We start from the raw sequence: 56,042 nt of genomic DNA on the forward strand, positions 1-56,042 counted from the left end.
CCCGCCCCGGTGCTCGTCCCCGTGCGCGCTCTCGTGCTCGTTCCCGTCCTCGTTCCCGTCCCGATTCCCGTCCTCTGTGCTCCCGTTCTCGTGCTCGTCCCCGCTTCTGCCCTTCGCATCCTCCCGGTCCCTCCTCGCCTGGGCCTCGGCCGCCTCCGCGAAGCGGGCGGCCCCGTAGAAACCGTCGTGGTCGGTGAGCGCGAGCCCGGTGAGTCCCAGTCGCGTCGCCTCGGCGATGAGCTGCTCGGGAGCGGAGGAACCGTCGAGGAAGCTGTAGTGGGAGTGCGCGTGCAGCTCCGCGTAGGGCACCGCGGGTTCGTCTGAGCGAGGCTCCGCCCGAGACGACGGCGTTGCGACTGCGGCCGCTTCGGCGCGCTGGGACTCGGAGGGGGATGCCTCCTGCGCAGACGCCGGCGGACGCAGCGAGAGCCGGCGCTCGAATTCATCCCAGGGGATGGGGGAGTTGTTCCATCTCATCGCGGTTCCTCAGTCGTAGCGCCCCTCGGCGAGCCAGCGGCCTCCCTCGCGGAGCAGCAGCCAGGCGTCGCCGTCGGCGAGCTGCAGCTGCAGCCTGAAACGCTCGGGGGCGCCCCGCCACCAGCCCTCGCGGATGGCCCAGGGGGGCGACCAGTCGCTCACCGGCTCGGTGAACTCGGTGCTCGCCACTCGGAGACGGGCCGGATGCGCGGTGAGCAGATCCTCCTCGTCGATGCTCACGGGGAGGTCCTCGGCGTCGGTGAGCTCCGCGGGGAGCGGTTCCGGGAACACCAGGCTGGGCATCGGTCCGGGCAGCGCGCCGGGCCAGGGGCCCGCGGCCGAGGCGCGCGATCCTCGTTCCCCGGCCCGGCCCGTGCTCCAGGGGACGAAGCGCTGCCGGTCGGAGAGCAGCCGGCTCCCGGCCAGCTCCATCGTGCCCACGCCGGTGTGCCCGAGGCGGCTCTGCACGCGGCTGAGGTGGTGGTGCACGCGCTCGTCGGGTTCCGTGCTCCACAGTCCCGGCTCGTGCGCCGCGGCCCGGTCGGTGTGGGCGGGGACCAGCCGCACGTGGGCGACGCCCGCCGCCTCCCGTCCGCTGTCCCGCGCCGTGGACCCCGCCGACATCGCGGAGGCCTGCCAGCGCACCCGGTTGACCGCATCGGCGGCCGTGAAGCGGTGCGGGTGGGACCACACCCGCTCGTGACGCACGCCGATGTCGTCGGTGAGCTCGACCCGGAGGGCGGTGCAGACCAGACGCTCCTCCGCGAGTCCGGAGATGAGACGTTCGGTGAGGGCGACGCAGGCGAATGCGAGCTGCTCTGCGCTGTCGAGCGGGGGCTCGAGGGGGAGCTCGACGGCGAGCTCCCGCACCGGCGTGCGCGGGAGCACCTCGGAACCGTGCTGGGGACCCGAGGCCGAGGCCCGACGGTGCGCGGCGACCCCTTCCGCGCCGAAGCGCTGCCGCACCGCGTCTTCCGGGAGCGCCGCCAGCGCGCCCAGCGTGCGGATGCCGAGCCCGTGCAGGAGCTCGGCGAAGCGCGGCTCCGCGGCTCGCCCCACCGGCAGCGCGCCGAGGAAGGCCCGGGAGGCGCCGGGCGGCACGATGCGCACGCCCGTATGCGGTGCGGTGACGCCGGGATCGGCCGAGGAGGCTCGCGCGGCCTGCTCCGCCGCGAAACGCCCGTCGGCGATCCCGACCCTCGCCTCGGGCAGGCCGAGCTGCTCCGCGCACCGCAGGATCGCGGCGGCGGCGCGCTCCTCATCGCCGTAGTAGCGTGCCGGCCCGCGGGCGCGGAGCGCGCAGAGGCCCGGGCGGAGCGGTTCGACCCCCGGCACGAGGCGCTCGAGCGAGGCGATCACCGGGGCGAAGCGCCGTTCGTCGACGCCGGGATCGTGGGGGTGCACCTCCAGCTGCGGGCAGCGGGCCTGCGCCTCGTTCTCGCGCAACCCGACGCGCACGCCCTCCGCCCTGGCCGCGGCCGAGCAGGCCGTCACGCGCCGGTTCGCGATCAGGGCGACGGCGGTGGCGTCCGATCCCGCCGCCGGGGCGTGCTCCGACTCGCGCAGGTGGGCGTGCACCGGCCAGTCGGGCACCCAGAAGACGATGATCCGCTCGGCGGAGGGCTGTTCGGGGGCGTTCATCGGGGCACCAGCCTCTGCACCGGAGGAGTCTCCGGATCCGCGAGCGCACCGCCCGAGAAGCGCACGACATGCCGTTTCGCCCCGCGGCGATCCAGCGTCTGCACGGCGAGCTCCCGCTCCTCGAGCAGACCGTGCCCCTGGCCGAGCCCCCGCCACCGGGAGGCCGAGACGCGCAGCGTGCACTCCGCGCGCGGCCAGTCGCCCACCGCGACGAGTGCGGAGCCGTGCTCGCGGAGCCGCGCCGAGATCCGCTCGACATCACCCGGACGGGGCCGGGCCGGCGGGCGCAGCAGCACCACGGTGAGCACCTCGCTCAGCGCCCCCGCGAGGCCCAGCGCCTCATCGCCCGGGTGGGGGACGAGCACGCAGCGGTCGAGTGCGACGCCGAGCGCGGCAGCGGCCTCTGCGCCGAATGCGGGGCAGCCGATCACCCCGCACCAGGATCCCGAGGAGGAGGCTTCGGCCAGCAGCGCCAGCGCCAGTTGGTGCGAGCCCAGCACCGAGTAGCTCGCGCCGCGGCGCAGTGCGCCTCCGGGGAGGAGCGGTCGCAAGCCGGGGGAGGTGGGCAGCGCGCGATCGTCGAGCCGCAGCGGCTGCATCTCGGTGATGCGCTGCTGCAGCGAGCGGACGGTCGCGACGGAATTCATGCAGCCATATTCGAACATATGTTCGAATAAGTCAACCTCGACGCGGGTGGGCGCGCCGGGCTCCGGAACGCCCGCGAAGACGGCGTAGGATGGGGGAGATGAACGAGGACGAGCTAGACGATTACGAGCGCGAGGCCGAGCTGTCGCTGTTTCGCGAATACCGCGACATCGCCAGCCAGTTCCGGTACGTCGTCGAGACCGAGCGCCGCTTCTACCTGGCCAACGAGGTGGATCTCAAGCGGCAGGACGCCGGGAGCGACTTCTACTTCGAGCTCTCGATGACCGATGTCTGGGTGTGGGACGTGTATCGCGCCGACCGCTTCGTGAAGTCGGTGCGGGTGCTCACCTTCAAGGACGTGAACGTCGAGGAGCTCTCGGCTCGGGAATTCTCCCTGCCGCAGGAGCTGGCGCTCGACGAGTAGCCGCGAACTCTCCGTGCGCCGCTCACAATCACCGTGCGCGGCGGGCGACGAAGAGTTCTCCACGGATCCGCCCGGCGCACTCCGCCGCTGAGGCCGGCTCTGCGAGAGTCGAGGCATGACCTCGCCCCGCATACTGCTGATCGCTCCCTTGCTGGTGGTGATCCCGCTGCTCGCCCACGGTGCGGGAGTACCGTCTCCGGGCCTCGTCGCGAGCCCCGATGCGCAGCAGGCGTCCGCGCCTCGGGGATCAGCCGGGACGCCCGACGCGGCGGTGCTGTGGGTGCCTCCGGTCGGCGGGTTGTTCGAGGTGTCGGGGCCGTATCGCGCGCCGCCGCACCGATACGGCTCGGGGCATCGCGGCATCGACCTCGCGGCGAGCCCCGGTCAGGCGGTCGTCGCTCCCGCGGCGGGGACGGTCTCGTACTCGGGGCGGGTCGTCGATCGCGGCGTTCTATCGATCCGGGTGGACGAGCGCACCGTGTACACGCTGGAGCCGGTGAGCAGCGGGCTCTCGGCCGGTGCTGCCGTGACGAGCGGAGCCGTGCTCGGTGAGGTCGCGAGCGGCGGGCACTGCCTGGCCGAGTGCGTGCATCTCGGTGTGCGCGTGGACGGCGAATACGTCAATCCGCTGCGCTATCTCCTGCGTCGCCCCGTACTGCTGCCCCTCGGGCGAGTCGTGCTCGACTGAGTCCGGGCCCGGGCCCGGGTCGGGTGGCGGGCGGAGTCCCGGAGGCGACGGCGCGTTCTGCGTGCTGCGGTTCTGCGATGCGGCACCGGACGGCGTCAGGCGCGGGGATGCGCCTGACGGTAGCTCTGGGTCAGTCGTTCGGTGGAGACGTGCGTGTAGACCTGCGTGCTCGAGAGGCTCGAGTGCCCGAGCATCTCCTGCACCACGCGCAGGTCGGCGCCGCCGTTCAACAGGTGCGTCGCCGCCGTGTGCCGGAAGGTGTGCGGTCCGCGGGGGCCACCCCCGGGCTCCTGCTCGAGCTCGTGGGACACCAGGCGGTACACCGCGTTCGGCCTGAGCGGTCCGCCGCGATTGCCGAGGAAGAGCGAACCCTCGTCGGGGCGTTCGGCCCGCGCTGCGAGTGCGGGCCGGGCCGCGTCGAGGTAGTCCTCGATCGCTCGTGCAGCGGGCGCCCCCAGGGGGACGACGCGTTCCTTGCCGCCCTTGCCGAGCACTCGCACCGTGCGCTCCCTGCGGTCGAGGCCGGTCACCGGGAGGGAGCAGAGCTCCGACACGCGCAGCGCGGTCGCGTACAGCAGCTCGAGTACCGCGTGGTCGCGCATCTGCACGGGGTCCCCGCTCTCCGCTCTCCGCGCGGCGCGGTCGAGGATGCGCGCCATCTGCTCGTCCGCGAGTACGCGCGGCAGCTCGCGCGGCGCCTTCGGGGAGCGCAGCCGGGAGGCGGGATTGCCCGGGACCAGCCGGCGCAGTTCGAGCCAGCCCCCGAACGACTTCAGCGTGGCGACGTTGCGGGCGAGTGTACTCGGGGCGAGGCCGCGCTGCTGGCGGTCCCAGAGCCAGCCGCGCATGAGCTCGAGGTCGCAGTCGTCGACCGTCGCGGCTTCCGCGGTGCCGTGCCCGGCGAAGAGCGCGAAATCATGCAGGTCGCGCCGGTACGCGCGCACCGTGTGCTCGGAGTAGCCGTATTCGAAGCGGACGGCGTCGAGGAAGGAGTCGATCGCTGCCGTCAGTCGCATGCTCTCATTCTCCCCGCAGCAGGGCCCAGCGGTCCTCGGCCGCGCCCGGCGTTTCGCGACGGGCGGCAGTCCCGGCGCAGATCCGTCGGTCCAGACGGCCTCAGGGGGGCCTGCGCCCGTCTGCGGCTCACCGGTGTCGCCGCGCTGCACGTGGGCGCTGCTTTCCGGTGCGAGGGGATCATCGGTGTTCCACCCGCGTAGGATGCCGGCCACGATGATCGGGCCATCGGCAAGCAGGGGGTGAGGATTCTCCTCGGAGCCGCTTCTCAACTGCGTAGGGAAAGCGTAGCAATATGTAGAATGTAATCCAGTTCTGATAATTCTGATGCAGGATTCTCAACAGGACCTCGGACGCCTGGCCGGGCGGTCATTCCCCACCCGATGGAACGACGTCTGCTCTCCGGCGTTCACAGCCCTATCCCGCCGGTCGCCGCAACCCGGACGGAAGAGGAAGAGAGAGTAGTGACCTTTTGCAGAACGGGGGAGCGTGATGAGAGCTGAGACTCAGTTGCTGCGGGAGCACAGCGCCATGGAAGCCGCCAAGCCCGTCGACGAGGTGCTCCCGTCGTATCGAGGACGCCTGCGAGCGGCGCTCGAATGGCCGGGCCTGAACCCGGTGCCGTTCCCGGTGAGCCGCGGCCTCGACCTCGCCGTGCAGTGGTTCGCACCCGCACGAGTGGCGGTCGAGCAGACCACCCTCCTGCATCACAGTGAGAGCGAGCTGCTCGAGTACGCGGTGCGGCATCGCGGCGATTCCGAGTTGCACCTCCGTTCGATGGACGACCTGTGGCTGTCGTCCTGCCCGGTACCGAGCGGGCATGACCCGCTGCTGGTCGTGACGAGGAACGGGCACCATCGGCACCTGGTCTTCGAGACCATCGGATACCCGCGAGTCCGAGGGCTCGTTCGGGGGTGCCTTCCGGATACCTGGCAGGTACGGCGGGAAGACGCTCGATGGGTGCGGCTCTTCCTGCGGCTCGGTATCGCCGAGCTGCGCCGTTCGCATGACCCGGGTGCGTTCACACTCATCGATCCAACCGGATGCGTCGGGTGGGTGCTGCCACCGGGGGAAACGCCGACCGCTCATCTGGTGGGCGAGGTCGTGGAGCGCATGGCGCGGCTCGAGTCCGTCATCGGGGCAGTGCAGGACAGCAGGGTCGCGGTCCTCCGAGATCCCGATGCGCTGCGCCGGCAGCTCGCCGCCCTCGGACTGTGCACGAGGATCACGCTCATGTTCTCGCGTCGTACGCGCGCCTGAGCACAGCTGCGCTCGCCGGTGGGCGCCGCGCTCACCGGTGGGCGCTGCGCTCGCCGGTGGGCGCCGCCTTTCGTGCACCTGCCGCCGGAGCGAACCCTTTCCTGAGCGCGGCGGAGGCATCCGATGCCGATCTGCACCTCGGCTACGAACTCGGCGGGTGCACCGATCCGGGGCAGGATCCGATCGCCGATTCCGGTTGCACGCGCTCATTCTCGCCGCAGCAGGGCCCAGCGGTCTTCGGCGGCGCCCGGCGTTCCATGACGGGCGACGGCCCCGAGCAGTTCGAGCTCTGCCAGTGCGGATCGCGCCTCCGCGATCTCGAGCCCGGCCCGGCGCGCCACCTCCACGACGTCGCGGCTCCCGCGCAGCGGCAGCGCGTCGATCACCCGCCGGTGCCGGGCGGGCTGCCGGGCGGACCCGGACCCGTCGACGGCTTGCGCGTCGAACAGCATCGGTTCATCGGAGAGACCGAGGAACTCGCGCGCCTCGGCGCCGTTCGTCACGAGCGTCGCGCCGTATTCCCGGAGCAGCCGGTGGCACCCCGCGGAGGCCGCGCTGGTGACCGGGCCGGGAACCGCCCCGAGCGGCCGCCCCAGTTCCGCCGCGTGCCCGGCGGTGTTGAGGGATCCGGAGCGAACACCTGCCTCGGTGACGAGCGTGGCCCGCGCGAGCGCCGCGATCGACCTGTTGCGCTGGAGGAACCGCCAGCGCGTGGGTGCCGATCCCGGCACCATCTCGGAGCAGACCGCCCCGGACTCGGAGATGCGCTCCAGCAGCCCGCCGTGAGAACTCGGATAGGGCATGTCAGCCCCGCCGGCCAGCACGGCGACGGTGGGCGCGCCGAGCGCGAGCGCGGTGCGGTGGGCGACCGCGTCGATGCCGTAGGCCGCGCCGGAGACGATCGTCGTGCCCGCTTCGCAGACGCTCTCGGTGAGCTCCGCGGTGATGTGGGAGCCGTAGCCGGTGCAGGCGCGCGCCCCGACGACCGCGAGGGAGAGTCCTGTGAGGATGGCGGGGTCGCCGCGGACCCAGAGCAGGAGCGGGGCGTGGTCGCCGAGGTCGTCGAGTGCGGACGGCCAGTGCTTCGATTCCGGCGTGACGATCCGCATTCGGGAGTCGAGGGCGCGATCGAGGTCGGCGATGGTCGCCGCGCGATCGAGTCGCAGTCTCCAGCGCTTGAACGCCCGGGTGAGCTCGGACGGATCGGGATCGGCTCCCGCGGCTGCGTGCACGAGTTCGCGGACGCGGACGATCGGAGCATTCGATGCCAGCAGGTCGAGCGCCGGTACGGCCCCGAGCGCTCCGATGAGCCCGCCCGCGATCGCGTCTCCGGGCTCGACGAGCCGGGCCCACACGATCCGGGCCAGCAGCGTGTCGGCCGGTGCAGGCGGATCCGAGGCGGTCATGCCTGATCCGTACGAATCCGAGCCCGCCGCGCCTGAGCCGTCCGCATCCGGAGAGGCGCCCAGCTCGGCCTCGGCCACCAAGCGCGCGAGCCGGGGGAGGAACTCGGAGCCGGCACAGATCAACGACCCGGCACGGCCCGATCGGCGGATGCCGGCCCGCGTCCCGGTGCCCCGTATCCCGGTGCCCTCCTGAATCCCGACGCCCTCCTGCCGTTCGGCCGCATCGCGCTGCTCGGTGAGCGAGTCCTGCCTCATGAGCGAGCCCGGCCCGGCGACCTCGCGCCGCTCGCCGCCCGCGCCCCGCCCGGACCCGCTCGTGAGTCCCGTGCGGCTCATCCGGCATCGCCTCCTCGCAGCACGAGCGCTCGCGCGAGCTCGTTCCTGCCCGGACGTTCGGTGCCGTCGAGATCGGCGAGGGTCCAGGCGACGCGGAGCACCCGATCGTAGCCGCGCAGGGTCAGCGAACCCCGCGCCAGCGCGCGGTCGAGCACCGCCGTGTCGGCGCGCGGCAGTCGCGCCTCGGAACCGCGCAGCCAGTTGCCCGGCACCTCGGAGTTCACCGCCCACGGCGTGCCCCGAAGGCGCTGCGACGCGCGAGCGCGAGCGGCTGCGATGCGCCGGCGCAGCTCGCGACTCGAGGGGGCGGGAACGCCGGATTCCTGCTGCAGCACGCTCGACACGCGCCGCACGGTGAGGCGCAGGTCGATGCGGTCGCTGAGCGGGCCGGAGATGCGCTGCAGATACTTCACGCGGACGCCGGGGGAGCAGCGGCACTCCTGCGCGGTGTCGGGCGAACCCGCGTTGCCGCAGGGGCAGGGGTTGGCGGCGAGCACGAGCTGGACGCGCGCGGGGAGCACGGTGCGCAGGCGGGCGCGGTGGATCTCGATGCGGCCCGACTCGAGCGGCTGCCGCAGCGCATCGAGCACGCTGCGCGGGAACTCCGGCGCCTCGTCGAGGAAGAGCACCCCGTGGCAGGCGCGGGTGATGGCGCCGGGACGCACTCCGCCGCTGTCTCCGCCGCCGATGATGGAGACCGCCGACGCGGTGTGATGCGGCGCCTCGAACGGCGGGCGGCGCACCAGGCGGGTGAGCGGTACGCCGCCGAGGGCGGCGATGCTGCTCGCCGTGAGCGATTCGTCCGGGGTGAGGTCGGGGAGGATCGTGGGCAGCCGCGAGGCGAGCAGCGTCTTGCCCGCGCCGGGCGGGCCGAGCAGCGAGAGGTGGTGCCGTCCGGCCGCCGCGATGACGAGGGCCTCCACCGCCTCGGGCTGCCCCACGACATCGGACATGTCGAACGTCGCTTCTCCGGCCGGCGGAGCCGCTTCATCGTGCCTCGGGAGGGCGGCGCCGTCGAACTCTCCCCGGTACCAGGCGACCGCACTGGCGAGGTCGGGCACCGCGATGACCTCGATGCCAGGAACGAGGGCGGCCTCGGCCCCGTACGAGGCGGGCACCATGACGCGGTGGAAGCCGAGCGAGCGGGCGGCGACCACCGCTGGGAGCAGACCGGCGGGGCGCCGCAGTTCGCCGTCGAGGCCGAGCTCGCCGAGGTGGGCGACACCGGAGAGGCGGTGGGACGGGAGATGGTTCGAGGCGGCCAGCGCCGACAACGCGATGGCCAGGTCGAAGCCGGAGCCGTGCTTCGGCAGCGAGGCGGGGCTGAGGTTGATCGTGAGAAACCGGTCGGAAAGAGGCAGCCCGACCTGCGCGGTGGCCGTGCGCACCCGGAGCTTGGCCTCCGCCAGTGCGGTATCGGGCAGGCCGATGATGGCCATTCCGGGGAGCTGTTGCGAGACCGCGGTCTCGACCATCACCGGCGTGCCCTCGAGCCCGGTGAGCGCGACCGATGCCGCGCGGCAGACCGCCGTGCTCATGAGATGCCCCGCAGGTGTTCGATGTGCGGCTCGGCGCCCGGCCGGAGCGTGACGCCGATGGCATCGACGCGCAGCCCGCGCGAGCGGGAGTCGTGGAGGCGGGCCCACTCGAGCAGCAGCCGCCTCAGCCGATCCGCCTTCTTCGCGGTGATGGCCTCGAACGGATGGCCGTATCCTGCTCCGCTCCGGGTCTTCACCTCGATCGCCACGAGCGTGCCCGAGTCGTGCGCGATCAGGTCGAGCTCACCGTGTCGCGTGCGCCAGTTGCGCTGGAAGACACGATAGCCCCGCTCCTCGAGGTAGGCCGCCGCGATCGACTCGCCGCGGGATCCGAGCGCCTGGTTGTGTGCTGCGGTTGGGTTCATGAGGCACCTCCTGGCCGCCCATCATCGGCGGTCGGGCGCATCGTGCGAAAGCCGATTCGGGCGCATGTGGATAGGTTCGCGAGCCTGCGCGCAGATGAGCCGGCTGTGAGCGGACTACTCGTGCTGCCGCGCCCACCGCACCTCGGCTGCGGGCGACCGCAGCGGACGATGCTTCTCCACAGGAGATCGAATATTTCTCGAAGGTTCTTCTTCAGGAACCTGCTCCCGGATGGAGCCGGCGCGGAACGAGGGGACAGGAGCAGGCGGCGAGCGGGGCGGTTGTCCAGCCCGGATCGACCCGGATGCCGGGCGGTTGTTCTTCGCGCAGTTGCGGGGTCCAGGGGATTGGATCCTGCGACTGCGTTCGCTGCGCTCTCTCCGCGCAGGATGACAAGACCGGTCCGGGATCTCTCCGCGCGGGAGGACGAGGCCGGCGAGGGAGCGCTCTCTCCGCGCGGGAGGACGAGGCCGAGCCGGGCTCCTTCCGTGCAGGATGCTGGTCGAGCTATCGGCGGGCCCTCTCAAGCGGTGCAGGCGAGCGGCGCAGACGGTGCTAAGCTAGATGCCGCACCTCGCAAGGGGTGACTTCGCGTGCCCGCTCATCGGCGCACCGCCACCGGTCTCCGTTCCGCACGGGTCCTCGATCGCCACAGATCGAGGATCGGCGCAGAAGGGAGCGGCGGAATCCGAGGGCACCAGGATCTGGTCGCGACCGCGACCGATGAACAACCGCAAAGGCGTGCCTGCAAAGGTGCGCAGAACAGGAGAACGGCAATGGCCGTCGTCACCATGCGCCAGCTGCTCGACAGCGGCGTCCACTTCGGACACCAGACCCGCCGCTGGAACCCGAAGATGAAGCGCTTCATCTTCACCGAGCGCTCGGGCATCTACATCATCGACCTGCAGCAGTCGCTCGGGTACATCGATGACGCCTACGAGTTCGTGAAGCAGACCGTCGCCCGCGGCGGTAACATCCTCTTCGTCGGCACGAAGAAGCAGGCCCAGGAGGCCATCGCCGAGCAGGCGACCCGCGTCAACCAGCCCTACGTCAACCAGCGCTGGCTCGGCGGCCTGCTCACCAACTTCCAGACCGTCACCGGTCGCCTCGAGCGCATGAAGGAGCTCGAGCAGCTCGACTTCGAGGGCACCACGAGCGGCTTCACCAAGAAGGAGCTGCTGCTCAAGAAGCGCGAGCTCGAGAAGCTGCAGAAGTCGCTCGGCGGCATCCGCCACATGACCAAGACCCCGTCGGCCCTCTGGGTGGTCGACACCAAGAAGGAGCACCTCGCGATCGACGAGGCGAAGAAGCTCGGGATCCCCGTGATCGCGATCCTCGACACCAACTGCGATCCCGACGAGGTCACCTACCCGATCCCGGGCAACGACGACGCGATCCGCTCGGTCGCGCTGCTCACCCGCGTGATCGCCGACGCCGCCGCCGAGGGCCTCATGGAGCGCCACCAGAAGCCCGCCGAGGGCGCTGAGACCGCCGCCGAGCCGCTCGCCGAGTGGGAGGTCGAGCTGCTGAACGCGGACAAGGCCGAGGCTCCGGCCGCCGAGGAGGCCCCCGCTGCGGAGACCGCCGAGGCCCCTGCCGCGGAGGACGCCGAGGCCCCCGCCGCCGAGGAAGCCGCTGCCGCGGAGTAACCTGCGGTTCACCCGCAGACGGTAGCTTCGGCACCGTCACCCGCAAGACACAGACCGAAATCATGGATCCCGTGCGGGCCGCGCAATCCGCGGCCCGCACGGGATGACACAGAAGGAGTCACACATGGCTGCAGTCAGCATGGCCGCCGTGAAGGAACTGCGCGAGCGCCTCGGCGCCGGCATGGTCGACAGCAAGAATGCGCTCGTCGAGGCCGATGGCGACATCGAGAAGGCGATCGAGATCCTGCGTCTCAAGGGCCTGAAGGGCGTCGCCAAGCGCGGCGACCGCGAGGCGAGCGAGGGTCTCGTCGCGGTCAAGCAGAGCGAGGGCGCCGCCACGATGATCGAGCTCGTCTGCGAGACCGACTTCGTCGCGAAGAACGAGAAGTTCATCGCCCTGGCGGAGCGCGTGCTCGAGGCGATCGTCGCCGCGAACGCGAAGACGATCGAGGAGGCCCTCGCGGCCCCCGCCGAGGGCAAGACCGTCGCCGACGTCATCACCGATGAGGCCGCCATCATCGGCGAGCGCATCGAGCTGCGCAAGGTCTCGCGCGTCGATGCTCCCGGCACCGCCGTCTACCTGCACCAGACCTCGAAGGACCTGCCCCCGCAGATCGGCGTGGTCGTGGGCTACGAGGGCGACGACGCCGAGGCTGCGCTGAGCATCGCCCGTCACATCTCGTTCGCCGATCCGCTCTACCTCAGCCGCGAGGACGTCCCCGAGGCCGACGTGGAGAAGGAGCGCGAGATCGTCACCGAGATCTCGAAGAACGAGGGCAAGCCCGAGGCCGCCCTGCCGAAGATCGTCGAGGGTCGCCTCACCGCGTTCTTCAAGCAGGTCGCGCTCAACGAGCAGGTGCACGCCCTCGACGCCGACAAGCGCGAGGTGAAGAAGGTCGCCGAGGCGGCCGGCATCACCGTCACCGGCTTCGCACGCAGCAAGGTCGGCGCCTAAGCGCCGCATCGGGCCCGGATCGTGAATCGATCCGGGCCCTTCTGCTGCCCACTATCATTGCCTCAACCGAGACCAGAGACCGCACACCTCACGAAGGAGACCCCATGACCGAGACCGCCGATCGCAAGCGCCGAGTTCTGCTGAAGCTCTCGGGTGAGGCCTTCGGAGGCGGGACGCTCGGAGTGAACCCCGACGTGGTGAGCCAGATCGCGCGAGAGATCGCGGCGGCGATGGAGCACGCCGAGGTGGCGGTCGTGGTGGGCGGCGGCAACTTCTTCCGCGGCGCCGAGCTCTCCCAGCGCGGCATGGACCGCGCCCGGGCCGACTACATGGGCATGCTCGGCACCGTGATGAACGCGCTCGCGCTGCAGGACTTCCTCGAGCAGGCCGGCGTCGGCAGCCGTGTGCAGTCGGCGATCACGATGACGCAGGTCGCCGAGACCTACATCCCGCTGCGCGCCATCCGGCACCTGGAGAAGGGGCGAGTGGTGATCTTCGGCGCCGGCGCGGGCCTCCCGTACTTCTCCACGGACACCGTCGCGGCGCAGCGCGCGCTCGAGATCCACGCCGACGAGGTGCTCGTGGCGAAGAACGGCGTCGACGGCGTGTACACCGCCGACCCGCACAAGGATCCCGAGGCCACGCTCATCGACCAGATCACCTACGGCGACGCCCTCGTGCGCGGCCTCAAGGTGGTCGACTCGACCGCCTTCAGCCTGTGCATGGACAACGGCATGCCCATGCGCGTGTTCGGCATGGAGCCCGCCGGCAACGTGACGGCCGCGATCCGCGGCGACGGCCTCGGCACGCTGGTGCACAGCTGAGCGTCGCGGCACCCGCGACCGCTAAGCTTGAGATACGAGCGATACCAGTAGGTTTCAGAAGGAGTACACCGTGATCGAAGAGGTCTTCGTCGACGTCAAGGACCGTATGACCAAGGCGGTCGAGGCCGCGAAGGAGGGCTTCGCCACGGTGCGCACGGGACGCGCCAACCCGTCCCTGCTGCAGAACCTCCAGGTCGACTACTACGGCACGCCGACGCCCCTGGCCCAGCTCGCCTCGGTGCAGAACCAGGACGCGCGCAGCCTCATCGTCACCCCCTACGACAAGGGGGCGATGAAGGACATCGAGCAGGCCATCCGCGACATGCCCAACCTCGGAGCCAACCCCAGCAACGACGGCAACGTGATCCGCGTCTCGCTGCCCGAGCTGACGGAGGAGCGCCGCAAGGAGTTCGTCAAGATCGTCAAGGGCCGCGCGGAGGACGCGCGGGTGGCGATCCGCAACGTGCGCCGCAGCGGCAAGGACGATCTCGACGCGCTCAAGAGCGAGATCGGCGAGGACGAGGTGGCGCGCGCCGAGAAGGAGCTCGAGGCCGTCACCAAGCAGTTCATCGACCAGGTCGACGATGCGCTGAAGCGCAAAGAGGCCGAACTGCTGGAGGTCTAACCTCATGTCGGGCCCGGAGAGACGCGACGAGATCCGGAGCGCCATCGAATCGAAGCGCGCGCAGCTCGAAGCCACGAACGCGAAGATCGAGGCTCGGGCCGGCCGCAATCTGTTCTTCGCGGTGCTCTCCGGCCTCGTGTTCGCGGGGGTGTTCCTCGCGAGCCTGCTGCTCGTCAAGCAGGTCTTCGTGCTGCTCGTCGCGATCCTCGTCGCCGTCGCGCTGATCGAACTGGCCGCCGCGTTCCGCGTGGCCGGCCGCAGAGTGCCGCGCGTCGGTGTGGTGCTGGGCGGGCTCGTCGTGGTCGGCGGCGCCTTCTTCTGGGGCGCGGAGGGGATGCTGCTGGGGCTCTTCGCCGGATCGGCGCTGCTCACGGTGTGGCGCCTCGTCGAGGGCCTCGTGCCGGCCTGGGAGACCCCGCGGCGCACCCTCGTGCGCGACGTGTTCTCCGGCCTCTTCACCCTCGTCTACGTGGCGTTCCTCGCCTCCTTCTCCGTGCTGCTCGTCGAGGGGACGCGGGGCGAGTGGTGGGTGTTCGCGCTCGTGCTGATCGTCGTCTCGGTCGACGTGGGCGCCTACGCGGCGGGCATCACCCTCGGCAAGCACAAGATGACGCCGAGGATCAGCCCCAACAAGACCTGGGAGGGCTTCGCGGGCGCCGCGGTCGCCGCGATGAGCGCGGGCGTCGCGGTCGCGCTGCTCGCGCTGCAGCAGCCGTGGTGGGTCGGGATCGTGCTCGGCGTCGTCGTGCTGCTCACCGCCACCGGCGGAGATCTCACCGAATCGCTCATCAAGCGCAACCTGGGAGTGAAGGATATGAGTTCCTGGATTCCCGGTCACGGAGGATTCCTCGACCGGATGGATTCCCTGCTGCCGTCGGCCGTCGGCGTCTACGGCGTCGCGCTCGTGCTGGGGGTGGTGTGATGGCCTCCCAGCCTCGATCGCCGCAGAGGCGGCAGAATGGTGCGGTGCACAATTCCTTTCCGCTCGTGAACGGCTCTCAGCGGGGCTACCAGCCCGAGCAGGTCGACGACTTCCTGGCGCGCGCCCGCGCCGCCTACGAGGGATCCGGAGCCGAACCCGTCGCGATGACGGCCGAGGACGTGCGGCACACGGCCTTCCCGGTGAAGCGGGGCGGCTATGCGCCGCGCTACGTCGACGCCGCCATGGACCGGCTCGAGGAGGTCTTCTTCGAGCGCGAGCGTCGCGCGCGGCTGCGCGCCGAGGGGGAGGAGGCGTGGTGGGCAGAGACCCGGCAGCTGCTCTCCGAGGTGCGCGGCCGCATCCAGCGCACCCGCGGCAAGCGCTTCCGGCGGCGCGGGATCTTCGCCACGGGGTACCGCCGCTCGCAGGTCGACGCGTTCCTGGACCGCATCGCCGAGATGTTCGAGCGACGGGAGCTGGCGCTCCAACCGGCCGAGGTGCGCGACGTCGTCTTCCACTCGGAGTGGCGGGGCTACGACGAGGACCAGGTGGACGCCCTGCTGGACGCGGTGGTCGAGCTGATCCTGGCCACTCGTCAGTGACCCGGATCCCGGGGTTCCGAATTGCCGTTGAGCGGTAAGCCGCTCTGATATAGAATCGTTACATTGTGTCTGCAGTGAATACCAACTCCGTCTCGCGCTGGTCCCGCTTCAGGGCCCCCGTCGCCGCACTCACCGTCGCCGGGTTCCTCGGCGTCGCGGTGGTCGCCCCGTTCGCCATGCCCACCGCGGAGGCCGACGCCGAAACGCTGGCCTTCCAGCAGCGCATCCACCAGGTCTTCACGCCGAACGAGACCGACGAGGCCGACCTGGTCTTCGCGGAGGTGCCCGTCGACATCTCCGCGGAGGAGCGCCAGCGCATCGCCGACGAGGAAGCGGCGGAGAAGGCGGCCAAGGAGGCCGAGGAGGCGGCGCGCGCGCAGCAGGCGTCGACCCCTCTGGCGCCGCCCAAATACTCGGGCGGAGGCTCGCCGGCCGAGTGGATGGCCGCCGCGGGCATCGCCGAGAGCGACTGGGGCTACGTCGACTTCATCGCCTCCAAGGAGAGCGGCTGGAACCCGAACGCCACCAACGCCAGCTCGGGCGCCTGCGGGCTGATCCAGGCCTACCCGTGCAGCAAGGTGCCGGGCAACGGCTACGACCCCGTCGACAACCTCCGCTGGGCCAACGGCTACGCGGTGGGGCGCTACGGCAGCTGGGCGGAAGCCTACGCCTTCTGGAACGCGAACCACTGGTGGTAAGCGGCCCATGGCGCGCCACCGGAGAGTGAACAAGTACCGGCGCGCTGCGGAGAACCCTCCGAGCGACGTCACGCGCCTCGCCTACGGCGGTGCCCGCAAGGAGACCCGGCGCGGCGGCGAGTGGTTCGTGCGCGACATCCCCGCGCATCGCGCCGAGAAGAGCTATCGCTGCCCGGCCTGCGGAACCGACGTGCCGCCCGGTCAGGCGCACGTCGTGGCCTGGAGCGCCGACCACCTCTTCGGCGACGAGGCGGCGGTGCGGGATCGGCGGCACTACCACGCCCACTGCTGGAGGGGCGTCTGAGGCCAGCCTCGAGCGCGTGAGCCGCCTCGCCCCTCAGAAGAGGGTCGGAGGAGCGACGGGCCGATCGAGCGAGACCTCGGGGGAGGGCACGGGCGCCACATCGGCGAGGCCCGGGCCGTGATCGGGCCGCCGGCCCGCCTGGAACGCGGTCGCAACGGCCCGCGCACGCAGATCGGCCGCCTCGTTGAGCACGTGACCGGCGTGGCCCTTGACCCACTCGAAACGCACGTCTCGCCCGACGAGCGCCGCATCGAGCTGCTCGAGCAGCTCGCGGTTGAGCACGGGCTTGCCGTCGGCCTTGCGCCAGCCGCGCCGTTTCCAGCCCGGCATCCACTGGGTCACCGAGTTGATGACGTACTGGCTGTCGCAGAGGATCCGCAGCGGCTCGTCCGCCCTCGGGGCCGTGGCGTGGAGCAGATCGAGCACCGCCATCAGCTCGCCCTGGTTATTGGTCGCGCGCGGCCAGCCGCCGGCGCGCCACTGATGCTCGTCGACCACCCAGGCCCAGCCCGCCGGTCCCGGATTGCCGAGCGCCGACCCGTCGGCAGCAGCGGTGAGGGTCATCGCTGCTGCTCCTCGGCCTCGCGCGACTCCGCGTCCACGGCCTCCGCGACCGGCTGATCCACCAGTCGCCCGGCGACCGTGCTCATCTTCTGCGCGTTGGTGATGACCTCGCCCAGGCTCTCGAAGTAGCGCGCCACGGCGCCCCGCTCGACCTTCAGCTGGGTCATGCGGTCCTCGGCCGCGGCGAGCACCTTCGTCGCGCGCTCCTCGGCCGCGGCGAAGGTGACCTGCGCCCGGCGCTCGGCCTCGAGCACGGTCTCGGCGGCCTGGCGTTCGGCCTCGGCACGCGTGTTGCGCGCGTCCTGCGCGGCCTCGGAGGTGATGCGCTCGTACTCCGCACGTGCGATCTCGAGCTGCGAGCGCAGCTCCTCGAGCTCGGCGCGGGTGGCCTCGATCTCGCGGCGTCCGGCCTCCGCGGCCTCGCGCTGCCGCTCGGCGAGCTCCTGCTCCAGCTGCTCGCGCTGCTGTGCCGAGGAGGTGTTGAACGCGATCGTGTCGGCCTCGATCCTCTGGTACAGCTCGCGCGCGGCGTCCTCGGCGTCGGCGCGCAGCTGCCCGAGATCGGCCTCCTCCGTGGCGCGGTACTCGGCGAGCTCGGCGACGGTATCGGCGCGCAGGAGGTCGGTCTCCTCGGTGACGGCCGTGCGCTTGGCCGCGATCTCGCGCGCGATCGCGGCCTCGTGGGCCTCGCGCTCGCGACGCAGATCCTCCTCGTGCTGGGCGACCGCGGCGGCGATGGAGCGCTCGTGCTCCTCGCGCTCCCGTGCGATGTCGGCCTCCAGCTTGGCCCGCTCGCGCTCGATCTGCAGCTCCAGCGCCTCGCGCTCGAGTCCCAGGGACTCCGCGGCCTCCTCGCGCTGGATGCGCAGGCGCTCCTCCTCGGCGGCGCGCTCGTCCTCGAGCCGCTGCTGATGCTCCCGCAGCTGTGCGGCGATGCGCGCCTCGTGCACCGTCGACTCGTCCGCGATCCGGGCCTCGTGATCGGCGAGGCCACGGGTGATCCGCTGCTCCTGCTCGAGCCGCTCCGCCGCCAGCTCCTCGTCGTGCGCGGTGCGCTCGGCGTCGAGGCGGACGCGGTGGTCCTCCCACTCCGCGATGAGGCGGTCCTGGTGGGACGCGAGCTCTCCGCCGATGCGCGCCTCGTGCCCCTCCCGCTCGCGGTCGATGCGGGTCCGGTGCTCCTCGAGCTCGGCTGCTATGGCCGCCTCGTGCGTCGCGCGCTCCTCGGCGATGCTCCCGGCGTGCGTCTCCCGCTCGGCGGCGATGCGGGCCTCGTGCGCTTCGCGCTCCTGCGCGATGCGGGCCTCGTGCTGCGCGAGTTCCGCGGAGATCCGGGTCTCGTGCTCGGCGAGCTCCCCGGAGATCCGGGCCTCGTGGGCTTCTCGCTCCGTTGCGAGCGCCGTGTCGTGGGCCTCGCGCTCCGTTGCGAGCGTCGCCTCGTGGGCCTCGCGCTCCGCTGCGAGCGCCGTGTCGTGGGCCTCGCGCTCCCCGGCGAGCACCGATTCGTGCTCCTCGCGCTCGGCTCGGAGAGCCGTCTCGTGGGTCTCGCGCTCCTCGGCGATGCGGGTCTCGTGGGCTTCGCGCTCCTCGCCGATGCCGCGCTCGTGGGTCTCCCGCTCCCGCGCCAGCCGGGAGACGTGGGCCTCGAGCTCCGCCGAGAGACGGTTCTCCTGCGCCTCCTGCTCGTCCCTGAGTCGCGCCTGGTGCGAGACGATCTCGGCGCGGAGCGCCTCGTCGTGGGCCCGGCGCTCCTCGGAGATGTCGTACTCGTGGCTCTCGCGCTCCTCGGCGATGCGGGCGTCGTGCGCCTCCCGCTCCTCGCGCAGCTGCTGCTCCTGGCGCTCGCGCGAGGCGGTCAGCTCGGTCGTCACGCGTTCGCGCAGCTCGTCGAGCTCCTGCGCCGCCTGGGCGTTCGCGCGCTCCCGCTCGCGCGCCCCCTGCTCGGCGAGCGTGCTCAGCTCGGCCTGCTGCGCGGTGAGGGCACGCGCGATCGCGGCCTCGTGCTCCTCGCGCTCCTGCGCGATGCGTTCGGCGTGGGTGCGCTGCTCGACCGCGAGCCGGCGGTCGTGCTGCTCCCGCTCGCTCGCGAGGGCCGCGTCGTGCTCCTCGCGCTCCTGCGCGATCCGGCCCCGCAGCGTCTCCATCTCGGTGGTGAGCTCGCGCCGCCGCGCCTCGATGCCGGCCTCCAGTTCGCGGTTGCGCTCGGTGTAGCGCTCCTCGAGCTCGGCCTCCTCGCGCTGGCGCTTCGCCTCGAACTCGGTGCGCGCCCGCTCTCCCTCGCGCACCAGCCGCACGCGCTCGAGCTCCGCCTCGCGCTCGCTCTCGGCCTGCTGCCTCGCGAAGGCCTCCGCATGCAGCTCGGTCTCGGCCCGCAGCTCGTTGGCGAGCGAGCGCGCCTCGGCGAGCACCCGCTCGGCCTCGGATCGGGCCTCGGCGAGCTCGGCCTCGGCATCGCGGTGCGCCGTCTCGCGCTCCGCGGTCGCCTCGCGCTCGGCGGAGCTGCGCTCCAGGGCCGCCGAGCGCCGCGCCTCGTCGATCAGCCGCTCGCGCTCGGCGTTCGCCGCGGCGGTCTGCTCGGCGAGATCGTTGCGGGCGCCGGAGACGATGACCTCGGCCTGCTCGGTCGCTGCGCAGAGCAGCTCGTCGGCCCGGGCCTGGGCCTGGGTGAGCACTCGCTTCGCCTCCTCCTCGGAGGAACGGCGCAGCTTCTCGGCGTCGAGATCGGCCTGGGCCATGAGGCGCTGGGCGTGATCCTCGGCGATCTGGAGGCTCTTCTCGACGCGCAGCCCGAGCCCGGAGTAGCCGCTCGCCCCCAGCTCGGCCACCTGCTCCTGCAGCTCCCCGATCAGCTGGCGCTGCTCCTGGCTCACCTGCGTGGCCTGCTGATGCGCCGACTGGAGGGATTGCAGATGCGACTGGAGGGTGGAGATGTGTCCCGTGAGAGCGGCGACGCGCTCGTCGACCTCGTCGCGGTTGTATCCGCGGAAGGCAGGAGAGAACGGCTGAGCGGATTCGGACACTGTGCCTCCGGAATCTGGACGAGGTCACCACGGCCGCGCAGTGCTCGTCACGCGCGGTCGAAGAAAGGTGAGCACCACGATACCGCACTTCGTCCGGCCCGGAGGGGGAGGTGTCATCGATGACGACCCCGTGCGGATGGCTCGCGGACGGCGCGAATCGCGCCGCTCTCCATGTCGCATCAGGAAAGCTCCGGTACCGTTGAAGCTGCTCTCATACTTTTCCCGACATCGAAGGAGCCCCCGTGCGATACGTGCTCGCGATTGCGGCGCTGGTGCTCTCCGGAGTGCTGCTGCTGCTCGGCATCGGCCAACGCACCTTCCTCGCCGGCCCATCGGAGATCAGCTTCCCGGTCGACACGAAGTCGGAGGCCGGATACGCCGTGGTCGACGGCGCCGAGTTCGGCAAGGTGCCCGGGCAGGCGAACGTGGTGGTGAAGGGCGAGCGCGCCTTCGTCGCGACCGGTGCGACGCGCGACGTGCGCGGCTGGGTCGAGCCGTTCCTGCACGCCGACCTCTCGGTCGACACCAAGAACCACCGCCTGCTGAGCGCGCTCGTCGCCCCGGCGGTGGTCGATGCGCCCGCGAACGGGGACGAAGCCGAGGAGCCGGAGCCGCTGGATCCGCGCGGCAGCGACCTGTGGCTGGAGGAGCGCGCGATCGACGACGCCGGCAGCGGGGCCGACACGGGCACGCTGCGCGTACCGGTCTCGCTGGCCGCCGATCAGTCGGTGATCATCGCCTCTGACGGAGGGAACCCGGTGCCCAAGGACGTCTCATTGATCTGGGTGCAGAACCCCAACACCCCGTGGGCCGGCCCGTTGCTCGCCGCGGGCGGTGTACTCGCCCTCGTCGGCGGCGTCCTGTACCTGCTCGCGATCGATCACGACCGGCGGGGCCTCGGGCCGCGTCGCGGTCGTCGCGGCCCCCTCCTGGGCATTCGCAACATGTTCGGCCGCGGCGGAGCGCGCCGGCGCGGGGACGACGCCGCGAGCACCTCGTCCGGCGGCACCGCGTCGATGCACGCGACCCGTCCCGCGTCGCGCCGCGCCCGAGCGGCGGCGCTGCCGGCGCTCGGCCTCGCCGTCGCGCTGGGACTCAGCGGCTGCTCGGCGAGCTACTGGCCGCAGTTCGGCGCCGAGCCCGTCGAGGAGAACGGCCAGGAGCAGTCGAGCTCGATCGCGCCGGTGCCGGTGAAGGACGAGCAGCTGCACCGGATCGTGGAGCGCATCGCCGCGGTCGCCACGGAGGCCGACGACGAGCTCGACGCCGAGATGCTCGCCGAGCGCTTCTCCGGAGACGCACTCGCGCAGCGCACGGCCAACTACACCATTCGGGCCGCCATGCCCGACTACGGGGTGGTGCCTCCCCGCCTCACCGACGAGGAGCTCGACTACGAGCTCGTGCAGAGCACGGAATCCTGGCCGCGCACGCTGTTCGTGACGGTCGCGTCGACACCGGGTCAGGTGGACACGGCGGGGGATCCGGAACCCACCGAGGGCGAGGACACGGGAGAGGAAGAGGCCACCACCGCCTCGCCGTCGCTCGCGCTCATCCTGACCCAGGAGACGCCCCAGGAGAACTACCTGGTGTCGCGGGTCATCGCGCTGCGCGGCGGCATCTCGATGCCCCCGGCGGCTCCCGCCGAAGAGGGAACGGCGCTGCTCTCGAACGACCTCGAGTCGCTCGTGCTGCCGCCGGGCGAGGTCGGTGCGGGCTTCGCGGCGGCGCTGCAGGACGGCCCCGACGCGCCGGAGGCCGAGCCGTTCGAGCTCTCGGGCGAGTCGCTGCTGGAGAACTACGGCAAGGCCCGCGCCGAGAAGTCGCAGCAGCAGTCCGACGACGACGGCCAGGATCTCAAGTTCTCGGTCGCCGCGCGCCAGGGCGACGAGCGCCCGGTGGCGCTCTCGACCGGCGTCGGCGGCGCCCTCGTCGCGACGACCGTGATCGAGGAGCAGATCGTGGAGGGCGGCCGCTACAAGCCGCAGGCGCAGGACGCGGTGACGGCGCTCTCCGGACTCGAGGGAGAGCAGGACCGACTGGTGCAGGAGGTCGCGCACCAGCTGCTGTTCTTCGTGCCCAGCAAGACCGACGGATCGAAGATCCAGCTGCTCGGCGTGACGAGCGAGCTGGTGGGAGTGAGGAATTGAGCATGAGTCAGCAGATCCCCGAGCGGATCCCGGGCGGGGGCGTCGACCTGAGCCACCTCGCCGCGCGCGGGCCGGCATCCCAGGCCGCCCCGGCGGGCGCTCCGGGCGGCATCGACGATCGCCCCGCCGCCGGACAGACCGTCGACGTGCCCGATCTCGTCCTCGACGCGACCGACGCGACCTTCGAGCAGATCGCGCAGCTCTCGGCCGTCGTCCCCGTGGTCTTCGACCTGTGGGCGGAGTGGTGCCAGCCCTGCAAGACGCTGAGCCCCGCGATCGAGAAGGTGACGCGCGAGTTCGCCGGACGGGTGCTGCTGGCCAAGGTCGACGTCGACGCGAATCCGGGGTTGGCGCAGGCGTTCCAGGCGCAGTCGATCCCCACGGTCGTCGCTCTCGTGGGCGGCCGGCCCGTGCCGCTGTTCCAGGGTGCGGTGCCCGAGGCCCAGGTGCGCGAGGTCTTCACCCAGCTCGTGCAGCTCGCCGAGCAGCAGGGCGTCGTCGGCCGCGTCAACGCGCCCGACGCCGGCGAGGATCCCGAGGAGCCCGCCGAGCCGCAGATCCCGCCCGCGCATCTCGCGGCGATCGAGGCCGCGGAGCGCGGCGACTACGCCGAGGCGGTCTCCGAGTGGGAGGCCGTGCTCGCGAAGGCGCCCGCCGATGCGGAGGCCCGGGCTGCGCTCGTGCAGGTGCGCCTGCTGCAGCGCCTCGAGGGGCTCGCCGCCGACGAGATCCGCGGCGCGGCCGCCGCCGATCCGGGCGATGTCGAGGCCCAGCTGCGCGTCGCCGACCTCGACGTGGCCGGCGGGCACGTCGAGGACGCGTTCCTGCGGCTGCTCGACCTCTTCGCGGCGAGCGAGGCCGAGGTCCGCACCGCGGTGCGCGAGCGGCTGCTCGAGCTGTTCGAGGTGGTCGGGGTCGCGGATCCGCGTGTGATCGCGGCTCGCGGCCGCCTCGCGAACCTGCTCTACTGAGGGATCCGATGGAGTCGAGCGGCGGCGCGCGCGCCTACCTCGATCACGCGGCCACATCGCCGATGCCCGAGGCGGTGCTCGACGCCTACACCGGTGCGCTCCGCGTCGTGGGGAACCCGGCGTCGACGCACGGCCACGGCCAGCGGGCGAGCGAGCTGCTGGAGGCGGCGCGCGACCGCATCGCCCGCGCCCTCGGCTGCGATCACGCGGAGCTGATCCTCACCGGAGGCGGCACGGAGTCCATCAATCTCGCCCTCAAGGGCATCTACTGGGCCCGGCGGGGGGAGACGACCGGCGGCGACGATCCATCCGCAGCGCGGAACGTGATCCTCGTCGCCGAGGGGGAGCACCACGCCACGATCGAGGCCGCCGAGTGGCTGCGCGATGCGCAGGGCGCGCGCCTGCGCCGGCTGCGCATCGACGGCGAGGGGCGGCTGCGCCCCGAGGTCCTCGCCGCGGCGATCGCCGAGGAGGGGGCGGAGCGCATCGCGCTGATCTCCTTCCTCTGGGCCAACAACGAGGTGGGCACCGTGCAGCCGGTGGCCGAGCTCTGCCGTATCGCGCACGCCGCGGGCGTTCCCGTGCACATCGACGCGGTCTCCGCGCTGGGGCAGGTGCCCGTGAGTCTCGCGGGCTCCGGCGCCGCCGCGATCTCGGTGTCGGCGCACAAGATCGGCGGGCCCGTCGGCGTCGGGGCGCTGGCGCTCGGCCGGCGCACGCCCGCCGACCCGCTGCTGCACGGCGGGACGCAGCAGCGCGCGCGATCCGGCACCCAGGACGTTGCGGGTGCGGTGGCGTTCGCGGCCGCGCTGGATCTGGTGCTGGACGCCGACGGGCGGCCGCGCCCGGAGCCGGTGGCGCGCCTCGAGGCGCTGCGGGACCGGCTGGTCGCGGGGGTGCGCGCCGCCGACCCGACCGCGGTGCTGCGCGGCGCGGATCCCGCGACCCCCGGCGCCCGGCTGCCGGGCAACGCGCACTTCACCTTCCCCGGCTGCCAGGGCGACTCGCTCGTGTTCATGCTCGACGCCGCGGGCGTCTCGGCCTCGGTCGGCTCGGCGTGCCAGGCCGGCGTCGCCGAGATCTCGCACGTGCTGCTGGCGATGGGCCTGCCGGAGCAGTCGGCCGCCGGGGCGCTGCGCTTCACCCTCGGACCGGACACCCGCGAGGCGGAGATCGACGCCCTGCTCGCGGCGCTGCCGCTCGCGCTGGAGCGCGCCCGTGCTGCGGGGCTCGCGTAAAATGTCCCGGGTGAAGGTTCTGGCGGCGATGAGCGGGGGAGTCGACTCCGCCGTGGCGGCCGCGCGCGCCGTCGAGGCGGGACACGAGGTCGTCGGCGTGCACCTCGCGCTGAGCCGCATGCCGGGCACCCTGCGCACCGGATCCCGCGGCTGCTGCACGATCGAGGACGCGATGGACGCCCGTCGCGCCGCGAACCTGCTCGGCATCCCGTTCTACGTGTGGGACCTCAGCGAGCGCTTCAAGGAGGACGTGGTCGACGACTTCATCGCCGAGTACGCCGCGGGCCGCACCCCGAACCCGTGCATGCGCTGCAACGAGAAGATCAAGTTCGCGGCGCTGCTCGACAAGGCGATCGCGCTCGGCTTCGACGCGGTGGCGACGGGGCACTACGCCGCGCTCGTCGACGGGCCGCGGGGGCGCGAGCTGCACCGGGCGAGCGCGTGGGCGAAGGACCAGTCCTACGTGCTGGGCGTGCTCACCGAGCGCCAGCTCGCCCACTGCTACTTCCCGCTCGGCGACACGCCGTCGAAGGAGATGATCCGCGCCGAGGCCGCGGAGCGCGGCCTGCAGGTCGCGCAGAAGCCCGACAGCCACGACATCTGCTTCATCCCCGACGGCGACACGCGGGGCTGGCTCTCGGAGCACGTGCGCCGCGAGCCGGGGGAGATCCTCGACGAGAGCGGCGAGGTGGTGGGCCGCCACGACGGGGCCCACGGCTACACGGTGGGCCAGCGCCGCGGCCTGCAGCTCGGCCGGCCGGCGCCCGACGGCAAGCCGCGCTACGTGCTCTCGATCCGGCCCGTCTCGAACCAGGTGGTGGTGGGCCCGCGCGAAAGCCTCGCGATCTCGCGGATCGCCGGCGGTCGCTTCAGCTGGGCCGGGGAACCGGGATTCGATGTGAGCGAGGCGTTCGACTGCGAGGTGCAGATCCGCGCCCACGCCGATCCGGTGGCCGCGCAGGCGCGTCTCGCGCCGATCCTCGACGAGGAGCGCGGTGAGCAGCACCGTGCGGGAGCCACCCACGAGATCGTGGTGGACATCGACGCCGACCGTGCGGAGCCCCTCACGGGCGTGGCGCCGGGCCAGACGGCCGTGCTCTACGTCGGCAGCCGGGTGCTCGGCCAGTTCACGATCGACCGCGCGCTGGCCGCGCAGCCCGTCTCCTGACCTCCGGAACCTAGACTGGAGGGGTGAACACGAATCCGGAGATCCCGACCGATTTCGAGGCCGCGCGCGCGGAGGCGGAGCAGCTGACCGCCGAGATCGAGCGCCTGCGCACCGCCTACTACTCCGAGGCGGTGAGCCTCGTCTCCGACGCCGAGTACGACGAGATGTTCCACCGGCTCGAGGCGATCGAGCGCGCGTTCCCGGAGCTGGCGGGACAGGACAGCCCCACCCGCGAGGTGGGCGCCGCCGTGGTGTCGGCCGGATTCCCCGAGCACGAGCACGCCGAGCGCATGCTGAGCCTCGACAACGTGTTCTCGCTCGAGGAGTTCCGCGAGTGGGCCGAGAAGACCCGCGCGGCCGCCGGGCGCGAGGTGCGCTGGCTCACGGAGCTCAAGATCGACGGGCTCGCGATCAGCCTCGCATACCGGGACGGCGTGCTCGAGACCGCGACGACCCGCGGCGACGGCCGGGTGGGTGAGGACATCACCGAGAACGTCGACCTGATCCCCGTGATCCCGCGCGAGCTGCGGGGCGAGGGTATTCCCGCGTTCTTCGAGGCGCGCGGCGAGGTGTTCCTGAGCCGTGAGGACTTCGAGGCGCTCAATGTGCGCCAGCATCAGCTGCAGGACGAATTCGTGGCGGAGCAGCTCGCGAAGGGGAGGACCGAGGACCAGATCCCGGTGCGCTACCCGGAGTTCGCGAACGCCCGCAACACCGCGGCGGGAAGCCTGCGGCAGCGGGCCGAGAAGAAGACCCCCGCCGAGCTCGAGCTCATGCGCGACCGGCTCTCGCGGCTCTCGCTCTACGTGCACGGCATCGGCGCATGGTCGCACCCGGCCTTCGAGGACCAGAGCGACGTCTACCGCCTGCTCGGCGAGTGGGGCCTGCCGGTATCCCCGCACTCGCGAGTCTTCGGCAGCATCGACGAGGTGGTCGACTTCATCGAGGATCGCGGCGAGCACCGGCACGACGTCGAGCACGAGATCGACGGGATCGTGGTGAAGGTCGACGAGCTCGCCCTGCACGCCGAGCTGGGGGAGACGAGCCGGGCCCCCCGGTGGGCCATCGCCTACAAGTACCCGCCGGAGGAGGTGCACACGAAGCTGCTCGACATCCGCATCGGGGTGGGCCGCACCGGCCGGGCGACGCCGTACGCGGTGATGGAGCCGGTGAAGGTCGCGGGATCCACCGTGCGGCAGGCCACGCTGCACAACCAGCAGGTGGTCAAGGCCAAGGGCGTGCTCATCGGCGACACGGTCGTGCTGCGGAAGGCCGGGGACGTGATCCCCGAGGTGCTGGGCGCGGTGGTCGAGGTGCGCGACGGCAGCGAGGTCGAGTGGCAGATGCCCGAGCACTGCCCCGAGTGCGGTGCGACGCTGCGCCCGATGAAGGAGGGCGACATCGACCTGCGCTGCCCCAACGCGCGGGCGTGCCCCGCGCAGGTGCGGGGCCGGGTCGAGCACATCGGGTCGCGCGGTGCGCTCGACATCGAGGTGCTCGGCGAGATCACGGCGGCAGCGCTGACGCAGCCCGAGGTGCCGGAGACGCCGCCGCTCGAGACCGAGGCCGGGCTGTTCGATCTGACGCTGGAGCAGCTGGTGCCGATCACGGTCGTGGTGCGCGACAGCGAGACCGGCGAGCCGCTGATCGACGAGGACACGGGAGAGCCGCGACGCCGCTCGCCGTTCCAGCGGGTGACGCTCGACTATCCGCCCGAGGCGGACGGGCTGGACGCCGCCGAGCGGCGCAAGGCCGGCTACCGCAAGAATCATCGGGTGGTCCAGCCTTCCAAGGACGCCGACACCTTCCTCGCGGAGCTCGAGAAGGCCAAGACGAAGCCGCTCTGGCGCCTGCTGGTCTCCCTCAACATCCGCCACGTCGGGCCGGTGGCCGCGCGTGCGCTCGCCGACTGGTTCGGCTCGCTCGACGCGATCCGCGTCGCCTCCGTCGAGGAGCTGTCGGAGGTGGAGGGCGTCGGCGGGATCATCGCCGAGTCGCTCAAGGAGTGGTTCGAGGTGGACTGGCACCTCGAGATCGTGGACCGCTGGGCCGCGGCCGGCGTGCAGTGGGCCACGCCGGGTCATCCCGGCCCCGGGGCGGCGCAGGCAGAGGGGGGCGTGCTCGCAGGCCTCACCGTGGTCGCCACCGGTTCCCTCGAGGGCTTCACCCGGGACGGGGCGAAGGAGGCGATCATCCGGGCCGGCGGCAAGGCGGCGTCCAGCGTCTCGAAGAAGACCGACTACGTGGCGGCGGGACCGGGCGCCGGATCGAAACTCGCCAAGGCCGAGGAGCTCGGGATCCCCGTGCTCGACGCGGATCAGTTCGCCGTGCTCGTCACGGAGGGCCCCGCGGCGCTCGGCCTCGGGGAGGCCGCCGCCGAGTAGGCGTCGATGATCTCGTGCAGGCGGGTGCGGCCGAACGTCGCTCCGTGCCCCGGGAGCACGCGCTCGACCGGGATCCCGCGGAGCCGCCGCAGGCTTCGCTCGTAGGCGGGCGGGTCCGACTCGGGGAGCGAGTCGAGGAGCACGTCGTCGTAGACGACGTCGCCCGAGTAGAGCTCTCCGCGATCCCGGTCGTAGAGCGCCAGGCTCCCCGGGGTGTGCCCGGGGAGGTGGAGCACCTCGAGCACGGTGCCACCGAGGTCGATGCGCTCCCCGTCCCGGAGGCGGCGCGTGAGCGGCGCGGCGCGCTGCCGGTACGCACGGGGATCGTAGCCGGGGCGGGGAATGCCCGAGAGCAGCCAATCGCCCGCGCCGTCGATGCCGTCCTTCGGGAGCCCCAGGTCGCCGCGGTGCTCGGCGGTCAGCAGGCTGAGACGGCGCTCCGTGCGAGGGTCGTCCGCGCCGTGGCCCCAGCGCTCGGCGAACTCGTGGGCCGCGCCGGCGTGATCGAGGTGTCCGTGGCTGAGGACGACCGGGCAGTCTCCGCCCGCGAGCCGTCGCACGAGCGGCAGCAGCGGGACGATCCCGAGGCCGCAATCCACGAGGATCGCCCGCTCCTCGCCCCGGACGAGCCACAGATTGGCCTGGAGGAACTCGTCGACGAAGCGCTCGGTGATGCGGATCAGGCCCGGTCGCTCCTCCTCGGTGCGATACCAGGAGGCGATGCCGGTGACGGGCGGGAGCGGGGGAGTCGCCGATGCCTCGGTCATGAGACGTCCTTTCCGGGGGCGGCGGTGCGGTGCGCGCCGATGGCTAGAGTGGGTGCATGGAATCCCGATCGCCGCGCCGCCGCCTGAGCGTCGATGAACGACGGGCCGAGATCCTGCAGTGCGCCGTGGACCTCGCGCGGGAGACCGGGCTCGCCGGGCTCACGATCCGCGACATCCGGGCGCGTGCGGGGGTGTCCGCCGGGCTGGCCGGCCACTACTTCTCCTCGCTGGACGGGGTCCGCATCGCGGTGTTCGAAGAGCTCTTCGGATCCGTCGTGCCGGACGCTTCGGCGTCCCCCCGAGCCCGGCTCGCCGCCGTCATCGGCGACTTCGCGGCGACCGACGCGGACGCCGTCGCGAACGCGCGCGCGTGGGTGGACGCCCTGCTGCTCGGGAGGGGCAGCGAGCCGATGCGCCGGGCCGTCGCCGCGCGCATGCAGACCGATCGCGAGGAGGTCGCCGGGGTGATCCGCGACGGCTGCGCGGCGGGGGAGTTCCGCAGCGACGATCCCGAGCGGAGCGCGCAGCGCATCCTCGTCGCCCTCGACGGGTATCTCATGCAGTTCCTCATCCAGCAGGACGCCGGGACCCGCGGCGCGCTGCGCCGGGTGGTGTGGGACATCGCCGAGCGCGAGCTGGGCCTGGGCGAGGGCGAGCTGCGCGGATTCGTCGAACCGGTCGGAGCCGACGGCGCGCACGGCTAGAGTCCCAGCGCGCTCGCGAAGGCGGCAGAGAACTCGCGATCCTCCGTGCTGGTGAGCGGCCGGAACTCGTGGAGGCGCGCGGCCATCTCGTCGCTCGGGAAGATCAGCGGGTCTTCGACGAGGTCGGGATCGATGCGCTCCATCGCCTCCCGCGCTCCGGCGACCGGCGTGACGTAGCGCAGCTGCGCGGCGACCCGGGCGGCGATCTCGGGCCGGTAGTAGAAGTCGATCAGCGCCTCGACGTCGGCGCGCCGTTCGCTGCCGGTGGGGACGACGAAGCTGTCGGTGAAGTACGAGGCGCCGGCCTCGGGGACCACGAATCTCCAGACCTCTTCGCCCGCCTCCGCGTTCAGCATCGCGATATCGCCGGACCAGCACATCCCGGCGAGGAGATCCCCGGTCTGCAGATCCTGCGTGTAGGAGTTGCCCTTGACCTGCGCGATCTGGCCGGAGGCGAGGTGCTTCTCGAGGAAGCCGATCGCGTCCTCGAAGGCGTCCCGGCCCCAGTCGGAGCCGATGTCCACGCCCTGATCGAGCATGATCAGCCCCGTGGTGTTCGACATCACCGAGAGCACGCCCACGCGGCCCGCCAGATCCGCACGGGTCAGATCCGCGACGGAGGCGATGCCGCGGGGGTAGAGCCGGGTGTTGTAGCAGAGGCCGGTCATGCCGGTCTGCCAGGGGATCGAGTGCTCGAGTCCCGGATCGTACGACGACTCGCGCAGATGCGGCAGCAGCTGCGCGAGATTCGGGATCCGGTCGTGGTCGAAGGCCTGCAGCACCCCCGCGTCGAGGAGGCGGAGCAGGAGGGTGTCGCCGATGCAGAAGGTGTCGTAGCCGGTGTCGTGCCCCAGCTGCAGCTGGTCCTTGATCTTCCCGTAGAACGTGTCGGTGCTGTCGATGTCCTCGAGGTACTGGACATCGGTCCCCGTCGCGTCGGTGAACTCCTCGAGACTCGGGTAGCGGCCGGTCTCCTCGTCGTAGTCGAGATAGTAGGTCCAGTTGCCCCAGTTGAGGGTCGAACGGCTCCCCGCCCCGCACCCGGCGGTGCCGAGCAGCGTCGCCGCGGCGGCGAGGCCGAGGCCGCCGCGGATGAGCGTGCGGCGCGAGAGGCCGCCGAGTGGATTCGAGCTGCGCATGGGGTCCTCCGGTTCTGGGGTGACGGCACTGTCGGACGGGTGATCCGGCGCGGTGCGGTTGGCCCGTTCCTGCATATTGAATCAGATTCAATAAAAGCGCGCAAGGGAGGGCGCGACGTCGACGGCCGCGGAGATCCGTCCGCCCGGGAACGAGTTATCCACAGTTTCGCCGTTCTGGTCCGAGCGCCGTCGCACGGGTCACTAGCCTGAGATGCAGACCCGGCGCGAGGATCCGGGGGAGCCGCCGCACCCGGAAGGAGCGAAGATGTCTCAGCACACCGTCGATTCGGGGCGCACCGTCGATCCGGAGAGCACCGTCGATCCGGGGAGCGCCCCGGATCCGGAGCGCACCGCTCCCAGGGTGCGCCTCGACGGGCCGAGGCGCGCGGCGTGGGCGGCGACCGATCCGCTGCTCACCGAGTACTACGACACCGAGTGGGGGATGCCGGTCTTCGGCGAGACCGAGCTGTTCGAGCGGCTGAGTCTCGAAGCGTTCCAGTCCGGTCTCTCGTGGCTCACGGTGCTGCGCAAGCGCGAGGCGTTCCGCTCGGCGTTCGACCGCTTCGACCCCGAGCGGGTCGCGGAGTACGGCGAGACCGACGTCGCGCGACTCCTCGCCGACCCGGGGATCATCCGCAACCGGCTGAAGATCGCCGCGACCGTGCGCAACGCGCGGGCCGTGCTGCGCCTGCGCGAGGAGTCCGGCCCCGGTCTGGCGGAGCTGCTCTGGTCGTACATGCCCGAGCGTTCGCCGGCTCCTGAGCGCGATGAGCAGGTCCCGGCCGCCTCGCCCGAGTCGCACGCCCTCGCGAAGGAGCTGAAGCGGCGCGGCTTCTCGTTCGTGGGGCCGACCACCGTCTACGCACTGATGACCGCCACCGGGATCGTGGACGCGCACCTGGTCTCGAGCCACCGTCGTGGATGCTCGGGGCTCTGGAACACCGACGGATCCCGCACCGCGGAGGTTCCGCCGCTCCCGCCTCGATAGGATGGTGGGGTTCGCCGGGACCGCTCGCAGCGGAGTTCCCCGGCACCGAACCTCCCACTCCCGACGTCATGATGGAGCAGCATGTCTGAAACCCCCGCGGCAGAACGCGCCGCGGCGACCGGAGAGATCACGGCCGAGACCGTGCAGCATCTCGCCGGCCTCGCCCGGATCGCACTCACCGACGCGGAGATCGAGTCGCTCACCACGGAGCTCGACTCGATCCTCGCCAATATCGCCAAGGTCAGCGAAGTGGCGCGCGACGACGTGCCCGCGACCAGCCACCCGATCCCGCTGAACAACGTGATGCGGCCCGACGAGGTCGCCGACGTGCTGACGGGAGAGCAGGCGCTCGCGAACGCGCCCGAGGCGGCCGACGGCATGTTCAAGGTGTCGTCGATCCTCGGCGAAGAGCAGTAGGGAACGCAGATGACCCAGTTGATCCATCTCACCGCGGCGGAGCTCGCCGCCAAGCTCGCCTCCGGCGAGGTCTCCTCCGAGGAGGCGACGCGCGCCCACCTCGACCGCATCGCGGCCGTGGACGGGGAGCTGAACGCGTTCCTCGCCACCGACGCGGAGGGCTCGCTCGCGGCGGCGCGCGAGATCGACGCGCGCCGCGCCTCCGGCGAGGCGCTGGGCGAGCTCGCGGGTGTGCCGCTCGCGGTGAAGGACGTGCTCGTCACGACCGACATGCCCTCCACCTCCGGCTCGAAGATCCTCGAGGGCTACCGCTCGCCTTACGATGCCACCGCGGTGGCGAAGGCCCGGGCGGCGGGTCTCGTGAACATCGGCAAGACCAACATGGACGAGTTCGCCATGGGCTCCTCCACGGAGAACTCCGCCTACGGCCCCACCCGCAACCAGTGGGCGACCGACCGCGTGCCCGGCGGCTCCGGCGGCGGTTCCGCGGTGGCGGTCGGCGCCTTCGAAGCCCCGCTCGCGCTCGGCTCGGACACGGGCGGCTCGATCCGCCAGCCCGCGTCGCTCACCGGCACCGTGGGCGCGAAGCCCACCTACGGCGGCGTCAGCCGCTACGGCGCCATCGCCCTCGCCTCTTCGCTCGACCAGATCGGCCCCTGCGCGCGCACCGTGCTCGACACGGCGCTGCTGCACGACGTGGTCGCCGGGCACGACCGCCACGACTCGACCTCGCTCGACTTCGCCTGGCCCTCGATGGCCGAGGCCGCGCGCGGTGGCGCCGATCCCGCGTCCCTCAAGGGCCTGCGCGTGGGCGTCGTCAAGCAGCTGATGATCGACGGGGTGCAGCCCGGTGTGAAGGCACGCTTCGAGGAGGCGCTGGGCCTGCTCGCGGCCCAGGGCGCGGAGATCGTCGAGATCGACGCCCCGCACTTCGAGTACGCGGTCGCCGCCTACTACCTGATCCTGCCGGCCGAGGCCTCCAGCAACCTCGCGAAGTACGACTCGGTGCGCTTCGGCCTCCGGGTCGCGCCCGAGGGCGGCGGCACCGTCGAGAGCGTGATGAGCGAGACCCGCGCCGCGGGCTTCGGCGCCGAGGTGAAGCGCCGCATCATCCTCGGCACCTACGCGCTCTCGGCCGGTTACTACGACGCCTACTACGGCAGCGCGCAGAAGGTGCGCACCCTCATCCAGCGCGACTTCGCGCAGGCGTTCGCGCAGGTCGACGTCATCGCGTCGCCGACCGCGCCCACCACCGCGTGGCAGCTGGGCGCGCACGGCGGCGATCCGATGCAGGACTACCTGAACGACGCCACCACCATCCCCGCGAACCTCGCCGGGATCCCGGGCCTCAGCCTGCCCATCGGCACCGCGAGCGAGGACGGCCTGCCGGTCGGCCTGCAGCTCATGGCGCCGGCATTCGAGGACGCGCGCCTCTATCGCGCGGGCGCGGCGATCGAGAACCTCATCACCGCTCGCGACGGACGAGCGTTCTGGGAACAGACTCCGGCGCTCGAAGGGGGAGCACGCTGATGGCCAAGACCAAGCTGATGGACTTCGATCAGGCTCTGGAGCTCTTCGAGCCGGTGATCGGCCTCGAGGTGCACGTCGAGCTGAACACGAAGACGAAGATGTTCTCCTCGGCGCCGAACGCCTTCGGTTCCGACCCCAACACGAACCTCACCCCCGTCTGCCTCGGCCTGCCGGGCTCGCTGCCCGTGGTCAACGAGCAGGCGGTGCGGTACTCGCTCAGCCTCGGGCTGGCCCTCGGCTGCGAGATCGCCGAGGTGTCGGGCTTCGCGCGCAAGAACTACTTCTACCCCGACATGGCGAAGAACTACCAGATCTCGCAGTACGACGATCCGATCGCCTACGACGGCTCCGTCGAGATCGAGATCGCATCGGGCCGCGTGCTGCACGTGCCGATCGAGCGCGCGCACATGGAGGAGGACGCCGGCAAGCTCAACCACGTGGGCGGCTCGACCGGGCGCATCCAGGGCGCCGAGTACTCGCTCGTCGACTACAACCGCGCGGGCGTGCCGCTCGTCGAGATCGTGACCCGCCCGATCTTCGGCGGCGAGGCCGACACCCCCGAGATCGCCGCCGCCTACGTCGCGACGATCCGCGAGATCGTGATCGCACTCGGTATCTCGGACGCGCGCATGGAGCGCGGCAACCTGCGCTGCGACGCGAACGTGTCGCTGCGCCCGCGCGGCAACGAGAATGCCGGCATGTCGGTGCTCGGCACCCGCACCGAGACGAAGAACGTGAACTCGCTGCGCTCCGTGGAGCGCGCGGTGCGCTTCGAGATCCAGCGCCAGGCCGCGATCCTCGCGGCCGGGGGCGCGATCACGCAGGAGACCCGCCACTGGCACGAGGACACGGGGGAGACCTCGCCCGGCCGCCCGAAGAGCGACGCCGACGACTACCGCTACTTCCCGGAGCCCGACCTCGCGCCGCTCACGCCGTCGCGCGAGCTGGTCGAGGAGCTGCGCGCCGAGCTGCCGGAGCATCCGACGCTGCGCCGCCGCCGCCTGCGCGCGGAGTGGGGCTTCTCGGCGCTCGAGTTCCAGGACGTCGTGAACGCCGGCCTCACCCAGGTGATCGAGGCGACGGTCGCCGAGGGCGTGCCGCCGCAGACCGCGCGCAAGTGGTGGACCGGCGAGATCGCCCGCATCGCGAACGAGCGCTCGGAGACGGCCTCGGACCTCATCACCCCGGTGCAGGTCGCCTCGGTGGTCGAGCTCGTCGACGCCGGCACGCTCAACGACAAGCTGGCGCGCCAGGTCATCGCCGGCATCATCGCCGGCGAGGGCACCGCGGCCGAGATCGTGGAGGCCCGCGGTCTCGCGATCGTGTCGGACGACGGCGCGCTCGTCGAGGCCGTGGATGCGGCGCTCGCCGAGCAGCCCGACGTGCTCGCGAAGATCCGCGACGGCAAGGTGCAGGCCGCCGGCGCCATCATCGGCGCCGTGATGAAGGCGATGCGTGGCCAGGCCGACGCGGCCAAGGTGCGCGAGATCGTGCTGGAGCGCGCGGGGCAGTAGGCGCGCAGGGCCCCGCCGGTCGAGCGGGCCGGACGGTGGCCCCGCCCGACCCGCTCGACCGGCGAGGGCTCCGCTACTCCCGCACGTCGTCGTCGATCCAGTCCATCGACTTCGTGACGGCTTTGCGCCACAACCGCAGGCGCCGTTCCCGCTCCCCGGCGTCGAGACGGGGCTCCCAGCGCCGATCCTCGCGCCAGTTGGCCGAGAGATCTTCGAGCCCGCTCCAGAAGCCCACGGCGAGCCCCGCCGCGTAGGCGGCCCCGAGGGCGGTGGTCTCGGCCACCACGGGGCGCACCACCGGCACGCCCAGCACGTCCGCCTGGAACTGCATCAGGGCGTCGTTCACCACCATGCCGCCGTCGACCCGCAGCTCGGAGAGCGGCACCCCGCCCGCCGCGGTGACGTCGGCGTTGACCGCGTCGAGCACGTCGCGCGTCTGGAACGCGACCGCCTCGAGCGCGGCGCGCGCGATGTGCGCCCGATTCGCGTAGCGGGTCAGCCCCACGATCGCGCCGCGGGCGTCCGGCCGCCAGTACGGGGCGAAGAGCCCCGAGAAGGCCGGCACCACGTAGACGCCGCCGTTGTCCGGCACGCTCGCCGCGAGCCGCTCGACCTCCGCGGCGGATCCGATGATCCCGAGCTGGTCCCGCAGCCACTGGATCAGCGACCCGGTCACCGCGATCGATCCCTCGAGCGCGTAGTGCGCGGGACCGTCGCCGAGCCGGTATCCGACCGTGGTCAGCAGGCCGTTCCGCGAGTGGACGATCTCCTGGCCCGTGTTGAAGATCAGGAAGCAGCCCGTGCCGTAGGTGTTCTTGCTCTCACCCGCGCCGAAGGCCGCCTGGCCGAACGTCGCCGCCTGCTGATCGCCCAGGATGCCGGCGATCGGCGTCTCGCGCAGCAGGGATGAGCTCTCCGCGGTGCCGTACACCTCGGAGGACGACCGGATCTCGGGCATCATCGAGCGCGGCACCCCGAAGACCTCGAGGATGTCGTCGCGCCACTCGAGCGTCCGCAGATCCATGAACAGCGTGCGGGAGGCGTTGGTGACGTCGGTGACGTGCACGCCGCCGTCGACGCCGCCGGTCAGGTTCCACAGCACCCAGCAGTCGGTGGTGCCGAAGAGCAGGTGGCCGGCCTCGGCCGCCTCGCGGGCGCCCTCGATGTTCTCGAGGATCCAGGCGATCTTGGTGCCCGAGAAGTACGTCGCGAGGGGGAGGCCCACGATCTCCGCGAAGCGATCGATGCCGCCGTCGGCGGCCAGGCGATCCACGATGCCCTGGGTGCGGGTGTCCTGCCAGACGATCGCGGGGCAGACCGGCTGCCCGGTTCTGCGGTCCCACACGACGGTGGTCTCGCGCTGATTGGTGATGCCGACCGCTGCGATGTCGTGGCGGGTGAGATCGGCGCGGCCGAGGGCGATGCCGATCACCTCCTGCACGTTGCGCCAGATCTCGAGGGGGTCGTGCTCGACCCATCCCGCCTGGGGCATGATCTGCTCGTGCTCCCGCTGACCGGTGGCGACGGGCGCGCCCGCGCGGTCGAAGACGATGGCGCGCGTCGACGTCGTACCCTGATCGATCGCGATGACGTGGTCGGCCATGCGGTTCCTCCTTCGTCGGAAGTGGGGTCGCGCCTGCGCGCGATGGTTTCGGATCCCGGATCAGCCGAAGGGTGCGAGGCCCGGTTCGCCGAGCACCACCCGGTGCTCGCGCAGCAGCAGCTCCTCGGTGCGCCGGACCTCCTCCTCGCGGCGCTCGGCGTTCCAGCCGAGCGCCGGGGCGACCGCCTCGGCCGCGGCCTCGAGCCCCGCGCGCGTCAGTCCGCCGACGAAGGCGAGCGAGGTGCGCCGCAGCAGCAGGTCGTCGAGATGCACGACGCTCTCGTGCGCGGCGAGATGGGCGAGCTCCTCGACGAGATAGCCGGGCAGCTCCGCGGCCTCGGCGGGCGCGGCGGGCAGCGCGTCCAGCACCTCGGCCGCCTTGGTGCCGTAGCGGTCGAGCATGCGCTCGACCAGCTCGGGGTCCCGTCCCCGACCGTGCCTCGCCGTCCAGATGCGCCGGGAGGCGCGATCCGTGGGGAAGCCCGCCCCGCCCCCGATGGGCGTGGTGCGGGTGCTCGCGATGCGTTCGGCGCCGAGCAGCCCGAGCGCCTCGTCCGCCAGGTGCTCGCCGAGTGCCCGGAAAGTCGTCCACTTGCCGCCGACGAGGCTGAGGGTGCGCACGCGGCCGATCCAGCCGTGCTCGATGCGGTAGTCGCGGGAGACGAAGCCCGGAACCGTGTCGTCGTGCCGGGGGAGCGGCCGGATGCCCGAGAAGGTGTAGACGATCTGCGAGCGGTCGACCCGGACGGTGGGGAAGACATGGCCGATGAGGTCGAAGAAGTAGTCGACCTCCTCGTCCGTGCAGAGTGTCGGCTCGCGGGGGTCGGCGTCGATGTCGGTCGTGCCGACGAGCACGCGGTCCTTGAGCGGGTAGATGAGCACGATGCGCCCGTCCGAGTGCTCGAAGAAGATCTCACGGCCTCCCGTGGCCTCGAGCAGCTCGGGGTGGTCGAGCACGATGTGCGAGCCCTTCGTGCCGCCCATGAAGCTCGTCGGCTTGCCGAGCACCTCGTTCGTCAGGTCCGTCCACGGACCGCTGGCGTTGACGACCACCCGCGCGCCGAAGTCGAACTCGTGGCCGGTCGCCTCGTCGCGCAGCCGCACCCCGCTCCCGGACGAGGCGACCGCGGAGACGTAGTTCGCCGCGCGGGCGCGTTCGCCGCCCGCCGCGGCCCCGTCGGAGAGCACGTCGAGGGCGAGCCGTTCCGGGCTGTGCATGGAGGCGTCGAAGTAGGTCGCGGTGTACTTGAGCGACGGCGTGAGGCGGGGCAGCTCCCGCAGCGAGCGCTCGCGACCGTGGAAGCGGTGGCGCGGCACGCGGCCTCCTCCCCGGGAGAAGACGTCGTACAGCACCAGGCCGATCTTGATGAGCAGTGCGCCGCGCTCGCGTGGCTTGCCCCGACCGTGGGTGACGAGCAGCCGGAACGGGGCCGTGAGCACACCCGAGAAGGTCGAGAAGATCGGGATCGTGGTGCGCAGCGGTTTCACGTAGTGGGGCGCGTTGCGGGTCAGGCGGTTGCGCTCCTGCACGGCTTCCCGCACGAGGCGCAGCTCGCCGTTCTCGAGGTAGCGGATGCCGCCGTGGACCATGTGACTCGACGCCGAGGACGCCCCCGAGACGAAGTCGCCGCGCTCGACGAGCGCGACGTCGACGCCCTGCAGCGCGAGTTCCCGGAAGGTCGCGATGCCGTTGATGCCGCCGCCGATGATGAGCACGTCGGCCGCCGGGCGATCCCGCAGCGACGCGATCCGAGCCCCGGGAGTGCCTGATGCCGTCATGATGCCCTCCGTTCTCGTCCCGTGGTCTCTACGCTAGCGGCTCCGGCCCGTGCGTGCCGGAGGTCTGTGGTGCAATGGAGGCATGGAAGGCGCGCCGAGGGACATCGCTTCGATCCTGCACGTCGACATGGACTCGTTCTTCGTGTCGGTGGAGCTGCTCGACCGGCCCGAGCTGCGCGGGCTTCCCGTCGCCGCCGCACACGACACCGCGCGCTCGGTCGTGTCGAGTGCGAGCTACGAGGCCCGGCGCTTCGGCGTGCGCTCGGCGATGCCGGTGGTGCGGGCCAAACAGCTCTGCCCGCAGCTCGTCCTGCTGCCGCCGACCTTCGAGAAGTACCGCCGCGCCTCGAAGGCGGTGATGGCGATATTCGAGGAGTTCACCCCCCTCGTGGAGCCGCTCAGCATCGACGAGGCCTTCCTCGACGTCGAGGGGTCCGTGCGCCTGTTCGGTCCGCCGGCCGAGATCGCCCGGCAGTTGCGCGAGCGGGTGCGGGAGCGCACGGGGCTCCCCGCCTCGGTGGGGCTCGCGGGCACCAAGTTCGTCGCGAAGCTGGCCTCGCAGCGCGCCAAGCCCGATGGCGTGCTCGAGGTGCCGCCGCAGCGCACGCTCGAGTTCCTGCATCCGCTCCCGGTCGAGGCGATGTGGGGCGTGGGGCAGGCGACCGCGAGGGCGCTCCGGTCGCGTGCGATCCACACGGTCGCGGATCTCGCCCGGGAGCCGCTGCCGTCGCTCGAGCGCGTCGTGGGCGTCGCGAGCGCCCGCCGGCTGCACGACCTCGCCAACGGGCGCGACGCACGGCGGGTGGAGACCTCCCGGATCGAGAAGAGCATCGGGCATGAGGAGACCTTCGCGCACGACGTGGTGGATCCCGCGGTGCTGCAGCGCGAGCTGCTGCGCCTCTCCACCCGCACGGGGGAGCGGCTCCGGGCGGCCGGGATCGAGGCCCGCACGATCTCGATCAAGGTGCGCTGGGAGAGCTTCGAGACCGTCACCCGCTCGCGGACGCTGACCGAGGCGACCCAGTCGACGCAGCGCATCTACCGCACGGCCACGGAGCTCTTCGAGAGCCTCGGAGCGGCCGGTCGGCCGGTGCGGCTGATCGGGGTGCGCGCCGAGCACCTGCTGGAAGAGGGGGCGGACGCCGCGGCGCTCTGGAGCGAGGACGACGGCTGGCGCGCGGTCGATCAGGCCGTGGACGACGTGCGCGGGCGCTTCGGGGCCGCGGGTGTGACCTCGGCGAGCCTGCTCACCGGTCGCGGCGAGGTCGTCGATCCGCGGTCCCTGCAGGAGCCGTAGCGCGGCGATCGGCTCGTGCGGGTCACTCCTCGTCGGGAGCCTGCTGCGTCGCCATGATCGTGAGCACCGATTCGAGGATCGCGGCGAGCCAGTCGAAGACGAGCACCGTGCCCCGGGTCTCGTCGTCGGCGACCAGCCGCGCGTGATCGTCGGTGGAGTCGAGCCCGATGCGCGCGGCGATGGCGAGTCGCAGCGCGGTGACCGTGCGCACCCACGCCGGCAGCGTCTCGGTCGAGATGTCGACCTCGATGTACTCGGCCTCGCCGGGCACGCCTGCGCCGAGGCCGAGCGCGGCCGTGACCTGCATCGCGTCCTGCAGCTTCCGGTTCAGCAGTCCCTGCTCGGTGACGCGCCGGAACTGCGCCGCCTCGTCGTCGCCCTCGTAGGCGTCGGGGAAGAGGCGCGCCAGCGCCGGATCCTCCGGGGGCTGCTCCGAACCGCCGACCTCCAGACTCGCGAACAGCGGGTCGGGATCCAGCGCCGTACTGCTGTGGCTCTGCAGCAGCTGCGTGAGCTGCGAGATCAGCTGGTCGAGCATCGCGGCCTCGTCGGGGTCGAGCAGCAGCCTGAGATCGCCGTCGGGCAGAGGCAGCAGCTTCATGCCTCACCCGCCGGTCGCACCGTGGCCCAGAGCCCGTAGCCGTGCATCGCCTCGACGTGCATCTCCATCGCCTCTCGCGCTCCCTCGGCCACGACGGCACTGCCCCGATGATGCACGCGCAGCATCAGCTCCTCCGCGTGCGCGCGCTCGAAACCGAAGTGGATCTGGAAGACGTACGCAACATAGGACATCAGATTCACCGGATCGTCCCACACCACCGTCTGCCAGACGCGCTCGGGGGTGGTGCGGGCCTGCTCGCCGAGCGCGGCCTCGGTGCTCGTCGCACTCGTGATGACCACCGGCTCAACCCCACCCGAGCTCATGGATCCGCTCCTCCGTGATGCCGTAGAAGTGCGCGATCTCGTGCACGAGCGTGATGCGGATCTCCTTGACCAGCTCCTCGTGATCGGCGCAGTGCTCCAGCAGGTTCTCGCGGAAGAGGATGATGCGGTCGGGCTCCTCGCCGTAGCCGTAGACGTTGCGCTCCGCGAGCGAGAACCCTTCGTAGATGCCGAGCACGTCGCTGCCGTCGGCCGGGCGGTCCTCGACGAGGAAGATCACGTTGTCGAGCTGCTCGAGCATGTCGTCGTGCAACGAGTCGAGGCCGTCTGCGACCATCGACTCGAACTCCTCGTGCGACATCTCGAGCATGGTTTCACCCTACACAGAAAGCGGCTGGGAGCGGTGGGAAGATCCGAGGATCGGCGGTCGTACACGCCCGGCGCGCATCGGTTGGCGGAGCGGGCTCGGAATGGGCTATGATCGTGGGGTTGCCTCGTTCGCCCCGGTGAGCGCGGACAGCATGGTGGCTATAGCTCAGTTGGTAGAGCACCGGCTTGTGGTGCCGGTGGTCGCGGGTTCAAGTCCCGTTAGCCACCCGGAACTCAGCGCCCCCGGCTTTCGAGCCGGGGGCGCTGTTCTGCGCCGGGCCGTTGCGAGAGCGCACCGGGCTCCGCCGGGGTCGGGAGAACGCGCGGTCAGCCTCCGAAGACGGGCAGCCACTGCGCCGCCGCGCGGATCTTGTCCGCCACCGCAAGCCCCTGCGCGCCGCCCTGCAGCGCCCCGGCGGCGGCCACCCGCATGTAGTCGAACGCCGACGGCTTGTTCGAGGACTCCTGGAACACCTGCAGGCTGATGGCGAGCACCTTCTCCATGGCGGCCGCGACCCGCGCGTCGCGGTCGGTCTCGAGGGAGGAGAACAGGACGCCGATCATCCACTTCCGGTTCATGACATCGGGATCGAGGAACTCGAGGAGGGCGCCGTCGCCGTACCGCTCCTGTCTCGCATGGTCCATGCAGGCGAACCAGGCCGGATGCAGCCGGCGCAGCACCGGCTCGATCTGCGGCTGCGCGAGGTTCTCGAGGATGGGGTCGAACTGATGGTCCCAGCAGGTCACGGCGGCGCCGATGGCGTCGTCGACCGTCAGGATGTAGACGGGGACCCATGCGTCGCCGAGCGACACCTTGGCCTCGACGTACGATGCGGTGTCGCGCCACGCGATGCCGTCGACGATCTCCGTGGCGGGCGGCGCCCCGTAGAGGAAGTGCTCCATCCGACCGTGTCCTTCCGCGCCTGTCCGATCGCTGGAGCAGATCCTCCCGCGGCACGGACCCTACGCTCATGATTCACCGTGGCAGGGAGGATGTCAACGGAGCCCGACGGCACGGATGGGCCCGGTGGAGCAGCGCAGCACGGCGGGCCCGGCGCAGCACGGCGGGCAGCTCGGGCTTCGGGACTAGCCCCTGAGGGAGGCCCGCAGTGCGCTGAGCATGAAGCGGACCTTGCTGGGGCGCCCCCGCCAGGAGCGGCCGGACCGCACGTCGACGCCGTGCACCCGTGGGGCGATGACCGCGGGGGAGCCCCCCAGGAGCAACTGCACGATGTCGGTCGCGAGCATCGCGGCCGATATCTCGACGGCCGGGGCGATGGCCGGGGCCTCGATCTCCCCGCGTTCGACGGCGCGGAGGGTGTCCACCCGGAGGTACGGCGGGATCCGCTGCACCCACCTCCAGAGCGGGACCGAGACCTCGCCGTCGTCGAGCGACTCGTACGCGACGCCGACGGGCAGACCCATGAGACGCTCGAAGTGCGTCGACTCGGTGAGCACGGTGTGCCACGCGCCGAAAGCGACCTCGACGCCGAGCGCGACGGGGATCCCGCGGCCAGTCGCCGTGCGGGCGAGGCGCAGCCCCAGGGACGGCACCGTGTAGTCGGTGCCGTCGACCACGGCATCGGCTCCGTCGATGAACCCGTCGAGATTCTCCGGAGTGATCCCCGCCTCCCAGGTGCGCACCTCGATTCCGGGGGAGACCCCGCGGCAGAGCTCGGCGACGACCTCGGTCTTGGGACGTCCGACAGAGGCGATGGTCGAGGCGGCCTGGCGATTCAGATTGGAGACCGAGAAGGTGTCCGGGTCGGCGAGGCGGAGGGCCCCCACGCCGGATCGAGCCAGCACCTCGGCGACGCGACCGCCGACGCCGCCGACACCCGCGATGGAGACGGTCGAACGCGCCAGCGTCGCGAGCTCCGCTGCGGTGAAGATCCCTCTGCACCGGTCGAGGTGCTCCGGGATCCCCTGGGTCTCGCTAGCGGTCATGGTAGATGAGATGCTTGCGGCCGATGGTCCCGTCCCAGGGGTGCGAGTAGTAGGTGCCGCGAAGCGTGCGCTTCTTCTCGGCGATGTCGATCCGAGCGCCCTCCCAGAAGTCCTCGAGCAGCATGTAGATGACGAAGTTCTCGGCGTTGAACACGAAGCGCGACTCGCTGATCCGGGTGACCGGATAGCCGAACCGGGTGAGCGCCTTGTAGAACCAGGGCTCGACCTCGGCGTAGCAGTGGTCGATCTGCAGGTCGCGGAGCCGCTCGAAGACCGCGCGCATCAGGCCGACCTGCGCCAGGCCGGTCCGGTGCTCGCGCACCACGGCGAATCCGGAGATCTCGGCGCTGTTCGCGAGCGGCGACACGCCGAAGGTCTCCTCGACCTGCAGCGGACGCCCGTCCTGGGAGCCGAAGATGATCCGTGCGGTCGCCACCGGAGTGCCGTTGCTGTCCCACGCGAGGAAATGCTCGGAGTAGTCGTCGTAGGCGTCGGCGTGGATGGAGCCGTTGAGATCCTCGGACGTGAAGAGCCCCTCTTCGAGGTAGACGTCCTGCCGGACGAGCCGCCAGGTCTGCAGATCGTCCTCCGATTGGACGCGCGTGATGCGGTAGGAGATCGAAGAGGAACTGGAAACCCCTGCTCTGCGCTGAGAATCTCCTCCGACGGAAACAACATCCAGACTCATCTCGAGGAGCCCCTCCTGCTTTGATACGCAACCGCACTACAGCAATTGCCGGAAATATCGATGATAGTACGAAACGCTTTGTGGATGGCGGCGCTCAGAAATGCGAACCGCGAATTCACGCCGATCGGCTACCGGGAAATCCCGTCGCATCAGATAGCATGAGTCAGCAACGGAGTGGTGATTGGGGTAACGGTGCCGGGAGAGAACTGGACGCTCGGGGGCAGCTCGCGAACTCAGCCGGGTTCTGACGAACTGCGCACCAGAGTGCTTCGCAGCGCGACTCAGCATGTGGAGACCGTCGGCCTCTCGCTCGGAATCGATGCCGCCGTCATCGAGAAGCTCTCCGCGGAAGCGGGCATCTCCACGCGCCAGTTCGCCAAGACCTGGCCCTCGACGGACGCATTCCTCACCGACCTGTTCTGCGAACTCGCGAACCAGGCCCAGATCGATCGTGCCGACACGCAGACCCTGTTGACCACCTGGCAGTATCTCGGCACGCGGGGCGACGATCTCCGCTCGGTCGAGGGTCGGCGCGGGGTGCTGATCGATCTGATCCGCACCGTGATGGAGTACAACTTCGACGTGGTGACGGCCTCGAGCAAGTGGCGCACCTACGCCGCGATCTCCACGACGATCCTGTCCTGGCCGGAGGGGGAGGCCCGTACGCGGGTGCTCGACGCGCTCCGGGCGAGCGAGCTCGCCTTCGTGGACACCATGGAGAGCTTCTACCGCAACCTGCTCCCGACGATCGGCTACCGCCTGAAGCCGATCTTCCGCAACGACTACCAGACCTTCGTCGTGGCCGCGGCCTCCGTCATCGAGGGGCTCGGGGTCGTGCGCGCCACGGTGCCCGCACTCGTGGAGGCGCACTTCGACATCCCCGCCGGGGAGGGCACCGAGACCTGGTCGGTCGCCGCGCTCGCGTTCATGGGCGTGCTCGACGCCTTCTTCGAGCTCGACCCCGACTTCGTGCCCGACGAGGCGATCGCCCGGCTCAGCGGCGGCGTCGACGTGACTCCGCCCTCTCGCACCGAATCCGATTACTGACCCGGGGTTCAGGTGATGAGCGCCCGCGCGCTCCAGTGCTGCAGACGATCCATCGTCTGCGCGAATGAGAAGGGCCTGCCGAAGTAGTAGCCCTGCGCGCTGCGGACGCCGAGCTCGATGAGCACATCGGCCATGGCGCGATTCTCGATGCCCTCGACGACCACGGTGTGGTTGAGGCTGTCGCCGAAGCCCTGCAGCGCCCGGATCACCTCGCGCTGACGCACGTCGTCGAGGTTGTTGATCAGGCTCTTGTCGATCTTGAGGATGTTCATGGGGAAGTGCACGAGGGCTCCCACGGGGGAGTCGTCGGACCCGTAGTCGTCGAGCGCGATGACCACCCCGGCCTCCTGCATGAGTTCGGCGTCGCGCCGCAGCTCGTCGGTCACCGAGCGCAGCGAGCGCTCGTTCAGCTCGATGCAGAGCGAGAGATCCGGGTGGGCTCGAGCGGTGTCGCGGATGAAGGGGCCGAGCTCGTCCTCGCTGATCTGGCCGAGCTCGAGATTCACCGTCATGCAGTCGATACCGGGCTCGAGGCGGTGGAACGCCTCCGCCGCATCCAGGGCCTTCGTGATGACCTGCTGCGTGAGCTCGTTCATGAGGCCGAGGCTCTTGGCCCGCGCCACGAGCGAGGGCGGGGAGATGGGGCCGAGTTCGGGATCGACGTAGCGCACGAGCGCCTCGAACGCCCAGATCCTGCCCTGCTCGATGTTCACGATCGGCTGGAAGGCGAGGCTGAGCCGGTTGTCGCGGATCGCTCGCGCGACGATGTCGTTCGTGCGGGTCGAGCGATGCGAGGAGACGCTGACGTTGCCGGCGACCGGCCCGCCCTGGCGCCGAGAGCGCTTGGCCCGCAGCATCGTGCGGTCCGCGTCCTCCACGAGCGTCTGCGCGTCGAGCTCCCGATGGCTCGAGAAGGCGAGCCCCGCGCTGACCACGGGGCGCAGGTACTGCCCCTCGAGCGAGAGCGGCTGATTGACCTTCTCGATGATCCGGTCGGCGGATTCCTTCGCCTGCTCGAGGGAGACGAGCCCCGAGAGGATCACGACGAACTCATCGCCGCCGACGCGCGACACGAAGTCTCCGCCGCCCGCGGCGCTCTGCAGCCGGTCGGCGATGGCGCGCAGCAGTTCGTCGCCCGCACGATGGCCGAAGTTGTCGTTGAGCTTCTTGAAGTTGTCGAGGTCGAGGAAGAGCAGAGCGATGCCCTCGTGGTACGGGCGGTTCTCGTTCGCCTCGATGAGCGCCTTCTGGAAGGCGCCGTAGTTCGGCAGTCCGGTGAGCGTGTCGCTGTTCGCGCGGCGCTCGAGCACGTCGACCTCGCCCTGCACGCGCGCCGCTTCGCTCGCGACGTGGGCGAGCGTGCCGAGAGCGTGCTCATCCTCTCGCGTGAACGGCCCTCCGCCGATCTTGCGCGCGGCGATCAGATGCTGCTCGGTGCCCGAGCCGAGGCTCACCGCCGCGCCGATCTCGTGGGGCTGGGGCCCCGGCTCGCGCAGTTCCACGACGTTCGCCTGGACGATGTCCCGCGCTCGGCTCTGCAGCGCGGCGGCGATGCCGCCCCCGTTCTCCCGGGGCAGTTCGACGGCGGCGTCCACGAGGGCGTTGAGCCGGTGCTCGATGGCGGCGTAGCGCTGGCGCTGGGCGAGCACGTAGAACACGGACGCCGTGAGCAGCACGACGAACGACCTGCGGCTCGCGACCGGATTGTGCTCGAACCAGGGCACCAGCGAGGAGTTGACGTAGTTCATGAGCGTGGCGGTGCCGGTGACCACGAGCACGACGAGACCGACCTTGGGGAGACTGATCGCCGAGAGGCCGAAACCGCGGTCGGGGGCCGAGCGCCCCCACTGCCGGACGAACTCGCCGAGCAGGAACAGCACGTAGTAGACGGTGGACGCGGCGAGGAAGCTCGGGAGCAGCCACACGTCGAGCCCCGACAGGGCGGTGTGGACCGCGACGAAGGCGGCCGCGGCGAGGGCGCTCGTTCCCGTCACGCACAGCGCGTGCAGGAAACTGCGGCGGCGCACCATCTGCGAGATGACGACGCCCACCGCCCAGACGCACACGCCGAGGAGCGGGGACTCCTTTACCGGAGGGATCGCGAGCATCACGATGCTCACGCCCACGAGGGGGAACCCCGGGTTGCGGCCGATGTGCATCTGGAACGCGCTGCAGATGATCACCCCCGCGATCACGGCGAGCACCAGCGTCCACGATTCCGGCTCCGACTGGATCAGGCGGTAGCCCCCGTACCCGATGCTGCCCAGCGCGAGGGTGGCGAAGAGCGCCGAGAGGACGTCGCCCCGATTCGTCGCACCCATGCGTCTGAACACGGCCCCTCTTCCCATGTTTCGGCGTGCCCACGCGACGGTGACGACGCGACGTGCAGCAAGATCAGCAGAGTCAATCATGGCATGAGTGACGCGCGATCCCGGCGCGCGACGCGGAAACTGCTCGAGCGCGGAGGTCTCCACTCGACGAGATATCCGGAGCGCAGCGGTCGAATCCGGCCTGCCGGCGGTCCGCGATCGCTTCCGGTCGCTCTTCCCCGACCCGTGCGGGTGAGGCACAATGGCAGCGTGGCGAACGAGATCAAGACCCGGCCCGGCGACGCCGACGTGCGGGCGTTCCTCGAGCGCGCCACTCCGGCGAAGCGCCGTGAGGACGGGCTGGCGCTCGCCGAGATCTTCGGCGAGGCGACGGGAGAGCCGCCGGTGCTGTGGGGTTCCTCGATCGTCGGGTACGGCAGCTACCGCTATATCTCACCGGCCAACCCGCGTACCCGCGGCGACTGGCCGAAGACCGGATTCTCGCCGCGCAAGGCGCAGCTCTCGCTCTACGGTCTGAAGGATCTGCCGGAAGGAGCGGGCCTCCTGCCGCAGCTCGGCACCTACACGGAGGGCGCCGGCTGCGTCTACGTGAAGCGGCTCGAGGACATCGACCTCGACGTGCTGCGCCGGCTCATCGCCATCGCGTGGTCGCGGGGCGACGACCCCGAGCCCTGAGTCGCGGATTCAGACGGTGGGCGCGGATTCCGGGCCGTCGATGAGCGGGGCGTAGCGCTCGCTCGCCGCCTGTGCGATCCCGGCCGCAGCGGTCTTGTCGGGCCCGGGGCCCTCGATCATCACGGCGCCTCGGAAGTACGCGAGCTCCTGGATCGACTCGGCGATGTCGGCGAGCGCGCGGTGCCCGCCCCGCTTCTCCGGTGCGCCGAAGTAGGCCGCCGGGTACCAGCGCCGGCTCAGCTCCTTGATCGTGGAGACGTCGATGCTGCGGTAGTGCAGGCGGCCCTCGAGCCGCGGCAGGTACTTCGCGATGAAGCGGCGGTCCATGCCGATCGTGTTGCCCGCGACGAGCGGCCGGCGGCCGGCGGTCACGAAGCGGCTCAGGTAGGCGAGCACCTGCGCCTCCGCCTCCTCGAGAGCCGCACCGCCCTCGATGCGGGAGAGGAGCCCCGAGCTCTCGTGCATGCCCCGCACGAAGTCGCTCATGTTCTCGAGCGCCTCCGGGCCGGGGTTGATGACGATCTCGAAGCCCGGGTCGAGCGGCTCCAGATCGAAGTCCGTCACGATCACGGCGATCTCGCAGAGCCCGTCGCGATCCACGTCGAGACCGGTCATCTCGCAGTCGATCCACACGATCTGATCCGCTGGCGCGTTCGACACGTTGCACTCCTTCAGCCACTTGAACCAATTCAGTCTAGACGCTGCCCGATAGGCTGGACTCCATGGCAGTCCTTCCCATCGTGATCTCCGGCGAGCCCGTGCTCCACCGCCCCGCAGCCCCCGTCACCGAGTTCGACGCAGAGCTGCGCACGCTCGTGGACGACATGTACGAGACCACCGTCGCGGCTCCGGGCGTGGGGCTCGCGGCGCCTCAGGTCGGGGTGGGCAAGCGCGTGTTCGTGTGGATGTACGAGGATCAGGACGAGGCGCCCGCGCAGGGGGCGGCCATCAACCCCGAGCTCTGGATCGCTCCGCCCGAGCCCGGTCTCCCCGGCGAGGACGAGGTCGAGGGCTGCCTCTCGTTCCCCGGGGAGCGCTTCGCGCTGCGGCGTTCGCCGCGCGCGCTGCTGCGGGCGCAGGACATCGACGGCAATCCCTTCGAAGTGCAGGCGAGCGGCTGGTTCGCGCGCATCCTGCAGCACGAGTTCGATCACCTGAGCGGGCTGCTCTACGTCGATCGCCTGGTGCATCCGGAGAACCGGGGGGCGCAGAAGGCGCAGCGCAAGAACGGCTGGGGCAAGCCGGGACTCAGCTGGCTGCCGGGGGTCGACGACCTGGAGGGCTGATGCACTCGGGCGCTGCCGGGAGCCCGATCAGCCGGATGCGAGCCGACGCGAGTCGGGGACGGCGAGCCACGCGAGCAGCGCGGCCACGAGCAGCGCGGCGGTGACGCCGAACGCCCAGCCGAATCCCGCGAGGTCGACGATCGCTCCCGCGACGAGGGGGCCGAGCACCCCGCCGAGATCGCTGGTCATCGAGTACGCCGCGACGACGCCCCCGCCGCGCCTCTGCGCGAGGACGTCGGCCAGCACGGCCTGCTGGCCCGGATTGACGAGCGCCGACCCCGCCCCGGCCGCGAACATCACCGCGAATACGACCCCGATGCTCGGGGACGCCGGGAGCGCCGCGTACGCGAGCGCGAGCACCGCGGTGCCGAGCACGAGCATGGGCTTGCGGCCCACGGTGTCGTTCCAGCGGCCCGAGGGCAGGATGAGCAGCGCGTTCCCGGCGGCGTAGGCGGCGAGCACCCAGGCCGCGAGCGCCGCGTCGCCCTGGAAGGCGACTGCGACGAGGATCGGGATGACCGAGACGCGAACCCCGAAGGAGGACCAGCCGAAGGCGAAGACGGAGAGCAGCAGCGAGCGGAAGTGGGGGAGGCGGACCGCCTCGCGGAGCGTCATCGCCTCGTCGCCCGGAGCGTCATCGCCGTTCGGTCGCGCCGCGGCCTGCGAGCCGCGAAGGGAGACGGCCACCACGGCGGCGGCGGCGAGCAGCGTGACGAAGTAGAACACGAAGGGCGCGCGCAGGCCGAACGATGCCACGATCCCGCCGAACACGGGCCCGAGCAGGCCGCCGAGCAGGAATCCGGCGGCGTTCAGGCTGGCGACGCGGGCACGGGCCCGCGGCGGGCTCACCTTGATGAGGAGTGCCGTGGCGGCGACCGTGAACATGGTCGATCCGATCCCGCCCGCGCCGCGGAGCACGACGAACTGGGTGTAGTCGGCCGCGAGGGCGGCGGCGCCCGTGGAGACGGCGACGATGAGGATGCCGAGCGTGTAGGTGCGACGCTCGCCGAGACGCCCCACGACCCAGCCCGCGAGGGGTGCGGAGAGCAGGCGCATGAGCGCGAATGCGCTGACGATCGCCGACGCCGCGAAGTTGGAGACGCCGAACTCGAGCGCGAACTGCGGGATCGCCGGGGCGACGACGCCGTAGCCGAGAGCCACGGTGAAGCCCCCGGCCACGAGCGCCCAGACCTCGAAGGGAAGCCGGGGCCGGGAGGAATCACGCACCACACGATCCTAGCGGCGGGCCGAGAACGGGGGATCGGCGCGGTCGTCCCCCGGTATCGGGAGGTGAACGACCGGTGAGCATTCGGGAAAGTCTTGGGGTGCGAGAGCGGAACGAGAGCGCGGCGCGGCGCGCCGGGTGGCATAGTCGTGGCAGACCGTGCGGCGGATGTTCGCCGGCCGTGCCACTCGCGGAGAAGAGGAAACCGGGAAGTGAACTCGACAGACACCCCGCCGAGCGGTCATCGGGATCCTCAGGTCGAGCTGACGCTGGGGTCGCGGGCCGCTCCTCCGCGCACGCTGATCGACATCCTGCGCGCCACGGCGGCCGCCCACCCGGAATCCAGTGCGCTCGACGACGGCTCCGGCGCCCTGAGCTACGCGGAGCTGCTCGCCGCGGTCGAGGCGCGGGCGCTCGAGCTGCGGTCGAACGGCGTGCGCCGCGGCGACCGCGTCGGCGTGCGCGTCGACAGCGGATCCCGCGAGCTCTACATCGCGATCCTCGCGGCCATGGTCGCCGGTGCGGCGTACGTGCCGGTCGACGCCGACGACACCGACGAGCGCGCCAGGCTGGTCTTCGGGGAGGCCGGCGTCGTCGGGATCGTGGGCAACGGCGGATACGCGCCGACCGGCCTCGCCCCGGCCGAGCCCGACCAGACCGGGGCGGCCGGCCCGGAGTCGACCGACCCCGGGGCGGATCGTCTCGGAGCCCCCGCGCTCGACGACGACGCCTGGATCATCTTCACCTCGGGATCCACGGGAGTGCCGAAGGGGGTCGCGGTGTCGCACCGCTCGGCCGCCGCCTTCGTCGACGCCGAGGCCCGCATGTTCCTGCGGGAGGCGCCCCTCGGACCGGGGGACCGTGTGCTCGCGGGCCTGTCCGTCGCCTTCGACGCCTCCTGCGAGGAGATGTGGCTGGCCTGGCGGTCGGGAGCCTGCCTCGTCCCCGCGCCCCGCGCGCTCGTGCGGGCGGGCGAGGACCTGGCGCAGTGGCTCGTGCGCCAGAGCATCTCCGTCGTCTCGACGGTGCCGACGCTCGCCGCGATGTGGCCGCACGAGGCCATCGAGAGCGTGCGGCTGCTCATCTTCGGGGGCGAGGCCTGCCCGCCCGAGCTCGCCGCTCGTCTCGTGGAGGAGGGCCGCGAGGTGTGGAACACCTACGGTCCCACCGAGGCGACGGTGGTGTCGTGCGGATGCCGGCTCGACGGTATCTCCCCGATCAGCATCGGACTGCCGCTCGACGGCTGGGATCTGGCTGTGGTCGACGCTGCCGGGCACCGGGTGCGGGCCGGGGAGAGCGGCGAACTGATCATCGGCGGCGTCGGTCTGGCCCGCTATCTCGATCCGGAGAAGGACGCCGAGAAGTACGCGCCCATGCCCGCGCTCGGATGGGACCGCGCCTATCGATCCGGCGACCTCGTGCGGTACGAGCCGGAGGGGCTGATCTTCCTGGGCCGCGCCGACGATCAGGTGAAGGTGGGCGGGCGGCGCATCGAACTCGGCGAGGTGGAGAACGCGCTGCAGGAGCTGCCCGGTGTGACGGCCGCCGCCGCCGCGGTGCAGGCGAGCGAGGCGGGCGTACCGCTGCTGGTGGGCTATCTCGTCGTGGAGGGGGACGAGCCCCTCGACCGGGCGCTGGCGCGCACGCACCTGGCCGAGCGGCTTGCGGCGGGGGTGATGCCGCTGCTCGCCGTGGTCGGAGAGCTGCCGGTGCGCACCTCGGGCAAGGTGGATCGCGCGGCGCTGCCGTGGCCGCTGCCCGGAGTCGATGAGCCCGCGGCGCAGGGACTCACCGGCACCGAGCGCTGGCTGGCCGAGCAGTGGCAGGCCGTGCTCGGTGTTCCGGTGCCCGACGCGGGAGCCGATTTCTTCGACCTGGGCGGAGGCTCGCTCGCCGCGGCGCAGCTCGTGTCGCGTGTGCGCGAGCGCGTCGCCGAGTTCACGGTCGCCGACATCTACGACGTGCCGCGCCTGCGCGCGATGGCGAAGGCGATCGCCGCGGTGGAGGACGCGAGCGGGCCGGACGACTTCCACCATCCGCGCCCGACGCCCCGCCGCACGCAGTGGGCGCAGACGCTCGTGGGGGCGCCGCTCTTCATCGCGAGCGGAGTGCGCTGGCTCGTCTACCTGCTCACCGCGGGCACGATCCTGAACCTCTCCGCCGGTTTCGAGGTGCTGCCGAGTGCGCCGCCGTGGGCGCTCATCGTCGCGATCCTCGTCATCTCCACCCCTGTGGGCCGCATGTCGATCGCGGCCCTGGCCGCCCGGGTGCTGCTCGCAGGAGTCAGGCCCGGGGACTACCCGAGGGGCGGACAGGTGCACATGCGGCTGTGGCTTGCCGAGCAGTTCGCCGAGCAGATCGACGCGGTCGGCCTCGCGGGCGCCCCGTGGGTCACCCTCTACGCACGCGCGCTCGGGGCGAGGATCGGCAGGGACGTGAGCCTGCACGCACTGCCCCCGATCACCGGCATGCTCGAGGTCGGCGCGCGATCCGCGATCGAACCGGAGGTGGATCTCACCGGCTACTGGATCGACGGCGATCTGCTGCGGATCGGCGAGGTGCGGATCGGCCGCGAGGTGACGGTGGGCGCGCGCAGCACACTCGCGCCGGGCACGCGGATCGACGACGGCGCCGAGATCGCCCCGGGATCGGCCGTGTTCGGCCGGGTCAAGGCCGAGCAGACCTGGGCAGGATCCCCCGCGGTGCGCGTCGGAGGACGTTCGGCGGCGTGGCCCGACGCCCCGCCGCGGCGTTCGCGGACGTGGCAGGCGGTGTACGGGCTCTCGTCCTTCGGCCTGGCGCTGCTGCCCTTCGCCGCCTTCGCCGGCGGCGGGATCGTGATCGCCGCAGCGATGCGCGGCAGCGAGACGCTGGGCGCGGCGGCGCTCGCGGCGCTCGGTGCGCTCGTGCCGGCGGTGCTCCTGACCGGACTGCTCTACGGAGGTGCGGTCGTGGTGATCGTGCGGCTGCTGTCCATCGGGCTGCGGGAGGGGACGTTCCCCGTGCTGAGCCGGATCGGCTGGCAGGCGTGGGCCACCGAGCGCGTGCTCGACGCCGCGCGCAGCTTCCTCTTCCCGCTCTACTCCAGCCTCTTCACCCCGGTCTGGTTGCGCCTGCTGGGCGCCCGGGTCGGCAGGAACGTCGAGGCCTCGACCGTGCTGCTGCTGCCCGCGATGACGCGCATCGACGACGGGGCGTTCCTCGCGGACGACACGATGGTCGCCTCGTACGAACTGCAGCGGGGCTGGCTGCGCATCGGTCGAGTGCGCATCGGCAAGCGCGCGTTCCTCGGCAACTCCGGGATGGCGGGCCCGGGACATCGCGTACCCAGGGACTCGCTGGTCGCGGTGCTGTCGGTGGCACCGGACAAGGCCAAGGCGGGGTCCTCGTGGCTCGGTTCTCCGCCGGTGCGGCTGCGCCGGGCGGCGCAGAACGGCGACGACTCGCGCACCTATCACCCCGGTGCCGCGCTGCGTGCGGCCCGAGCGCTGTGGGAGCTCTGCCGTATCGTGCCGGTGATCGTCACCTGCGGGCTCGGACTCGTGGTGCTGCTCGTCTTCGCGCTGCTCTGGGAGTCGGTGGGACCGGTGTGGACGCTGCTGCTCTCGGGTGTGGTGATGCTCGCCGCGGGTGCGGTCGCCGCCGGCGTGTCGACGGCCGCGAAGTGGGCGATCGTCGGTCCGATCCACCCGGGGGAGGCGCCGCTCTGGTCGAGCTTCGTGTGGCGCACCGAGGTGAGCGACACCTTCACCGAGATGCTCGCGGCGCCGTGGTTCGCCCGCGCGGCGGCGGGCACGCCGGCGCTCGCGGTCTGGCTGCGGTCGCTCGGCGCGCGCATCGGGACCGGTGTGTGGTGCGAGTCGTACTGGCTGCCGGAGCCCGATCTCGTGACGCTCGGCGACGGATCCACCGTCAATCGGGGCTGCGTGGTGCAGACCCACCTGTTCCATGATCGAATTATGAGCATGGACACCGTCGAACTCGAGGCCGGAGCCACGCTCGGCCCGCACAGCGTCATCCTGCCCGCGGCCAGCATCGGCGCGCACGCGACGGTGGGGCCGGCCTCGCTCGTCATGCGCGGCGAGCGCGTGCCGGTGGGGTCGCGGTGGAGCGGCAACCCCATCGGCCCCTGGCGCGCGGTGAAGGTGCGCGCATATCAGTCCACGAAGTGACCGGGTGACCGATCCAATGCCGAAGTCCTACACGCCGCACAGCGGCGACCCGCGCTACGCCGTCGAGCGCTACGTGCTCGACCTCGCCTACACCCCCCGCACCAACCGCCTCGTCGGCCGTGCCGAGCTCCGCATCGAGGTGCTCGAGGAGACGGACGCGCTGCGCGTCGACCTCGTGGGCCTGCAGGCGAGCAGAGTGCGGGTGGACGGAGGCGCTCACCGGCGGGTGAAGCAGGGCGAGCACGCGCTGCAGATCCGCTTCGACGAGCCGCTGCCCGCTGGACGAGAACTGGTGCTCGAGATCGAGTACGCCGGCCGTCCGGCCCCCCGCCGCTCGCGCTGGGGGCGCATCGGGTGGGAGGAGCTCGAGAACGGTGCGCTCGTGGCGGCGCAGCCGACGGGGGCTCCGAGCTGGTTCCCGTGCAACGACCGCATCGACGATCGCGCGCGCTACTCGATCGCGCTCACCGTCGAGGACGGGTTCTTCGTCGCGGCGACCGGCGTGCCGGGGCTCGTCGTGCGACGCGGAGGGACGCGACGCTGGAGTTTTGAGAGCGACGTGCCCACCGCCACCTATCTCGTCGCGGTGCACGTGGGCGAGTACGCCGAGTACCCGCTCGCGCTCGGGCTGCGGGGCGGCAGTCTCGGCGGCCGCCTGCTCACCGCGCCGGCGCAGGCCGCGGCCACGCTGCGGGCGTTCGCGCCGGTCCCGGACATGCTGCGCGTCTTCGAGGAGTGGTTCGGTCCGTATCCGCAGCACGACCTGACGATCGTGGTGACCGAGGAGGAGCTGGAGATCCCGCTGGAGTCGCAGGGCATGGTCACCTTCGGCGTCAACCACAACGCCGCCGGCGAGCAGCGGCTCATCGCGCACGAGCTCGCCCACCAGTGGTTCGGCAACAGCGTCGGCATCGCCCGGTGGCGGGACATCTGGCTCAACGAGGGCTTCGCGTGCTTCGCCGAGTGGTTGTGGTCGGAGGCGGCGGGCGGCCCCTCGGCCGCGCGACTCGCGGAGGAGCATCACGCCCTGATCGCCGGGCTGCCGCAGGATCTGCTGCTCGCGGATCCCGGGCCCGCCGACATGTTCGACGACCGCGTGTACAAGCGCGGTGCCCTGCTGCTCGAGGCGCTGCGGCGCACGATGGGCGAGACCGGCTTCCGCGCGCTGCTGCGCGCCTGGGCCACGGGCAACGAGCATCGGCTGGTCGAGAGCGTCCAGTTCGTCGAGCTCGCCGAGTCGCTGAGTCCGGTGCCCCTCGGGGAGCTCTGGCGGAAGTGGCTGCACGGGACGGCGCTGCCCCCGCTGCCCCCGCTCCTCGTGCCCGGTCCCGCCTGAGGGGCTGCGTCTCCGCCCCGGACCCGCGCGTGCACGGTCATCCTGCGCATCCCCGGTCATCCTGCTGCGCCCCCACGGTCATCCTGCGCGAAGTCGCAGGATCCACCCCGCAACCCCGCGCCGCTCAGCCGTCGTACGCCACGCTCAGCAGCGCGACCGAGCCGCCCGGAAGCTCCAGCCGCGCATCACGGCCGACGAGCGCGGGGAAGCCGTCCGCGGCGGGGGAAGTCCAGTCGACCTCCGCCCCGTTCTCCGGCGCTGCCGCCTCGATCCGGGTCGCCGCGAAGTCGCCGCGCAGCCCGGTGCCGCGCGCCTTGAGAACGGCCTCGATCTGCGTCCAGTCCCGCACGCGATCGGAGCCGATGGCCTCGCGCACGGCCCGGCGCCGACTCGCGGTGTCGAGTTCCGCATCGATCGCGAACGCGGTCGCGCTGCGCGGCGCGGCCCCGGCCACCACGAGCGGTCCGGCGTAGGCGACGCTCAC

The 56,042-nt window shown here is 71.6% G+C and carries 50 protein-coding genes and 1 tRNA gene (2 of these 51 cut by a window edge); 28 read left to right on the top strand and 23 right to left on the bottom strand.

The features are described from left to right. The 3 genes in view from ACWKZU_RS06545 to ACWKZU_RS06555 are tightly spaced (at most 9 nt apart) and all read right to left on the bottom strand, a layout consistent with a single transcriptional unit that may run on beyond the window. On the bottom strand, positions 1-477 hold the start of the coding sequence (locus tag ACWKZU_RS06545) for an error-prone DNA polymerase (RefSeq protein ID WP_449281596.1). The gene continues 3,291 nt to the left of window position 1, outside the view; the window shows 477 of its 3,768 coding nt (coding positions 1-477); its start codon is at positions 475-477; its stop codon lies beyond the left edge, outside the window. Positions 478-486: 9 nt separating this feature from the next. After that, complete coding sequence (locus ACWKZU_RS06550; RefSeq protein WP_449281597.1) at positions 487-2,118, bottom strand: DNA polymerase Y family protein; 1,632 nt, start codon at positions 2,116-2,118, stop codon at positions 487-489. Further along, positions 2,115-2,765: a hypothetical protein gene (locus tag ACWKZU_RS06555; RefSeq protein ID WP_449281598.1), complete on the bottom strand. Its 651-nt coding sequence runs from the start codon at positions 2,763-2,765 to the stop codon at positions 2,115-2,117. The genes ACWKZU_RS06550 and ACWKZU_RS06555 overlap by 4 nt, the downstream gene beginning before the upstream one ends. A 98-nt stretch (positions 2,766-2,863) precedes the next feature. Here ACWKZU_RS06555 and ACWKZU_RS06560 point away from each other — a divergent pair, with 98 nt between their 5' ends. Both ACWKZU_RS06560 and ACWKZU_RS06565 read left to right on the top strand, forming a co-directional pair. Further along, a complete protein-coding gene (locus ACWKZU_RS06560) occupies positions 2,864-3,187 on the top strand; it encodes a DUF2469 domain-containing protein (RefSeq protein WP_119074439.1) in 324 nt (107 codons plus the stop codon). Positions 3,188-3,302: 115 nt separating this feature from the next. Then, entirely contained in the window at positions 3,303-3,875 is a 573-nt protein-coding gene (locus tag ACWKZU_RS06565; RefSeq protein WP_449281599.1) for a murein hydrolase activator EnvC family protein, read from the top strand. A 95-nt stretch (positions 3,876-3,970) separates the two neighbouring features. Here the strand turns inward: ACWKZU_RS06565 and ACWKZU_RS06570 are convergent, their stop codons facing one another. After that, positions 3,971-4,891, bottom strand: coding sequence for a tyrosine recombinase XerC (locus ACWKZU_RS06570; protein ID WP_449281600.1), 921 nt, complete (start codon positions 4,889-4,891; stop codon positions 3,971-3,973). Between the two features lie 490 nt (positions 4,892-5,381). On the opposite strand from ACWKZU_RS06570, the gene ACWKZU_RS06575 reads away from it, so the two are divergent. Beyond that, positions 5,382-6,149, top strand: a complete 768-nt coding sequence (locus ACWKZU_RS06575; RefSeq protein WP_449281601.1) for a hypothetical protein — start codon at positions 5,382-5,384, stop codon at positions 6,147-6,149. Positions 6,150-6,355: 206 nt separating this feature from the next. On the opposite strand, the gene dprA is transcribed toward ACWKZU_RS06575, so the two are convergent. Genes dprA through ACWKZU_RS06590 form a run of 3 tightly spaced genes read right to left on the bottom strand, consistent with a single transcriptional unit; the run spans position 6,356 to position 9,794 of the window. Then, a complete protein-coding gene (dprA, locus tag ACWKZU_RS06580; RefSeq protein ID WP_449281602.1) occupies positions 6,356-7,891 on the bottom strand; it encodes a DNA-processing protein DprA in 1,536 nt (511 codons plus the stop codon). Beyond that, the gene (locus ACWKZU_RS06585; RefSeq protein ID WP_449281603.1) at positions 7,888-9,429 is read right to left on the bottom strand and encodes a YifB family Mg chelatase-like AAA ATPase; all 1,542 of its coding nucleotides are present in this window, start codon (positions 9,427-9,429) and stop codon (positions 7,888-7,890) included. Before ACWKZU_RS06585 ends, dprA begins: the two co-directional genes overlap by 4 nt. Then, positions 9,426-9,794 (bottom strand): YraN family protein, encoded by a 369-nt coding sequence (locus tag ACWKZU_RS06590; RefSeq protein WP_449281604.1) that lies wholly within the window; start codon positions 9,792-9,794, stop codon positions 9,426-9,428. Before ACWKZU_RS06590 ends, ACWKZU_RS06585 begins: the two co-directional genes overlap by 4 nt. A gap of 774 nt (positions 9,795-10,568) precedes the next feature. Between ACWKZU_RS06590 and rpsB the strand changes: the two genes are divergently transcribed. The 8 genes from rpsB (at position 10,569) to ACWKZU_RS06630 (ending at position 16,371) form a co-directional block, all read left to right on the top strand. Continuing rightward, on the top strand, positions 10,569-11,441 hold the full coding sequence (gene rpsB / locus ACWKZU_RS06595; protein WP_449281605.1) for a 30S ribosomal protein S2: 873 nt from the start codon (positions 10,569-10,571) through the stop codon (positions 11,439-11,441). A gap of 124 nt (positions 11,442-11,565) precedes the next feature. Beyond that, the gene (gene tsf / locus ACWKZU_RS06600; RefSeq protein WP_449281606.1) at positions 11,566-12,396 is read left to right on the top strand and encodes a translation elongation factor Ts; all 831 of its coding nucleotides are present in this window, start codon (positions 11,566-11,568) and stop codon (positions 12,394-12,396) included. Between the two features lie 104 nt (positions 12,397-12,500). Beyond that, positions 12,501-13,220, top strand: a complete 720-nt coding sequence (gene pyrH, locus ACWKZU_RS06605; RefSeq protein ID WP_449281607.1) for a UMP kinase — start codon at positions 12,501-12,503, stop codon at positions 13,218-13,220. A gap of 70 nt (positions 13,221-13,290) precedes the next feature. Next, positions 13,291-13,845, top strand: a complete 555-nt coding sequence (frr, locus tag ACWKZU_RS06610; RefSeq protein WP_449281608.1) for a ribosome recycling factor — start codon at positions 13,291-13,293, stop codon at positions 13,843-13,845. 4 nt (positions 13,846-13,849) lie between these two features. After that, positions 13,850-14,767 (top strand): phosphatidate cytidylyltransferase, encoded by a 918-nt coding sequence (locus ACWKZU_RS06615; RefSeq protein ID WP_449281609.1) that lies wholly within the window; start codon positions 13,850-13,852, stop codon positions 14,765-14,767. Positions 14,768-14,811: 44 nt separating this feature from the next. Beyond that, positions 14,812-15,369 (top strand): DivIVA domain-containing protein, encoded by a 558-nt coding sequence (locus ACWKZU_RS06620; protein ID WP_449281610.1) that lies wholly within the window; start codon positions 14,812-14,814, stop codon positions 15,367-15,369. A gap of 65 nt (positions 15,370-15,434) precedes the next feature. Next, complete coding sequence (locus ACWKZU_RS06625) at positions 15,435-16,067, top strand: aggregation-promoting factor C-terminal-like domain-containing protein (protein WP_449281611.1); 633 nt, start codon at positions 15,435-15,437, stop codon at positions 16,065-16,067. Positions 16,068-16,074: 7 nt separating this feature from the next. Further along, on the top strand, positions 16,075-16,371 hold the full coding sequence (locus ACWKZU_RS06630; protein ID WP_449281612.1) for an ATP/GTP-binding protein: 297 nt from the start codon (positions 16,075-16,077) through the stop codon (positions 16,369-16,371). 33 nt (positions 16,372-16,404) lie between these two features. On the opposite strand, the gene ACWKZU_RS06635 is transcribed toward ACWKZU_RS06630, so the two are convergent. Beyond that, entirely contained in the window at positions 16,405-16,935 is a 531-nt protein-coding gene (locus ACWKZU_RS06635; protein ID WP_449281613.1) for a ribonuclease H family protein, read from the bottom strand. Further along, a complete protein-coding gene (locus ACWKZU_RS06640; protein ID WP_449281614.1) occupies positions 16,932-19,955 on the bottom strand; it encodes a hypothetical protein in 3,024 nt (1,007 codons plus the stop codon). Before ACWKZU_RS06640 ends, ACWKZU_RS06635 begins: the two co-directional genes overlap by 4 nt. A 242-nt stretch (positions 19,956-20,197) precedes the next feature. Here ACWKZU_RS06640 and ACWKZU_RS06645 point away from each other — a divergent pair, with 242 nt between their 5' ends. Genes ACWKZU_RS06645 through ligA form a run of 5 tightly spaced genes read left to right on the top strand, consistent with a single transcriptional unit; the run spans position 20,198 to position 27,863 of the window. Then, the gene (locus tag ACWKZU_RS06645; RefSeq protein ID WP_449281615.1) at positions 20,198-22,102 is read left to right on the top strand and encodes a glycosyltransferase; all 1,905 of its coding nucleotides are present in this window, start codon (positions 20,198-20,200) and stop codon (positions 22,100-22,102) included. A 2-nt stretch (positions 22,103-22,104) separates the two neighbouring features. Then, entirely contained in the window at positions 22,105-23,073 is a 969-nt protein-coding gene (locus tag ACWKZU_RS06650) for a tetratricopeptide repeat protein (protein ID WP_449281616.1), read from the top strand. Between the two features lie 8 nt (positions 23,074-23,081). Further along, on the top strand, positions 23,082-24,311 hold the full coding sequence (locus tag ACWKZU_RS06655; RefSeq protein ID WP_449281617.1) for a cysteine desulfurase family protein: 1,230 nt from the start codon (positions 23,082-23,084) through the stop codon (positions 24,309-24,311). A 28-nt stretch (positions 24,312-24,339) separates the two neighbouring features. Beyond that, positions 24,340-25,479 carry a tRNA 2-thiouridine(34) synthase MnmA gene (gene mnmA / locus ACWKZU_RS06660; RefSeq protein ID WP_449281650.1) on the top strand — a complete coding sequence of 380 codons (1,140 nt, stop codon included), beginning with the start codon at positions 24,340-24,342 and terminating at the stop codon, positions 25,477-25,479. Positions 25,480-25,502: 23 nt separating this feature from the next. Continuing rightward, a complete protein-coding gene (gene ligA / locus ACWKZU_RS06665; RefSeq protein WP_449281618.1) occupies positions 25,503-27,863 on the top strand; it encodes an NAD-dependent DNA ligase LigA in 2,361 nt (786 codons plus the stop codon). Here the strand turns inward: ligA and ACWKZU_RS06670 are convergent. Beyond that, the gene (locus ACWKZU_RS06670; RefSeq protein WP_449281619.1) at positions 27,797-28,630 is read right to left on the bottom strand and encodes an MBL fold metallo-hydrolase; all 834 of its coding nucleotides are present in this window, start codon (positions 28,628-28,630) and stop codon (positions 27,797-27,799) included. The genes ligA and ACWKZU_RS06670 overlap by 67 nt on opposite strands. A 56-nt stretch (positions 28,631-28,686) precedes the next feature. Between ACWKZU_RS06670 and ACWKZU_RS06675 the strand changes: the two genes are divergently transcribed. Further along, complete coding sequence (locus ACWKZU_RS06675) at positions 28,687-29,334, top strand: TetR family transcriptional regulator C-terminal domain-containing protein (protein ID WP_449281620.1); 648 nt, start codon at positions 28,687-28,689, stop codon at positions 29,332-29,334. On the opposite strand, the gene ACWKZU_RS06680 is transcribed toward ACWKZU_RS06675, so the two are convergent. Beyond that, entirely contained in the window at positions 29,331-30,473 is a 1,143-nt protein-coding gene (locus ACWKZU_RS06680; RefSeq protein ID WP_449281621.1) for an ABC transporter substrate-binding protein, read from the bottom strand. The two genes, ACWKZU_RS06675 and ACWKZU_RS06680, sit on opposite strands and share 4 nt — an antisense overlap. 265 nt (positions 30,474-30,738) lie before the next feature. On the opposite strand from ACWKZU_RS06680, the gene ACWKZU_RS06685 reads away from it, so the two are divergent. The 4 genes from ACWKZU_RS06685 (at position 30,739) to gatB (ending at position 34,922) form a co-directional block, all read left to right on the top strand. Further along, on the top strand, positions 30,739-31,461 hold the full coding sequence (locus ACWKZU_RS06685) for a DNA-3-methyladenine glycosylase I (protein ID WP_449281622.1): 723 nt from the start codon (positions 30,739-30,741) through the stop codon (positions 31,459-31,461). 81 nt (positions 31,462-31,542) lie between these two features. After that, entirely contained in the window at positions 31,543-31,878 is a 336-nt protein-coding gene (gatC, locus tag ACWKZU_RS06690; protein ID WP_449281623.1) for an Asp-tRNA(Asn)/Glu-tRNA(Gln) amidotransferase subunit GatC, read from the top strand. A gap of 9 nt (positions 31,879-31,887) precedes the next feature. Next, on the top strand, positions 31,888-33,408 hold the full coding sequence (gene gatA / locus ACWKZU_RS06695) for an Asp-tRNA(Asn)/Glu-tRNA(Gln) amidotransferase subunit GatA (RefSeq protein WP_449281624.1): 1,521 nt from the start codon (positions 31,888-31,890) through the stop codon (positions 33,406-33,408). Beyond that, the gene (gene gatB / locus ACWKZU_RS06700) at positions 33,408-34,922 is read left to right on the top strand and encodes an Asp-tRNA(Asn)/Glu-tRNA(Gln) amidotransferase subunit GatB (protein WP_449281625.1); all 1,515 of its coding nucleotides are present in this window, start codon (positions 33,408-33,410) and stop codon (positions 34,920-34,922) included. The genes gatA and gatB overlap by 1 nt, the downstream gene beginning before the upstream one ends. Positions 34,923-34,995: 73 nt before the next feature. Here gatB and glpK read toward each other — a convergent pair whose 3' ends face one another. Together glpK and ACWKZU_RS06710 are read right to left on the bottom strand one after the other, a co-directional pair. Next, positions 34,996-36,525, bottom strand: coding sequence for a glycerol kinase GlpK (gene glpK / locus ACWKZU_RS06705; protein ID WP_449281626.1), 1,530 nt, complete (start codon positions 36,523-36,525; stop codon positions 34,996-34,998). 60 nt (positions 36,526-36,585) lie between these two features. Beyond that, complete coding sequence (locus ACWKZU_RS06710) at positions 36,586-38,304, bottom strand: glycerol-3-phosphate dehydrogenase/oxidase (RefSeq protein WP_449281627.1); 1,719 nt, start codon at positions 38,302-38,304, stop codon at positions 36,586-36,588. 82 nt (positions 38,305-38,386) lie between these two features. Here ACWKZU_RS06710 and dinB point away from each other — a divergent pair, with 82 nt between their 5' ends. Then, positions 38,387-39,601, top strand: a complete 1,215-nt coding sequence (gene dinB / locus ACWKZU_RS06715; protein WP_449281628.1) for a DNA polymerase IV — start codon at positions 38,387-38,389, stop codon at positions 39,599-39,601. Between the two features lie 22 nt (positions 39,602-39,623). Here the strand turns inward: dinB and ACWKZU_RS06720 are convergent, their stop codons facing one another. From ACWKZU_RS06720 to ACWKZU_RS06730, 3 genes are read right to left on the bottom strand one after another with little or no spacing between them, the layout of a single operon-like run. After that, positions 39,624-40,202 (bottom strand): DUF2017 family protein, encoded by a 579-nt coding sequence (locus ACWKZU_RS06720; RefSeq protein ID WP_449281629.1) that lies wholly within the window; start codon positions 40,200-40,202, stop codon positions 39,624-39,626. Continuing rightward, positions 40,199-40,525, bottom strand: a complete 327-nt coding sequence (gene clpS, locus ACWKZU_RS06725) for an ATP-dependent Clp protease adapter ClpS (RefSeq protein WP_449281630.1) — start codon at positions 40,523-40,525, stop codon at positions 40,199-40,201. Before clpS ends, ACWKZU_RS06720 begins: the two co-directional genes overlap by 4 nt. Next, positions 40,506-40,853 carry a metallopeptidase family protein gene (locus tag ACWKZU_RS06730; RefSeq protein ID WP_449281631.1) on the bottom strand — a complete coding sequence of 116 codons (348 nt, stop codon included), beginning with the start codon at positions 40,851-40,853 and terminating at the stop codon, positions 40,506-40,508. Before ACWKZU_RS06730 ends, clpS begins: the two co-directional genes overlap by 20 nt. A 154-nt stretch (positions 40,854-41,007) precedes the next feature. Here ACWKZU_RS06730 and ACWKZU_RS06735 point away from each other — a divergent pair. After that, a tRNA-His gene (locus ACWKZU_RS06735) sits at positions 41,008-41,080 on the top strand. Positions 41,081-41,179: 99 nt separating this feature from the next. On the opposite strand, the gene ACWKZU_RS06740 is transcribed toward ACWKZU_RS06735, so the two are convergent. From ACWKZU_RS06740 to ACWKZU_RS06750, 3 genes are all read right to left on the bottom strand, one after another. Next, positions 41,180-41,755, bottom strand: a complete 576-nt coding sequence (locus tag ACWKZU_RS06740; RefSeq protein WP_449281632.1) for a hypothetical protein — start codon at positions 41,753-41,755, stop codon at positions 41,180-41,182. Between the two features lie 183 nt (positions 41,756-41,938). After that, positions 41,939-42,799 carry a ThiF family adenylyltransferase gene (locus ACWKZU_RS06745; protein ID WP_449281633.1) on the bottom strand — a complete coding sequence of 287 codons (861 nt, stop codon included), beginning with the start codon at positions 42,797-42,799 and terminating at the stop codon, positions 41,939-41,941. Further along, entirely contained in the window at positions 42,789-43,487 is a 699-nt protein-coding gene (locus tag ACWKZU_RS06750) for an N-acyl amino acid synthase FeeM domain-containing protein (protein WP_449281634.1), read from the bottom strand. The genes ACWKZU_RS06745 and ACWKZU_RS06750 overlap by 11 nt, the downstream gene beginning before the upstream one ends. Positions 43,488-43,775: 288 nt before the next feature. On the opposite strand from ACWKZU_RS06750, the gene ACWKZU_RS06755 reads away from it, so the two are divergent. Next, complete coding sequence (locus ACWKZU_RS06755; protein ID WP_449281635.1) at positions 43,776-44,534, top strand: hypothetical protein; 759 nt, start codon at positions 43,776-43,778, stop codon at positions 44,532-44,534. Positions 44,535-44,542: 8 nt separating this feature from the next. On the opposite strand, the gene ACWKZU_RS06760 is transcribed toward ACWKZU_RS06755, so the two are convergent. Beyond that, a complete protein-coding gene (locus ACWKZU_RS06760; protein ID WP_449281636.1) occupies positions 44,543-46,867 on the bottom strand; it encodes a putative bifunctional diguanylate cyclase/phosphodiesterase in 2,325 nt (774 codons plus the stop codon). 246 nt (positions 46,868-47,113) lie between these two features. Between ACWKZU_RS06760 and ACWKZU_RS06765 the strand changes: the two genes are divergently transcribed. Further along, complete coding sequence (locus ACWKZU_RS06765) at positions 47,114-47,539, top strand: DUF1801 domain-containing protein (protein WP_449281637.1); 426 nt, start codon at positions 47,114-47,116, stop codon at positions 47,537-47,539. Between the two features lie 9 nt (positions 47,540-47,548). On the opposite strand, the gene orn is transcribed toward ACWKZU_RS06765, so the two are convergent. Further along, positions 47,549-48,199: an oligoribonuclease gene (gene orn, locus ACWKZU_RS06770; protein ID WP_449281638.1), complete on the bottom strand. Its 651-nt coding sequence runs from the start codon at positions 48,197-48,199 to the stop codon at positions 47,549-47,551. 62 nt (positions 48,200-48,261) lie between these two features. Here orn and def point away from each other — a divergent pair, with 62 nt between their 5' ends. Further along, positions 48,262-48,825 carry a peptide deformylase gene (def, locus tag ACWKZU_RS06775; protein ID WP_449281639.1) on the top strand — a complete coding sequence of 188 codons (564 nt, stop codon included), beginning with the start codon at positions 48,262-48,264 and terminating at the stop codon, positions 48,823-48,825. Between the two features lie 27 nt (positions 48,826-48,852). Here def and ACWKZU_RS06780 read toward each other — a convergent pair whose 3' ends face one another. Continuing rightward, complete coding sequence (locus tag ACWKZU_RS06780) at positions 48,853-50,052, bottom strand: MFS transporter (RefSeq protein ID WP_449281640.1); 1,200 nt, start codon at positions 50,050-50,052, stop codon at positions 48,853-48,855. A 210-nt stretch (positions 50,053-50,262) separates the two neighbouring features. Here ACWKZU_RS06780 and ACWKZU_RS06785 point away from each other — a divergent pair, with 210 nt between their 5' ends. Together ACWKZU_RS06785 and ACWKZU_RS06790 are read left to right on the top strand one after the other, a co-directional pair. Continuing rightward, entirely contained in the window at positions 50,263-54,222 is a 3,960-nt protein-coding gene (locus ACWKZU_RS06785) for a Pls/PosA family non-ribosomal peptide synthetase (protein WP_449281641.1), read from the top strand. A 4-nt stretch (positions 54,223-54,226) separates the two neighbouring features. Then, entirely contained in the window at positions 54,227-55,558 is a 1,332-nt protein-coding gene (locus ACWKZU_RS06790; RefSeq protein ID WP_449281642.1) for a M1 family metallopeptidase, read from the top strand. A gap of 124 nt (positions 55,559-55,682) precedes the next feature. On the opposite strand, the gene ACWKZU_RS06795 is transcribed toward ACWKZU_RS06790, so the two are convergent. Next, positions 55,683-56,042: the 3' portion of a hypothetical protein gene (locus tag ACWKZU_RS06795; RefSeq protein ID WP_449281643.1), read on the bottom strand. The gene runs 225 nt beyond the window's last position; only the last 360 of its 585 coding nucleotides appear in the window; the start codon falls outside the window, past its right edge; it ends in the stop codon at positions 55,683-55,685.

This window comes from Leucobacter sp. (assembly GCF_053528595.1).

Excerpts from the sequence above, each read along its gene's own strand:
- pyrH (WP_449281607.1), top strand. The coding sequence starts at position 12,501 with ATGACCGAGACCGCCGATCGCAAGCGCCGAGTTCTGCTGAAGCTCTCG.
- gatB (WP_449281625.1), top strand. The coding sequence starts at position 33,408 with ATGGCCAAGACCAAGCTGATGGACTTCGATCAGGCTCTGGAGCTCTTC.
- ACWKZU_RS06590 (WP_449281604.1), bottom strand. The coding sequence starts at position 9,794 with ATGAACCCAACCGCAGCACACAACCAGGCGCTCGGATCCCGCGGCGAG.
- rpsB (WP_449281605.1), top strand. The coding sequence starts at position 10,569 with ATGGCCGTCGTCACCATGCGCCAGCTGCTCGACAGCGGCGTCCACTTC.
- ACWKZU_RS06750 (WP_449281634.1), bottom strand. The coding sequence starts at position 43,487 with ATGAGTCTGGATGTTGTTTCCGTCGGAGGAGATTCTCAGCGCAGAGCA.
- ACWKZU_RS06635 (WP_449281613.1), bottom strand. The coding sequence starts at position 16,935 with ATGACCCTCACCGCTGCTGCCGACGGGTCGGCGCTCGGCAATCCGGGA.
- ACWKZU_RS06680 (WP_449281621.1), bottom strand. The coding sequence starts at position 30,473 with ATGCGCAGCTCGAATCCACTCGGCGGCCTCTCGCGCCGCACGCTCATC.
- ACWKZU_RS06550 (WP_449281597.1), bottom strand. The coding sequence starts at position 2,118 with ATGAACGCCCCCGAACAGCCCTCCGCCGAGCGGATCATCGTCTTCTGG.
- ACWKZU_RS06630 (WP_449281612.1), top strand. The coding sequence starts at position 16,075 with ATGGCGCGCCACCGGAGAGTGAACAAGTACCGGCGCGCTGCGGAGAAC.
- clpS (WP_449281630.1), bottom strand. The coding sequence starts at position 40,525 with ATGAGCTCGGGTGGGGTTGAGCCGGTGGTCATCACGAGTGCGACGAGC.
- ACWKZU_RS06710 (WP_449281627.1), bottom strand. The coding sequence starts at position 38,304 with ATGACGGCATCAGGCACTCCCGGGGCTCGGATCGCGTCGCTGCGGGAT.
- ACWKZU_RS06650 (WP_449281616.1), top strand. The coding sequence starts at position 22,105 with ATGAGTCAGCAGATCCCCGAGCGGATCCCGGGCGGGGGCGTCGACCTG.
- ACWKZU_RS06560 (WP_119074439.1), top strand. The coding sequence starts at position 2,864 with ATGAACGAGGACGAGCTAGACGATTACGAGCGCGAGGCCGAGCTGTCG.
- ACWKZU_RS06615 (WP_449281609.1), top strand. The coding sequence starts at position 13,850 with ATGTCGGGCCCGGAGAGACGCGACGAGATCCGGAGCGCCATCGAATCG.
- ACWKZU_RS06565 (WP_449281599.1), top strand. The coding sequence starts at position 3,303 with ATGACCTCGCCCCGCATACTGCTGATCGCTCCCTTGCTGGTGGTGATC.
- dprA (WP_449281602.1), bottom strand. The coding sequence starts at position 7,891 with ATGAGCCGCACGGGACTCACGAGCGGGTCCGGGCGGGGCGCGGGCGGC.
- ACWKZU_RS06730 (WP_449281631.1), bottom strand. The coding sequence starts at position 40,853 with ATGCTCGAGATGTCGCACGAGGAGTTCGAGTCGATGGTCGCAGACGGC.
- mnmA (WP_449281650.1), top strand. The coding sequence starts at position 24,340 with ATGAGCGGGGGAGTCGACTCCGCCGTGGCGGCCGCGCGCGCCGTCGAG.
- tsf (WP_449281606.1), top strand. The coding sequence starts at position 11,566 with ATGGCTGCAGTCAGCATGGCCGCCGTGAAGGAACTGCGCGAGCGCCTC.
- ACWKZU_RS06745 (WP_449281633.1), bottom strand. The coding sequence starts at position 42,799 with ATGACCGCTAGCGAGACCCAGGGGATCCCGGAGCACCTCGACCGGTGC.
- dinB (WP_449281628.1), top strand. The coding sequence starts at position 38,387 with ATGGAAGGCGCGCCGAGGGACATCGCTTCGATCCTGCACGTCGACATG.
- ACWKZU_RS06670 (WP_449281619.1), bottom strand. The coding sequence starts at position 28,630 with ATGACCGAGGCATCGGCGACTCCCCCGCTCCCGCCCGTCACCGGCATC.
- ACWKZU_RS06570 (WP_449281600.1), bottom strand. The coding sequence starts at position 4,891 with ATGCGACTGACGGCAGCGATCGACTCCTTCCTCGACGCCGTCCGCTTC.
- def (WP_449281639.1), top strand. The coding sequence starts at position 48,262 with ATGGCAGTCCTTCCCATCGTGATCTCCGGCGAGCCCGTGCTCCACCGC.
- gatC (WP_449281623.1), top strand. The coding sequence starts at position 31,543 with ATGTCTGAAACCCCCGCGGCAGAACGCGCCGCGGCGACCGGAGAGATC.
- ACWKZU_RS06675 (WP_449281620.1), top strand. The coding sequence starts at position 28,687 with ATGGAATCCCGATCGCCGCGCCGCCGCCTGAGCGTCGATGAACGACGG.
- ACWKZU_RS06740 (WP_449281632.1), bottom strand. The coding sequence starts at position 41,755 with ATGGAGCACTTCCTCTACGGGGCGCCGCCCGCCACGGAGATCGTCGAC.
- ACWKZU_RS06585 (WP_449281603.1), bottom strand. The coding sequence starts at position 9,429 with ATGAGCACGGCGGTCTGCCGCGCGGCATCGGTCGCGCTCACCGGGCTC.
- glpK (WP_449281626.1), bottom strand. The coding sequence starts at position 36,525 with ATGGCCGACCACGTCATCGCGATCGATCAGGGTACGACGTCGACGCGC.
- gatA (WP_449281624.1), top strand. The coding sequence starts at position 31,888 with ATGACCCAGTTGATCCATCTCACCGCGGCGGAGCTCGCCGCCAAGCTC.
- ACWKZU_RS06555 (WP_449281598.1), bottom strand. The coding sequence starts at position 2,765 with ATGAATTCCGTCGCGACCGTCCGCTCGCTGCAGCAGCGCATCACCGAG.
- ACWKZU_RS06575 (WP_449281601.1), top strand. The coding sequence starts at position 5,382 with ATGAGAGCTGAGACTCAGTTGCTGCGGGAGCACAGCGCCATGGAAGCC.
- ACWKZU_RS06720 (WP_449281629.1), bottom strand. The coding sequence starts at position 40,202 with ATGAAGCTGCTGCCTCTGCCCGACGGCGATCTCAGGCTGCTGCTCGAC.
- ACWKZU_RS06655 (WP_449281617.1), top strand. The coding sequence starts at position 23,082 with ATGGAGTCGAGCGGCGGCGCGCGCGCCTACCTCGATCACGCGGCCACA.
- ACWKZU_RS06685 (WP_449281622.1), top strand. The coding sequence starts at position 30,739 with ATGTCTCAGCACACCGTCGATTCGGGGCGCACCGTCGATCCGGAGAGC.